This window comes from Pseudomonas sp. OG7, from assembly GCF_014192825.1.
GTDB lineage: Bacteria > Pseudomonadota > Gammaproteobacteria > Pseudomonadales > Pseudomonadaceae > Aquipseudomonas > Aquipseudomonas monteilii.
In genome coordinates, this window is record NZ_JACHYK010000002.1 from 759,632 (window position 1) to 810,900 (window position 51,269).

Annotated in this window: 43 protein-coding genes, 4 tRNA genes, 1 rRNA gene and 4 pseudogenes (1 of these 52 cut by a window edge); 17 read left to right on the plus strand and 35 right to left on the minus strand. The window is 62.6% G+C overall.

What is annotated here, in order from left to right; genetic code table 11:
* On the minus strand, positions 1-1,326 hold the 5' portion of the coding sequence (locus FHW75_RS07880) for a transglycosylase SLT domain-containing protein (RefSeq protein WP_019097177.1). 93 nt of this gene lie to the left of the window's left edge; only the first 1,326 of its 1,419 coding nucleotides appear in the window; the start codon lies at positions 1,324-1,326; the stop codon falls past the left edge of the window.
* Between the two features lie 156 nt (positions 1,327-1,482).
* Between FHW75_RS07880 and FHW75_RS07885 the strand changes: the two genes are divergently transcribed.
* The 3 genes from FHW75_RS07885 to FHW75_RS07895 all read left to right on the plus strand — a co-directional run bounded on the left by FHW75_RS07885 (position 1,483) and on the right by FHW75_RS07895 (position 4,312).
* Positions 1,483-2,280 carry a TatD family hydrolase gene (locus tag FHW75_RS07885; protein ID WP_019097178.1) on the plus strand — a complete coding sequence of 266 codons (798 nt, stop codon included), beginning with the start codon at positions 1,483-1,485 and terminating at the stop codon, positions 2,278-2,280.
* A 109-nt stretch (positions 2,281-2,389) separates the two neighbouring features.
* Positions 2,390-3,868 (plus strand): methyl-accepting chemotaxis protein, encoded by a 1,479-nt coding sequence (locus tag FHW75_RS07890; RefSeq protein WP_019097179.1) that lies wholly within the window; start codon positions 2,390-2,392, stop codon positions 3,866-3,868.
* Positions 3,869-3,943: 75 nt separating this feature from the next.
* On the plus strand, positions 3,944-4,312 hold the full coding sequence (locus tag FHW75_RS07895; protein WP_016714764.1) for an Mpo1-like protein: 369 nt from the start codon (positions 3,944-3,946) through the stop codon (positions 4,310-4,312).
* Positions 4,313-4,344: 32 nt separating this feature from the next.
* Here the strand turns inward: FHW75_RS07895 and FHW75_RS07900 are convergent, their stop codons facing one another.
* The 3 genes from FHW75_RS07900 to FHW75_RS07910 all read right to left on the minus strand — a co-directional run bounded on the left by FHW75_RS07900 (position 4,345) and on the right by FHW75_RS07910 (position 6,289).
* A complete protein-coding gene (locus FHW75_RS07900) occupies positions 4,345-5,142 on the minus strand; it encodes an acyl-CoA thioesterase II (protein ID WP_025754400.1) in 798 nt (265 codons plus the stop codon).
* 86 nt (positions 5,143-5,228) lie between these two features.
* Entirely contained in the window at positions 5,229-5,996 is a 768-nt protein-coding gene (locus tag FHW75_RS07905; protein WP_183673453.1) for a CHAD domain-containing protein, read from the minus strand.
* A gap of 14 nt (positions 5,997-6,010) precedes the next feature.
* Entirely contained in the window at positions 6,011-6,289 is a 279-nt protein-coding gene (locus FHW75_RS07910) for a lipoprotein (protein WP_003250254.1), read from the minus strand.
* 180 nt (positions 6,290-6,469) lie between these two features.
* Here FHW75_RS07910 and FHW75_RS07915 point away from each other — a divergent pair, with 180 nt between their 5' ends.
* Positions 6,470-7,510, plus strand: coding sequence for a patatin-like phospholipase family protein (locus tag FHW75_RS07915; protein ID WP_026020349.1), 1,041 nt, complete (start codon positions 6,470-6,472; stop codon positions 7,508-7,510).
* Between the two features lie 55 nt (positions 7,511-7,565).
* On the opposite strand, the gene FHW75_RS07920 is transcribed toward FHW75_RS07915, so the two are convergent.
* The 11 genes from FHW75_RS07920 to FHW75_RS07970 form a co-directional block, all read right to left on the minus strand.
* Complete coding sequence (locus tag FHW75_RS07920) at positions 7,566-9,437, minus strand: SurA N-terminal domain-containing protein (protein WP_183673455.1); 1,872 nt, start codon at positions 9,435-9,437, stop codon at positions 7,566-7,568.
* Between the two features lie 181 nt (positions 9,438-9,618).
* Positions 9,619-9,891: a nucleoid-associated protein HU-beta gene (hupB, locus tag FHW75_RS07925; RefSeq protein ID WP_003250246.1), complete on the minus strand. Its 273-nt coding sequence runs from the start codon at positions 9,889-9,891 to the stop codon at positions 9,619-9,621.
* A gap of 152 nt (positions 9,892-10,043) precedes the next feature.
* Entirely contained in the window at positions 10,044-12,440 is a 2,397-nt protein-coding gene (gene lon / locus FHW75_RS07930) for an endopeptidase La (protein ID WP_025754403.1), read from the minus strand.
* Between the two features lie 164 nt (positions 12,441-12,604).
* Positions 12,605-13,888: an ATP-dependent Clp protease ATP-binding subunit ClpX gene (gene clpX, locus FHW75_RS07935; RefSeq protein ID WP_003250242.1), complete on the minus strand. Its 1,284-nt coding sequence runs from the start codon at positions 13,886-13,888 to the stop codon at positions 12,605-12,607.
* A gap of 108 nt (positions 13,889-13,996) precedes the next feature.
* Positions 13,997-14,638, minus strand: a complete 642-nt coding sequence (gene clpP / locus FHW75_RS07940) for an ATP-dependent Clp endopeptidase proteolytic subunit ClpP (protein WP_003259400.1) — start codon at positions 14,636-14,638, stop codon at positions 13,997-13,999.
* Between the two features lie 91 nt (positions 14,639-14,729).
* Positions 14,730-16,043: a trigger factor gene (tig, locus tag FHW75_RS07945; protein ID WP_019097185.1), complete on the minus strand. Its 1,314-nt coding sequence runs from the start codon at positions 16,041-16,043 to the stop codon at positions 14,730-14,732.
* A gap of 247 nt (positions 16,044-16,290) precedes the next feature.
* A complete protein-coding gene (locus FHW75_RS07950) occupies positions 16,291-16,590 on the minus strand; it encodes a DUF6388 family protein (RefSeq protein WP_019097186.1) in 300 nt (99 codons plus the stop codon).
* 243 nt (positions 16,591-16,833) lie between these two features.
* Positions 16,834-16,909: transfer RNA gene (locus FHW75_RS07955), tRNA-His, on the minus strand.
* Positions 16,910-16,953: 44 nt separating this feature from the next.
* Positions 16,954-17,038: transfer RNA gene (locus FHW75_RS07960), tRNA-Leu, on the minus strand.
* A 52-nt stretch (positions 17,039-17,090) separates the two neighbouring features.
* A tRNA-His gene (locus FHW75_RS07965) sits at positions 17,091-17,166 on the minus strand.
* Between the two features lie 41 nt (positions 17,167-17,207).
* Positions 17,208-17,284, minus strand: a tRNA-Arg gene (locus tag FHW75_RS07970).
* 270 nt (positions 17,285-17,554) lie between these two features.
* Here FHW75_RS07970 and folD point away from each other — a divergent pair.
* The gene (folD, locus tag FHW75_RS07975) at positions 17,555-18,409 is read left to right on the plus strand and encodes a bifunctional methylenetetrahydrofolate dehydrogenase/methenyltetrahydrofolate cyclohydrolase FolD (protein WP_016714772.1); all 855 of its coding nucleotides are present in this window, start codon (positions 17,555-17,557) and stop codon (positions 18,407-18,409) included.
* 76 nt (positions 18,410-18,485) lie between these two features.
* Here folD and FHW75_RS07980 read toward each other — a convergent pair whose 3' ends face one another.
* From FHW75_RS07980 to FHW75_RS08005, 6 genes are read right to left on the minus strand one after another with little or no spacing between them, the layout of a single operon-like run.
* Positions 18,486-20,225 carry an ABC transporter substrate-binding protein gene (locus tag FHW75_RS07980; RefSeq protein ID WP_019097187.1) on the minus strand — a complete coding sequence of 580 codons (1,740 nt, stop codon included), beginning with the start codon at positions 20,223-20,225 and terminating at the stop codon, positions 18,486-18,488.
* A gap of 39 nt (positions 20,226-20,264) precedes the next feature.
* Positions 20,265-20,534: a DUF2160 domain-containing protein gene (locus tag FHW75_RS07985; RefSeq protein ID WP_161989803.1), complete on the minus strand. Its 270-nt coding sequence runs from the start codon at positions 20,532-20,534 to the stop codon at positions 20,265-20,267.
* Positions 20,535-20,546: 12 nt separating this feature from the next.
* Positions 20,547-21,347 (minus strand): carbohydrate ABC transporter permease, encoded by an 801-nt coding sequence (locus FHW75_RS07990; RefSeq protein WP_016714775.1) that lies wholly within the window; start codon positions 21,345-21,347, stop codon positions 20,547-20,549.
* Between the two features lie 3 nt (positions 21,348-21,350).
* Complete coding sequence (locus FHW75_RS07995) at positions 21,351-22,214, minus strand: carbohydrate ABC transporter permease (RefSeq protein ID WP_016714776.1); 864 nt, start codon at positions 22,212-22,214, stop codon at positions 21,351-21,353.
* Entirely contained in the window at positions 22,211-23,308 is a 1,098-nt protein-coding gene (locus tag FHW75_RS08000) for an ABC transporter ATP-binding protein (RefSeq protein WP_025754406.1), read from the minus strand. The genes FHW75_RS07995 and FHW75_RS08000 overlap by 4 nt, the downstream gene beginning before the upstream one ends.
* Positions 23,308-24,402 carry an ABC transporter ATP-binding protein gene (locus FHW75_RS08005; RefSeq protein ID WP_019097190.1) on the minus strand — a complete coding sequence of 365 codons (1,095 nt, stop codon included), beginning with the start codon at positions 24,400-24,402 and terminating at the stop codon, positions 23,308-23,310. Before FHW75_RS08005 ends, FHW75_RS08000 begins: the two co-directional genes overlap by 1 nt.
* A 223-nt stretch (positions 24,403-24,625) precedes the next feature.
* Here FHW75_RS08005 and FHW75_RS08010 point away from each other — a divergent pair, with 223 nt between their 5' ends.
* Entirely contained in the window at positions 24,626-26,374 is a 1,749-nt protein-coding gene (locus FHW75_RS08010; protein ID WP_183673457.1) for a sigma-54-dependent Fis family transcriptional regulator, read from the plus strand.
* Between the two features lie 22 nt (positions 26,375-26,396).
* On the opposite strand, the gene FHW75_RS08015 is transcribed toward FHW75_RS08010, so the two are convergent.
* The 3 genes and pseudogenes from FHW75_RS08015 to FHW75_RS27125 form a co-directional block, all read right to left on the minus strand.
* The gene (locus FHW75_RS08015) at positions 26,397-28,085 is read right to left on the minus strand and encodes a bifunctional diguanylate cyclase/phosphodiesterase (RefSeq protein WP_025754408.1); all 1,689 of its coding nucleotides are present in this window, start codon (positions 28,083-28,085) and stop codon (positions 26,397-26,399) included.
* 13 nt (positions 28,086-28,098) lie between these two features.
* Positions 28,099-28,593, minus strand: a pseudogene (locus FHW75_RS27120) (methyl-accepting chemotaxis protein); the annotation flags it as partial.
* Between the two features lie 741 nt (positions 28,594-29,334).
* Positions 29,335-29,664: pseudogene (locus FHW75_RS27125) on the minus strand (PAS domain-containing protein); the annotation flags it as partial.
* Positions 29,665-29,929: 265 nt separating this feature from the next.
* Between FHW75_RS27125 and FHW75_RS08025 the strand changes: the two are divergent.
* The 5 genes from FHW75_RS08025 (at position 29,930) to FHW75_RS08045 (ending at position 34,404) form a co-directional block, all read left to right on the plus strand.
* A complete protein-coding gene (locus FHW75_RS08025) occupies positions 29,930-30,244 on the plus strand; it encodes a helix-turn-helix domain-containing protein (RefSeq protein ID WP_025754409.1) in 315 nt (104 codons plus the stop codon).
* A gap of 228 nt (positions 30,245-30,472) precedes the next feature.
* Positions 30,473-31,786: a C4-dicarboxylate transporter DctA gene (locus FHW75_RS08030; protein ID WP_019097194.1), complete on the plus strand. Its 1,314-nt coding sequence runs from the start codon at positions 30,473-30,475 to the stop codon at positions 31,784-31,786.
* Positions 31,787-31,830: 44 nt separating this feature from the next.
* Complete coding sequence (locus FHW75_RS08035; protein ID WP_016714784.1) at positions 31,831-32,535, plus strand: FadR/GntR family transcriptional regulator; 705 nt, start codon at positions 31,831-31,833, stop codon at positions 32,533-32,535.
* A gap of 16 nt (positions 32,536-32,551) precedes the next feature.
* Positions 32,552-33,220: a GntR family transcriptional regulator gene (locus FHW75_RS08040; protein ID WP_016714785.1), complete on the plus strand. Its 669-nt coding sequence runs from the start codon at positions 32,552-32,554 to the stop codon at positions 33,218-33,220.
* Positions 33,221-33,342: 122 nt separating this feature from the next.
* Positions 33,343-34,404 (plus strand): hypothetical protein, encoded by a 1,062-nt coding sequence (locus FHW75_RS08045; protein ID WP_016714786.1) that lies wholly within the window; start codon positions 33,343-33,345, stop codon positions 34,402-34,404.
* Between the two features lie 41 nt (positions 34,405-34,445).
* Here FHW75_RS08045 and FHW75_RS08050 read toward each other — a convergent pair whose 3' ends face one another.
* On the minus strand, positions 34,446-34,874 hold the full coding sequence (locus FHW75_RS08050; RefSeq protein WP_016714787.1) for a PACE efflux transporter: 429 nt from the start codon (positions 34,872-34,874) through the stop codon (positions 34,446-34,448).
* Positions 34,875-34,977: 103 nt separating this feature from the next.
* On the opposite strand from FHW75_RS08050, the gene FHW75_RS08055 reads away from it, so the two are divergent.
* The 3 genes and pseudogenes from FHW75_RS08055 to mcpA (FHW75_RS27135) form a co-directional block, all read left to right on the plus strand.
* Complete coding sequence (locus tag FHW75_RS08055; RefSeq protein ID WP_016714788.1) at positions 34,978-35,856, plus strand: LysR family transcriptional regulator; 879 nt, start codon at positions 34,978-34,980, stop codon at positions 35,854-35,856.
* Between the two features lie 142 nt (positions 35,857-35,998).
* Positions 35,999-37,030 (plus strand): annotated as a pseudogene (gene mcpA / locus FHW75_RS27130) (methyl-accepting chemotaxis protein McpA); the annotation flags it as partial.
* Between the two features lie 258 nt (positions 37,031-37,288).
* Positions 37,289-37,885, plus strand: a pseudogene (gene mcpA / locus FHW75_RS27135) (methyl-accepting chemotaxis protein McpA); the annotation flags it as partial.
* A 34-nt stretch (positions 37,886-37,919) separates the two neighbouring features.
* Here mcpA (FHW75_RS27135) and FHW75_RS08065 read toward each other — a convergent pair.
* From FHW75_RS08065 to FHW75_RS08075, 3 genes are all read right to left on the minus strand, one after another.
* On the minus strand, positions 37,920-38,984 hold the full coding sequence (locus tag FHW75_RS08065) for a membrane protein (RefSeq protein ID WP_025754411.1): 1,065 nt from the start codon (positions 38,982-38,984) through the stop codon (positions 37,920-37,922).
* Positions 38,985-39,055: 71 nt separating this feature from the next.
* On the minus strand, positions 39,056-39,433 hold the full coding sequence (locus tag FHW75_RS08070; protein ID WP_012271538.1) for a RidA family protein: 378 nt from the start codon (positions 39,431-39,433) through the stop codon (positions 39,056-39,058).
* 12 nt (positions 39,434-39,445) lie between these two features.
* On the minus strand, positions 39,446-40,582 hold the full coding sequence (locus FHW75_RS08075) for an FAD-binding oxidoreductase (RefSeq protein ID WP_183673459.1): 1,137 nt from the start codon (positions 40,580-40,582) through the stop codon (positions 39,446-39,448).
* Between the two features lie 115 nt (positions 40,583-40,697).
* Between FHW75_RS08075 and FHW75_RS08080 the strand changes: the two genes are divergently transcribed.
* Together FHW75_RS08080 and FHW75_RS08085 are read left to right on the plus strand one after the other, a co-directional pair.
* Positions 40,698-41,291, plus strand: a complete 594-nt coding sequence (locus FHW75_RS08080; RefSeq protein ID WP_016714792.1) for a helix-turn-helix domain-containing protein — start codon at positions 40,698-40,700, stop codon at positions 41,289-41,291.
* A gap of 105 nt (positions 41,292-41,396) precedes the next feature.
* A complete protein-coding gene (locus FHW75_RS08085; protein WP_012271535.1) occupies positions 41,397-42,182 on the plus strand; it encodes a sulfite exporter TauE/SafE family protein in 786 nt (261 codons plus the stop codon).
* 3 nt (positions 42,183-42,185) lie between these two features.
* Here FHW75_RS08085 and FHW75_RS08090 read toward each other — a convergent pair whose 3' ends face one another.
* From FHW75_RS08090 to FHW75_RS08110, 5 genes are all read right to left on the minus strand, one after another.
* Entirely contained in the window at positions 42,186-42,725 is a 540-nt protein-coding gene (locus FHW75_RS08090; protein WP_019097197.1) for a histidine phosphatase family protein, read from the minus strand.
* A gap of 98 nt (positions 42,726-42,823) precedes the next feature.
* Complete coding sequence (locus tag FHW75_RS08095) at positions 42,824-43,156, minus strand: DUF3325 domain-containing protein (protein ID WP_183673461.1); 333 nt, start codon at positions 43,154-43,156, stop codon at positions 42,824-42,826.
* On the minus strand, positions 43,153-44,673 hold the full coding sequence (locus FHW75_RS08100) for a PepSY domain-containing protein (RefSeq protein ID WP_084297460.1): 1,521 nt from the start codon (positions 44,671-44,673) through the stop codon (positions 43,153-43,155). Before FHW75_RS08100 ends, FHW75_RS08095 begins: the two co-directional genes overlap by 4 nt.
* The gene (locus FHW75_RS08105; protein ID WP_019097199.1) at positions 44,670-44,957 is read right to left on the minus strand and encodes a hypothetical protein; all 288 of its coding nucleotides are present in this window, start codon (positions 44,955-44,957) and stop codon (positions 44,670-44,672) included. Before FHW75_RS08105 ends, FHW75_RS08100 begins: the two co-directional genes overlap by 4 nt.
* A 156-nt stretch (positions 44,958-45,113) precedes the next feature.
* Entirely contained in the window at positions 45,114-47,354 is a 2,241-nt protein-coding gene (locus FHW75_RS08110) for a TonB-dependent siderophore receptor (RefSeq protein ID WP_183673463.1), read from the minus strand.
* A 271-nt stretch (positions 47,355-47,625) separates the two neighbouring features.
* Here FHW75_RS08110 and FHW75_RS08115 point away from each other — a divergent pair, with 271 nt between their 5' ends.
* Complete coding sequence (locus tag FHW75_RS08115) at positions 47,626-48,828, plus strand: MFS transporter (protein ID WP_183673465.1); 1,203 nt, start codon at positions 47,626-47,628, stop codon at positions 48,826-48,828.
* 57 nt (positions 48,829-48,885) lie between these two features.
* Here the strand turns inward: FHW75_RS08115 and FHW75_RS08120 are convergent, their stop codons facing one another.
* Together FHW75_RS08120 and rrf are read right to left on the minus strand one after the other, a co-directional pair.
* A complete protein-coding gene (locus FHW75_RS08120; RefSeq protein WP_183673467.1) occupies positions 48,886-50,694 on the minus strand; it encodes an ABC transporter ATP-binding protein/permease in 1,809 nt (602 codons plus the stop codon).
* A gap of 260 nt (positions 50,695-50,954) precedes the next feature.
* Positions 50,955-51,070, minus strand: a 5S ribosomal RNA gene (rrf, locus tag FHW75_RS08125).
* Positions 51,071-51,269: the final 199 nt, after the last annotated feature.

A 51,269-nucleotide genomic window follows, 5' to 3' on the forward strand; every position in this document is an offset into this window, starting at 1 on the left:
GCCCACCTGCTCCATGGCGATGCGCTCGGTCTGGAAGAACCACTGGTTGCCGTTGAGGCCGCGCCGCCGAGCCTCCGCACGCATGGCCTGGACCCGCTCGGGGCCGAGGTTGTAGGCCGCCAGTACAAAGGCCATGCGTTCACGCTCGTTGATCTTGGGGCTGGCAAAGAACTTGCGACGGATCAGCGCCAGGTAACGGGCACTGGCTTGTACATTGCCATCTACCGTGGCGGTGTTGCTCACCCCTACCCGCTGGGCCGCCGAAGGCGTTATCTGCATCAGGCCGTGGGCACCGCCAGTGCCACGCGCGGCCGGGTTGAGGGTGGACTCCTTGAAGGCCAGCGCGGCCAGGTTGAGCCAATCGATCTGCTGCGCCTGGCCATGCTTCTGCAGTACTGCACGCACCGAGGCCAGGCGCTGACGATCCTTGCCGGCCAACGGGTTGTGCACCCGGTACTGGCGGCGGTAGATGCGCTCGAAGGCGGCATCCTGGTTGTCCGGTGCACGGTAGCCCTGCAGGAAACGATCGACCGTGGCCAGCAATTGCGGTGCATCGCGCCCTACATACCAACGCATGGCCTGCGGAGCCCCCAGGTGCACCCGGGTGTCCAGGCGCAGGCGTGGCATCACCCGTGCCCAGCGCCGGGCAATGGGTTGCTCGACCACCGTCAGGTGATAGATGCCCGCCTGCACCATCTCCAGCACATCCTCTACCGCCAGCGTTGAGTCGACCCACTCCACCTTGATCGGGGGCCGTTTGCGCAACGCCAGTTGCTGGTTGACCTGCTGGATCAGCGGCCCGGCGGCACTGGCACTGGTCAAGGCCACGGTGCGCCCGGAAAGCTGTTCGACCTTGCTGAAGCTTCGCTCGCCTTTGCGCCCAACCAGCGTCAGCGGCACCTGGTCGAGAATCGGCGCACTGCTGCTGACACCGCGCACGGTGCCGGGGTCAAGCAGCTCGCCCGGCGCTGCCAGGTCACCCTCGCCGCGGGCCAGTGCGCCTAGCAGTTGTTCCTTGGCCCGTGGGATGAGCTTGAGTTGAATCTCCTGGCCATCGGCGGCACGAGCATTGAGGTAATGCTCCAGGGCGCGCAGGCGGTAGTATTCGATGCCGACCGGCTCACCCTTGACTTCGCCTGAGCTGTTACGGCTTTGATTGACCAGCACCCGCAACACCTGGCTGGAGCGAATCTGTTGCAGGTCGCGCACCTTGGCAGGTGGGATATTCTGCTGCGGCCCCGGCGCGCGCGCATGGGCGGCACCGGACAGGGTCAGCCCAATCGTCAGCCCGAGCGTGAACAGGAAGGTGAGCCAGCATCGCAGCATGCAAAACGTGTCCGTGGTCGGTGGGCGGCATCCATGGCTTGCACCGCCAAGTGAGAAATGACGGCAAAAGACCACGGCAACAGCATGAAGTTCTTGGTTTTTTCAGAAAAACGCGGTTTTTGCTATGCTGGCCGCCCCGCGGCACGAGATAGCACCATGCAACTGATCGATATCGGCGTCAACCTGACCAACAGCAGTTTCCACGACCAGCAGGCAGCCATTGTCGAGCGCGCACGTGAAGCCGGTGTAACGCAAATGGTGCTGACAGGCACCAGCCTGGCAGTCAGCGAGCAGGCACTGGAGCTGTGCCAGCAGCTGGATAACAGCGGCGCGCACCTGTTCGCCACGGCAGGCGTACACCCTCACGATGCCAAGGGCTGGGATGCCGGTAGCGAGCGCCGTTTGCGCCAACTGCTGAATGAGCCACGCGTGCGTGCAGTGGGCGAATGCGGTCTGGATTTCAACCGCGACTTCTCCCCTCGCCCGCTGCAGGAAAAAGCCCTGGAAGCCCAGCTGGCCCTGGCTGCGGAACTGCGCCTGCCGGTGTTCCTGCATGAGCGCGACGCCAGCGAGCGTTTGCTGGCGATCCTGAAGGACTACCGCGACCACCTGACCGGCGCGGTGGTGCACTGCTTTACCGGCGAACGCGAGGCACTGTTCGCTTACCTGGACATGGACCTGCACATCGGCATTACCGGCTGGATCTGCGACGAACGCCGTGGCACTCATCTGCACCCGCTGGTAGGCAACATTGCCGAAGGCCGGCTGATGCTGGAAAGCGACGCCCCCTACCTGCTGCCACGCAGCCTGCGTCCCAAGCCGAAGAACGGGCGCAACGAGCCGGCGTTTTTGCCAGAGGTGCTGCGTGAAGTCGCCTTGCACCGGGGCGAATCCGCCGAGCATACGGCTGCTCACACCACCGCAACGGCGCGGGCATTTTTCCAGCTTCCGTGAGCCCTGCGTGCGGGCTGTTGATATGTATCAACATCTTGCTGAGTAGATACAGGCACAATGATGGCATCTTGCCAATATTGTTTCCGCTCAACTCAGAGAAGACCTGCCCATGGGTGCCTGGCTTAGCAATGTTTCCCTGAAGTACAAATTCTGGGCCGTCAACGCGGTGGCCTTTGTCACGACCTTGCTGCTGGTGCTCTACGCCGTGCACCTGGAGCAACGCGCCCGCGCCGAGGCAGCGCAGGCCCAGGCGGCTGCACAAGCCCAGCTGATCGCCGCCTGGCCGGCTGGGCAAGCACTGCCCCGCCTTGCCAATGTCATCAGTTGGCCTGCGGGGCAAACGCCGACGTTCGCCGGTGAGGCGCTCGACCCCCTGCGCAACGCCCAAGGCTGGGTCGAACTGCCAGGCGCCTGGGTCCTCGGAGAAAACCCGCTGCGCGGCGCACAGGTGCTGCGCAACGGTGACCAGCAAGTGGCCGTGGTGGCACAGTCGCCAAGCCTGCGCCAGGTGTTCTTCGACCGCTTCAGTAACTACGCGGTGTGCGTGCTGATCCTGATGCTGGCCATGCTCGGCGCTTCGCAGTTGCTGATCCGCTTCCTGCTCAGCCAGCTCAACACCCTGAAAGACGTGATGCTGCATGTGGAGAAAACCGGTGACCTGGCCGCCCGCGTGCCGCTGGCCTGCGGTGACGAGGTCGGCCAGATGGCCGGGGCCTTCAATGCGATGCAGGCCACCTACCACCGGGTCGTCAGCACTGTTGCCCACACGGCGGCACAACTGGACTCGGGCGCCGCACGCCTGGCCGCCAGCATGAGCGACGTGCGCCACGGCATGCTCGGCCAGCAAAGCGAAACCGATCAGGCCGCCACCGCCATCAACGAAATGTCAGCGACGGTACACCACATCGCCGAGCATGCCGGTGCCACCCGCGACCTGTCGCAAACCGCCGACACGTTGGCCGGCAGTGGCAAAGAGGTGGTCAGCCGGGTACAGGACTCGATTTCCGGGCTTTCCAGCGGCGTGCAGCAAACTGCCGAAATGATTCGCCAACTGGCCGACGACAGCCAGAAGATCAACGGCGTGGTCAGCGTGATCCACAGCATCGCCGAGCAAACCAACCTGCTGGCGCTCAACGCTGCCATCGAAGCAGCCCGTGCTGGCGACCTGGGGCGTGGCTTTGCCGTGGTGGCCGATGAGGTGCGCAACCTGGCCAAGCGCGTGCAAACCTCTACCGACGAAATCACCACCATGGTCTCGGCCCTCCAATCGGGCACCCGCGATGCGGTGGAGTTCATGCAGGAAAGCTCTTACAAAGCCGACGACTGCGTGCGACAAGCCCAGGAGGCCGGCGAAGCGCTGGCCGAGATTACCGGCGCAGTGGCGCAGATGCGCGAAAGCAACACCCAGATCGCCGTGGCCGCCGAGCAACAAAGCCAGGTGGCCGAGGAAATGAACCGCGCCGTGGTGAGCATCCGCGATGTCACCGAGCAGACCGTGCAGCAGACGGTGGGCTCGGCCACCACCAGCAGCGAACTGGCGACCCTTGCCGGCGAACTCAGCAAGGCCATTGGCCAGCTCAAGCTATAGTCACCATAGCCAGCCTCGATTGGCCCCCGTCCGGAGGCCGCACTAAGCTTTGGGCATGACCGTGAGGAAATGCCCATGAGCAAGCGTCTGCCCAACCTGCCCGCCTGGCAGTGGCGTGGCTACCACCACAACCACCGCCACCCAACCAACCTCGTGCTGCACCTGATTGCCGTGCCGCTGTTCATTCTGGGTGCGCTATTGGTTCTGTCCGGCCTGTTCGCCCTGGATCTGGGGCAGATTGCTGTTGGCGTGATCGCCCTGATTGCGGGGCTTGGCTTGCAGCGCCAGGGGCACCGGCTGGAAGCCGAGCAGCCTGAGCCGTTCGCCAATCGTCAGGACGCCGTGCAGCGATTGCTGACCGAGCAGTTCATTACCTTTCCACGCTTTGTGCTGAGCGGGGCGTGGTGGAAGGCCTGGCGGGAGCGGCACAAGCACCGGCATTGATGCCAGGCGCTGTTTTGCGCTCTCAGGATTGATCAGGCAAATACGGTCACGGTCTGCCGGCTCAGGGCCAGCAACTCGCCCTCTGCCGTCCAAAGGGCGGCCGCAGCATGCCCATAGCCATCCCGCGCATGTTCGGTTTCCACGCAATAGCGGCACCAGTCCAAGGTCGACAATTTCGCAATAGGCTGGATGAACTCGATGGTCCAGGTCAGCGTACTGCCTGCAGCCGGTTGTTTGAGAAACGGCATCAGGCTCGGCGGCCAGGCATCGACCAGCGCCAGCAGGTGTGCTTCATTGACCTGTTCTTCTGCCACGTCCCGCAACCGCACCCAACCGCCCATCTTGCGCGACTGATTGCCACTGAACGGCAACCCGCCCACCGCCCAGCGCAATGCGACATGGCGCATGAACTCGGGTGTGACGCCTTTGATATAGGGCAGTTCAGGTGCGGCGTCTTCAAGCGCTTTCATTTCAATGGCCGGTAATGCCGGCACATCGACGACAGATGGCCGCCCCGCGCCGAAATTGCCTTGCACCAAGGTCACCACCTGGCCCTCCTGGACCGCGCGGCCCAGCAAGGTGCTGACAGCCTTGCCTTCGCGCAGCACCTCCACCTCGAAGCGAATGGGCACGTCCGCGGCCGCAGGCGCTACGAAGCTGATGGCCAGCGAGCGTACCGGGCGGCTGTCTGTGAGCTTGAGGTGCATGGCCTCATAGACCATGGCCGCCATCAGCCCGCCAAAGGCAGCGCGGCCTTGGGCCCAGCTGGGCGGGATGCTGACGGCTTCCGGGTTGGCTCGCACAGCGTCGAGCAGTTGATTGAAATTCATGGGCCGGCTCCTGCCTGCAGAAAGGGTCTGCCCATCCTAGCCAGCAAACCCTGGGCGATCAGCCCGCATATCGGTCATTGTTCGGGCTAACGCCGCGCCAGTGCCTGCAACAAGGCATCCAGCGTCACGTCCGACTGGCGCTCGGCTTCGTGTAACTCCTGCTCCCAGTCCGCTTGACAGGGGGCAAGGTCTGCATGGTCGCGCGCCTGCAGCAGCCACTGCAGCCGGTCATGCCAGCCCCCCAGGTCGCTCTGCGCCTTTTTCAGCAAGCGCTGCAGCTTTTTCCCGGCGTGGTCGAGCTGCGGGTAGGCTTCATCGCCATAGCGCGCACGCTTGATCAGCAAGCGCAGCCGGTGACGGTCGTGAGCCGGATCCCGCAAGGCTTTGTGCAATGTACGCCACTGCTTGACCAGGCGCTTGTCGATGCGCTTGCCCAGTGACTGGGTCAGCCCCTCACGGCCGGCTGCCCGCAAAAACAACGGAAACGCGTCGACAATCGCCAGCACACGGGCCAGCTGGGCGCTGGCAGCGACGCTGGCGAAGGTTCTGTCCCGCCCTTCCAGACGCCGCTGCCCGACCGCGACGTGGCCGCGCCCGATCAGTTCGGCGGCCAGCACCTCACGATCGCGCAGCGGCGTGGTCAGGGTACCCAAGGCCTTGGCGGCATCCTCCAGCTGTTCCACGCCTGGCAACCCGCGCAGGGGCCTGAGCAGGCTGCGCAGACGGCGCAAGGTGATACGCAGGTCATGCAGCGCCTCGCTGTCGGTATTGGCAGCCAGGCGCTCGCGGCACGCCAGCAGGCGTACCTGCACGGCCAGCATCTGGGCAACTACATGATCGAGCATGGCAGACATAAGACGCTCCTCGGTCAGCGCCCGGCGCGCGACTCACGAATGTAGAACCGCGCCTTCTCAGCCTTGCGGGTACAGCTTTCGTAGCCTTCGAACTGCTGCTGGGTCTTCGCGCCGGTCAGCAGCGACAAGGCTTTGGAGTAGCTCACGGCACCGGCAAAGCCTTCGGCTTTGGCCAGGTCCAGCTCCTTCCAGGCGGCATCCAGCTGGGTGGCGCAGCTGTCACGGTAGGCCGTCTTGCCCGCGCAGCCTGCCAAGGCCAGGGCAATCAGTGGAAGGCAGATCCAGGCTTTCATCGGTAAGACCTCAATGGTAAAAAAACGGTGGCTGTTCGACGCCCGGGCAACTGAAAAGTGCCCTGCCCAGCCAACTTTGCGTGGCCAGCATTATCACAGTAGCTCAGTGCGATCTACATTGAAGCACAGGCCGCCAAAGGTGCATTGTAGGACCATGGTTGCACGGCCCGAGGAATGTTCATGAGTAAACGCGTGGCACTGGTATTGGGATCGGGCGGCGCCCGGGGATATGCGCACATTGGCGTGATTGAGGAAATCGAGCGCCGGGGCTACGACATCGCCTGCATAGCCGGTTGTTCCATGGGGGCGGTGATTGGCGGCATCTACGCCGCCGGCAAGCTGGAAGACTACCGCAACTGGATCGAGAGCCTCGACTACCTGGATGTACTGCGCCTGGTGGACGTGAGCTTTCGCCTCGGCGCCATTCGTGGCGACAAGGTGTTCGGGCAGATCCGCAAGATCGTCGGCGAGATCAACATCGAACAACTGCGCATCCCCTACACGGCGGTTGCCGCCGACCTCACCAACCAGCAGGAAATCTGGTTTCAGGAGGGTTGCCTGCACCAGGCCATGCGCGCCTCGGCGGCCATCCCCAGCCTGTTCACGCCGGTGATGCAGGGCAATCGCATGCTGGTCGACGGCGGCATCCTCAACCCGCTGCCGATCGTGCCGGTGGTGTCCAGCCACTGCGACCTGATCATCGCGGTCAACCTCAACGCCACCAACCAGAAGCAGTATCAATTGCCGGTGATCGAGCGCCCGGCGGCGTTCAAGATGCGTTTTGACTCCCTGTTGAGCTCATTGGGCTCTCGTTTGCCGTTCCGGCGCAAGCCGGCGGAAGAGCTGATACGCATCGAACAGGAGATCGTTGCCGAAGGGCTGGCGCCGCCGAACCCGTGGCTGGCAGATGCCGCCAACCCGGAAGGCCAGCAACCGGCAGCGGCACCCGAGCACGAGGGGGCGCCCAAGTCCGCGACCGGCTCGTTCATCATTGACAACGTGGGGCCGGCTTCGCTGCTGGACTTGATCAACCAGAGCTTCGAAGTGATGCAGACCTCGCTGGCGCAGTACAAGATCGCCGGCTATCCACCGGATGTACTGATCAACGTGCCCAAGCGGGTGTGCCGGTTTTTCGAGTTTTACAAAGCGCCGGAGCTGATTGCCCTGGGGCGGGAGATTGCGCGGGATACGCTGGATAACTATGAGGGTGTAAAGCGCTAGCGCAGAAATGAAACAGGCCGCACGAGGCGGCCTGTTTCTTCATGCAGCGATCACCTTAGTAACGGGTGATGTCTGCATTGGCTTCCAGCTGTTTGCGGTAAGCCGCAAAGTCCTGCTGGCCAGCGCGCGACGCGAGGTAGCGGCGGATCTGCTGCTTCTCTTCGTCGGTGGCGGTGGCGCCTTCGTTAACACCCTTGAGCTGCAGCACCACCAGGCTACCGTCACGCAGCACTACGCTGCCGTAAACCGGCTTGTCCTTGGCCTGCGGCTTGCCGAGGCGGAACAGTGCCTGCAGTTCGGCCGGGTCAATACCGTCCTCGCCACGGGTAACAGCCTCATAGGCCTTCCAGCCCTGCCCTTCATGCACGCTGCCCGCTGCGATGGAGCCGTCACGCAGGCCGGCAATCAGCTTGTCTGCCTTGGCCTTGAGTTCGGCGGTCGCCTTGTCTTTGGCCAGCTGCTCGCTGATGTTCTTGGCCACGGCCTCCAGCGGCAGTTGCTCCGGCTTGCGGTGCTCCTTGACGCGCAGTACCACGGTGGTTTCCGGGTCGAGCTCGATGGCGGTGCTGTTGGCACCTTCGTCCAGCACTTCTTCGGAGAACGCAGCCTGTACCACGGAACGGTTGGCAGTGATGCCTTCGCCACCCTCGCGGCCGAAGGCTGCGGAGGTGTGCACCTTGAGGTTCAGGTCCTGGGCCGGCTGAGCCAGGTCGGAGGCCTCGTAGGCAGCATCCTGCAGCTGCTTGCTGGCGTCGACGTAACGCTGCTCGACCAACGGGATCTTCAGGTCGCGGGTCAGTTTGTCCTTCAGGCTGGCGAAGCTCGGCACTTCTGGCGCTTGCACGCCCAGCAGCTTGATCAGGTGGTAGCCGAACTCGGTGCGTACCGGGGTCGATACCTGGCCATCCTGCAGCTTGTACAGCGCGTCTTCAAAGGCCGGGTCGTACACGCCCGGGCCGGCGAAGCCGAGGTCACCACCGTTGTTGGCCGAGCCTGGGTCCTGAGAGAACTCCTTGGCCAATGCGGCAAAGTCTTCACCCTTGGCCAGACGCTGCTCAATCTCTTCAGAACGGGCCTTGGCCTGGGCGTCGGTGACTTTATCGTTGACCTCAATGAGGATGTGCGCGGCATGGCGCTGTTCCGCGAGGTTGGCGATTTCTTTCTCGTACTGGGCCTTGAGCTCTTCGTCGGTCACGTTGACCTGGTCGAAGAACGCCGACTTCTTCAGCTCGATGTAGTCGATCACCACCTGGTCAGGCGACATGAACTCCTTGGCGTGCTGGTCGTAGTGCGCCTTGACCTCTTCGTCGCTGACCTTGACCGAGGCCGGGTCGGCCTTGAAGGTCAGGGAAGCGAAGTCGCGGGTCTGCTTCTCCAGGCGGGCGAAAGCATCCACCTGCTGGTCGGTGACGAAGCTGCTGCCGGCCAGGCCGGTGCGCAGCTGGCCAATGAGCATTTCCTCGGCAAGCATGTCACGGAACTGCATGCGGCCGTAGCCCATCTGGCGGATGACCTGGTCGAAGCGGTCAGCACTGAACTTGCCGTCCACCTGGAATTCCGGCGTCTGCAGGATCACCTGATCCAGCGCGGCTTCGGAGAAGGCGAACTTGGCATCTTCGGCGCCTTGCAGCAGCAGCTTGCGGCTGATCAGGCCCTTGAGGGCCTCTTCACGCAACAATTTGTCATCCAGCAGCGCCGGGTCGAAATCCTTGCCCAACTGTTGCATCAGCTGACGGCGCTGCATGTCAGCGGCCTGGCTGAGCTCGTTCTGGCTGATGGTCTGGCCGTTCACCTTGGCGGCGTCCTGGCTATGGGTGGCGGCCTGGAAAATGGCTTCAAAGCCGGTCAACGCCATCAACACGACGATAAGGCCGATGATGGTCTTGGCAATCCAACCTTGTGAATTGTCCCTGATATTTTGCAGCATGCGTCCCCCAGAAACGGCTGTACCACTGCGTCGACAACCGCGGAGCGTGGGTAGAATCCTGATAAAAGAAAGGCGCATCCGAGGATGCGCCTTTGCTTAGCAAACGTGTCAGGCGGGAACGTTTGCGCCCCGCCATCACCGTGCTCGGACCAGGCCAGGCCGGGTCCGGCTGAAAGACGACTTAGTTGACGGCGTCTTTCAGGCCTTTGCCTGCCTTGAAACCTGGAACCTTGGCGGCTTCGATCTTGATCGCCTTGCCGGTTTGCGGGTTACGGCCAGTGCGCTCGGCGCGCTCCTTGACCGAGAAGGTACCGAAGCCAACCAGTACCACATCGTCACCTTGCTTCAGGGCGCCGGTGACGGATTCGATGACTGCGTCCAGCGCACGGCCGGCTACAGCTTTCGGGATGTCAGCAGATGCGGCGATAGCGTCAATCAGTTCCGACTTGTTCACTCTAAGTCCCCTTATTTCTCTATTGAGTTTGTTTCTAAGTATGTAATGAAAAGCTTATGAAACGTGCGCTGGGTGGCCTGATGACAATAGCGTGCCGCTTTATAGCAAGGCCCCGAAAAAACTGTCAAGGAAAGCCCCCCAGCCAAAAACTACTAATGCGTGCTGATTCGTTCCTTAGCATCGCCGTCGCGCTTTTCATCTTTGGCGACAATCTCCGGAGCCACATCTGGCAAGGGCTCCGGGGCGTATTGCAGCGCAATTTGCAGGACTTCGTCAATCCATTTGACCGGTTTGATCTGCAGATCCTGTTTGATATTTTCAGGAATCTCCTTCAAATCGCGAACATTCTCCTCGGGAATGATCACCGTCTTGATCCCGCCACGGTGTGCCGCCAGCAGTTTTTCCTTCAACCCGCCAATGGCCAGCACCTGGCCACGCAGGGTAATTTCGCCGGTCATGGCAACATCGGCGCGCACCGGAATCTGCGTCAGCGCCGACACCAGCGCGGTGCACATGCCGATACCGGCACTTGGGCCATCCTTCGGCGTAGCGCCTTCCGGCATGTGGATATGCACGTCATGCTTCTCGTGGAAGTCGGCGGCAATACCCAGGCTGCGGGCGCGGCTACGCACCACGGTCTGTGCGGCAGTGATCGACTCGACCATCACATCGCCCAACGAGCCGGTCTTGATCAGCTGGCCCTTGCCGGGGATGACCACGGCTTCGATGGTAAGCAGTTCGCCGCCCACCTGGGTCCATGCCAGGCCGGTGACCTGGCCGATCTGGTCCTGTTGCTCGGCCAGGCCGTAGCGGAACTTGCGCACGCCCAGCAGGTGTTCCAACTGCTCGCTGGCCACCTTGACCTTGACCTGCTTCTGTCCGGTATGTTCCTTGACCACCTTGCGGCATACCTTGGCAATTTGCCGCTCCAGGCCCCGCACACCGGCTTCGCGGGTGTAATAGCGGATGATGTCGCGGATCGCCGAAACGTCGACTTCCAGCTCTTCTTTCTTCAAGCCGTTGGCCTTGACCTGCTTGGGCACCAGGTACTTGACCGCGATGTTGATCTTCTCGTCCTCGGTGTAGCCCGGCAGGCGGATGACTTCCATGCGGTCGAGCAGCGCCGGCGGGATGTTCATCGAGTTCGAGGTGCACAGGAACATCACGTCCGAGAGGTCGTAATCAACCTCCAGGTAGTGGTCGTTGAAGTTGTGGTTCTGCTCCGGGTCGAGCACTTCCAGCAGCGCCGAGGCCGGGTCGCCACGCATGTCGCTGCCCATTTTGTCGATTTCGTCGAGCAGGAACAGCGGGTTGCGCACGCCCACCTTGGTCATCTTCTGGATGAGACGGCCTGGCATGGAGCCAATGTAGGTGCGGCGGTGACCACGAATTTCGGCTTCGTCACGCACGCCACCCAAGGCCATGCGCACGAACTTGCGGTTGGTAGCGGCCGCGATCGACTCGGCCAGCGAGGTCTTGCCGACACCGGGAGGGCCGACCAGGCACAGCACCGGGCCACGGATTTTCTTGACGCGCTTTTGCACGGCAAGGTATTCGAGGATGCGTTCCTTGACCTCTTCCAGGCCATAGTGGTCGGCATCGAGAATTTCCTCGGCCTTGGCCAGGTCCAGGCGCACTTTGCTCTGGGCCTTCCACGGTACCTGCACGAGCCAGTCGAGGTACGAGCGCACCACGGTGGCTTCGGCCGACATCGGCGACATCTGCTTGAGCTTGTTCAGCTCGGCCTGGGCCTTGGTGAGGGCATCCTTGGGCAGGCCAGCGGCTTCGATGCGCTTTTTCAGCTCTTCGACTTCGTTGTGGCCTTCATCGCCATCGCCGAGTTCTTTCTGAATGGCCTTCATCTGCTCATTCAGGTAGTACTCGCGCTGGCTGCGTTCCATCTGCTTCTTGACCCGGCCGCGAATGCGCTTTTCGACCTGCAGCAGGTCGATTTCGGCATCCAGCAGCGCCAGCACGTGCTCGACACGGGTTGGCAGGTCGACGATTTCGAGAATTTCCTGCTTCTGCTCGATCTTCAGGGCCATGTGGGCGGCCATGGTATCGACCAGACGCCCTGGCTCTTCGATGCTGTTCAGCGAAGACAGCACTTCGGCAGGGACCTTCTTGCCCAGTTGTACGTATTGCTCGAACTGCGACAGCAACGTGCGCACGAACACTTCCGACTCGCGCTCGGCGGCGTCGGTTTCGTCGATCAGGGAGACTTCGGCACGGATGTGCCCTTCTACTTCGGTGAAACGCTCGACAGCGCCACGCTGCTCGCCTTCGACCAGCACCTTGACGGTGCCATCAGGCAGCTTCAGCAGTTGCAGCACGGTGGCAACGGTACCGACGCGGTACAGGGCGTCCTCGCCCGGGTCGTCGTCGGCCGGGTTCTTCTGGGCCAGCAGAAGGATCTGCTTTTCGCCCGTCATCGCGGCCTCGAGGGCCTCGATGGATTTTTCGCGCCCCACGAACAGCGGGATAACCATGTGCGGGTAAACAACGACATCGCGCAATGGCAAAAGAGGCAAGTCGAGGGTGGTCTTCATGATTTCGCCTCTACAGCGGCCTTATGGCCGGAAACCGGTGGAAATGATGCTTGGACCTAATGTGGGGGTACACTTGGGAAATTACAAGCGCTAGCGCAGGAAAAGCAGAAAGGGGCCCGTAGGCCCCCTCCTTGCTTGCAACCGTGAACCGGCCTTTGCCTGAATCAGGCGTCTGGCGCGGCCTTGGCTTGCGGCTCGCTGTTTTCGTAGATCATCAGCGGCTGCGAGGTACCCTCGATGACGCTCTCATCGATCACCACCTTGCTGACATCCTTCTTGGAAGGGATCTCGTACATGGTGTCGAGCAGCACGCCTTCGAGGATCGAACGCAGGCCACGGGCGCCAGTCTTGCGCTCCAGAGCCTTGCGGGCAACGGCCTTGAGTGCATCACTGCGGAACTCGAGGTCGACGCTTTCCATCTCGAACAGCTTGGCATACTGCTTGGTCAGGGCATTCTTCGGCTCGGTGAGAATCTGCATCAGCGCAGCCTCGTCCAGCTCGTCGAGGGTCGCCAGCACCGGCAGACGGCCAACGAATTCCGGAATCAGGCCAAACTTGACCAGATCGTCCGGCTCGACCTCACGCAGGGACTCACCAACCTTCTTGCCCTCTTCCTTGCTGCGCACTTCGGCGCCAAAACCGATACCACCTTTGGTGGAGCGGTTCTGGATAACCTTTTCCAGGCCCGAGAACGCACCACCACAGATGAACAGGATGTTGCGGGTATCAACCTGCAGGAATTCCTGTTGCGGGTGTTTACGGCCACCTTGCGGCGGAACCGAAGCCACGGTGCCTTCGATCAGTTTCAACAACGCCTGCTGCACGCCCTCGCCCGAAACGTCACGGGTGATGGACGGGTTGTCCGACTTGCGCGAGATCTTGTCGATCTCGTCGATGTAGACAATGCCCATCTGAGCCTTTTCCACGTCGTAGTCGCACTTCTGCAACAGCTTCTGGATGATGTTCTCGACGTCCTCACCCACATAACCGGCTTCGGTCAGGGTGGTGGCGTCGGCAATGGTGAACGGTACGTTCAACAGGCGTGCCAGGGTTTCGGCGAGCAGGGTCTTGCCCGAGCCGGTCGGCCCGATGAGCAGGATGTTGCTCTTGCCCAGTTCGACTTCGTCACCCTTCTTGTCACGCTGGTTCAGGCGCTTGTAGTGGTTGTACACCGCTACGGCCAGCACCTTCTTCGCGCGCTCCTGACCAATGACGTACTGGTCCAGGATGCCGCTGATTTCTTTCGGCGAAGGTAATTTGTGCGCGCTGCTCTCGGCCTGGGCTTCCTGCACCTCCTCACGGATGATGTCATTGCACAGGTCGACGCACTCGTCGCAGATAAATACCGAGGGCCCGGCAATCAGTTTGCGCACTTCGTGCTGGCTTTTGCCGCAGAAGGAGCAATAAAGCAATTTGCCGCTGTCCTCGCCGTTACGGGTGTCAGTCATTCGATCGATCCAATCCGGTAGGCTTGCAACACAAGATGAAGGCAATTGCGGGCTTTTTCAAGTCCGCAGGTAGGCGCTTTGCGCACCTACCTGCTCTGGCACCCCGGTTCAGGAGGCCAGTTGCCGCTTGTCGTAGACCGAGTCGATCAGGCCGTACTCGGCCGCGCGCGAGGCGCTCATGAAGTTGTCACGTTCGGTGTCGCGCTTGATGGTCTCGAGGTCCTGGCCGGTGTGGTAGGCCAGCAGCTCGTTCAGACGGGCCTTGATATTGAGAATTTCCTGGGCATGGATCTCGATATCGGTCGCCTGCCCCTGGAAGCCGCCCAACGGCTGGTGGATCATCACGCGCGAGTTCGGCAGGCAGTGACGCTTGCCCTTGGCACCGGCAGCCAGCAGGAAGGCGCCCATGCTGCAGGCCTGGCCGATGCAGATGGTCGAAACGTCCGGCTTGATGAACTGCATGGTGTCGTAAATCGACATGCCGGCGGTGACGGAGCCACCCGGCGAGTTGATGTACAGATGGATATCCTTGTCCGGGTTTTCCGCTTCAAGGAACAGCAGTTGCGCAACGACGAGGTTGGCCATGTAGTCCTCTACCGGGCCGACCAGGAAAATTACACGCTCCTTCAACAGGCGCGAGTAGATGTCGTAAGCGCGTTCGCCACGGGCGGACTGCTCGATAACCATCGGGACCAGGCCGCCTGCGGCCTGGATGTCAGAGCTCTGCTGAATATAAGAATTGCGGGACATGTCCTGCGCTCACTCCCAAATAGTCATGGCTTGAATACGCACAAGCCAGCTCGAAGGCTGGCTTGTGGGGGTTTCCTACGAGAGAACCGTATTACTCAGCTTCGGCAGGAGCCTGTGCTGGTTTAACGGCATCTTCGTACGAGACCGACTTGTCGGTCACAGTCGCTTTCTGCAGAACAGTATCTACAACTTGTTCTTCCAGCACAACCGAACGCACTTCGTTCAGTTGCTGGTCGTTCTTGTAGTACCAGGCGATGACCTGCTCAGGCTCCTGGTAAGCCGAAGCCATTTCTTCGATCATTTCGCGAACCTTGGCGTCGTCCGGCTTCAGTTCGAACTGCTTGACCACTTCAGCAACGATCAGGCCCAGCACAACGCGGCGCTTGGCTTGCTCTTCGAACAGCTCGGCTGGCAGCTGCTCTGGCTTGATGTTGCCACCGAACTGCTGAACAGCCTGCACGCGCAGACGGTTGACTTCGTTTTCCAGCAGGGCTTTTGGCACTTCGATCGGGTTGGCGGCCAGCAGACCGTCCATGACCTGGTTCTTGACCTTGGTCTTGATCGCCTGACGCAGTTCACGCTCCATGTTCTTGCGAACTTCGGTGCGGAAGCCTTCCAGGGTCGATTCCTTGATGCCGAACTGGGCGAAGAATTCTTCGTTCAGCTCTGGCAGCACAGGGGCGGCAACGCTGTTGACGGTGATGGTGAACTCAGCGGCTTTGCCAGCCAGGTCCAGGTTCTGGTAGTCCTCTGGGAAGGTCACGTTGACAACGCGCTCTTCGCCAGCCTTGGCGCCAACCAGGCCGTCTTCGAAGCCTGGGATCATGCGGCCGGAGCCCAGTACCAGCTGGGTGCCCTTGGCCGAACCACCGGCGAACACTTCACCGTCGACCTTGCCGACGAAGTCGATGTTGACCTGGTCATCGTTCTGCGCGGCGCGCTCGACGGCTTCAAAGCGGGTGTTCTGCTTGCGCAGCACTTCCAGCATGTTGTCCAGGTCGGCGTCAGCCACTTCGGCGCTCAGGCGCTCGACGTTGATCGACTCCAGGCCGGCAACGGTGAACTCAGGGAACACTTCGAAGGTGGCGACGAATTCCAGGTCCTTGCCCTTTTCGAAGGACTTGGGCTCTACCGCCGGAGCGCCAGCCGGGTTCAGCTTCTGCTCGACGATGGCTTCGTAGAAGGAAGCCTGGACCAGGTCACCGAAAGCCTCTTGGCGGGCATCGGCCTCGAAGCGCTGACGGATCACGCTCATTGGCACCTTGCCTGGGCGGAAGCCGGCAACCTTGGCGCGCTTGGCAGTCTGTTGCAGACGCTTGTTGACTTCGTTCTCGACGCGCTCGGCCGGAACGGCGATGGTCATGCGGCGCTCGAGAGCGGAAGTGTTTTCAACAGAAACTTGCATGGATATTCCTCGTTGCACAGACGTTAGCCGGCGTTAGCCCGACTCCAGAATCAAGGGCAAGTATTCTAGTGAGTCGCGCAGCAGAAGTCACCCCACTCGGGACGACGGGAAACCACGCCGGTCGATTAACTTTCAAGGCCCGCACGGCGCACCGCCAGACCTGTTTCAATAAGGGCCGCACGACACCTGGGGCGCCCTACAGCCGAAATACCTTGTCAAACAACTGCCAACAACGATTTCGCTTCCTTTATTCAGGGTCGATTTCGTTGAACTGGCAGTACTCTTCCCATTGCATCCCCAGCGCCTCGGCAACCTCGCGGTGCGTCTCCAGGCGCATGGCCTGCAGTTGCTCCGGGGTTTCGGCGATCAGTTGCAGGGCCAGCTCCCAAGGCTGGATACCCTGCTCCTCGGCCGCATCCTCGAATGCCCATTCGATCTGCTGGGCCTGCTCGCGCGGATCCAGCTCGCGGATCTCTTCGAGCAGCTGCGGACTGGCCTCGGCAAAGCGCTGTAGCGCCAGGGCCTGACGGGCTTCTTTTGCGATCATCGGGTTGTTCCTCTGCCGGCCAACTGGGCCGTTGTTTCAACCGGCTGAAATCTAACAGCTTTTATTGGGGTGTCACCAGAGGATTGCAAGGGGGAATTGCGTCGCGGTCGCTAGTTTCTGGCGTGAGGTTTGTGGCGCTCGATCTCACAGGCGCCAGAACACTCAAGACATGCACACCGCAGCCACACAACCCCAAAACAAAAAGGCGCCCGATCTCACGATCAAGGCGCCTTTTCAAGAATATGGGGTGGACGATGGGAATCGAACCCACGACAACTGGAATCACAATCCAGCGCTCTACCAACTGAGCTACGCCCACCATATTGCAGTCTTGCGATGTTGCGGTACTACCTTACAGAAGCATGGTGCGGACGAAGAGACTCGAACTCTTACAGCTTGCGCCGCTGGAACCTAAATCCAGTGTGTCTACCAATTTCACCACGTCCGCGTAACGCTTAAAACAAAGGCGCCAGATGCTATCGAGGCGCCCTTGAAAAATATGGGGTGGACGATGGGAATCGAACCCACGACAACTGGAATCACAATCCAGCGCTCTACCAACTGAGCTACGCCCACCATATTGCATTACCGCCTACTTGCGTGCCAAAGCTGCCTAATGGCGCACCCGGCAGGACTCGAACCTGCGACCATCCGCTTAGAAGGCGGATGCTCTATCCAGCTGAGCTACGGGCGCTTAAGCTTGAAGCCTAACCGAACGAGACCTTAACAGATAACTGCTAAACCACTCATTCTGCCCGACTTAGCCAACCAGTGCTAGGCTGTGCCCGACAAGTGCGGCGAATCTTATAGTCGACCCTGTACCTCGTCAACACCTTTTTAAAAAAAATTTAAATTATTTAAGGGGTTAGGGGATTTGCCCGACCACCCGCCTTTGCCCGTGGGCCGTGTCGTGCGAGAATGCGCGCTCTTTATTGTTTCCTTCTCGATGGTTAATCACGCGTCTATGACTGCACACCTAATCGATGGCAAGGCGATCGCCGCCAACCTGCGCAAGCAGATCGCTCAACGTGTCGTGGAGCGTCGCCAGCAAGGCCTGCGTACGCCGGGCCTGGCAGTGATCCTGGTCGGCACCGACCCCGCCTCCCAAGTCTATGTCTCGCACAAGCGCAAGGACTGCGAAGAGGTCGGCTTCATTTCGCAGGCGTTCGACCTGCCCAGCGAGACCTCGCAGCAGGCCCTGACCGAGCTGATCGACCGCCTCAATGACGACCCGGCTGTCGACGGCATCCTGCTGCAGTTGCCGCTGCCGGCGCACCTGGACGCCTCGCTGCTGCTCGAGCGCATTCGCCCGGACAAGGATGTGGACGGTTTCCACCCGTATAACATCGGCCGCCTGGCCCAGCGCATCCCGCTGCTGCGCCCGTGCACGCCGAAAGGCATCATGGCCCTGCTGGAAAGCACAGGCCAGGACCTGTACGGCATGGATGCGGTGATCGTTGGTGCTTCCAACATCGTGGGTCGCCCGATGGCCATGGAACTGCTGCTGGCCGGCTGCACCGTCACCGTCTGCCACCGCTTCACCAAAGACCTGGCTGGCCATGTCGGGCGCGCCGACCTGGTGGTCGTGGCCGCCGGCAAGCCGGGCCTGGTCAAGGGTGAATGGGTCAAGGAAGGCGCTATTGTCATCGACGTGGGCATCAACCGCCAGGAAGACGGCAAGCTGGTCGGCGACGTGGTCTACGAGACCGCCCTGCCGCGCGCTGGCTGGATCACGCCGGTGCCGGGTGGCGTCGGGCCGATGACCCGTGCCTGCCTGCTGGAAAACACGCTGTATGCGGCAGAAGAGCTGCACAAGTAACACGGCGCAAAATGAAAACGGCACCTCTGGCAGGTGCCGTTTTTTTTGCCTGTGGTTAATCACTGAGCTTAGGCGATCACTTCCTGGCCGCTTCCCACGATTTAAGCAGCTCGTTGTAGCTGACCGTCTCGCCCTTGGGTTTTTCGTTGGCCAGCTTGGGTTTCGGAGCACCCGGCTGGTCGAACCAGTACTGGGCATCCTTCTCCGGGTTCAGCTTGGGCGCACAGGTGGCCTGGGCATTGGACCGTTGCAAGCGTTCCATCATGCGGTCCTGATCCCGCGCCAGGCCATCCAGCGCTTCCTGCGGGGTCTTCTCGCCGCTGGCCACCTCGGCGATATGGCTCCACCACAACTGCGCCAACCGTGGATAATCCGGTACGTTGGTACCGGTGGGTGTCCACTGCACCCGTGCCGGGCTGCGGTAGAACTCCACCAGCCCACCCAGCTTGGGTGCCAGGTCGGTCATGGCCTGGGAGTTGATGTCCGACTCGCGAATCGGCGTCAGGCCGACAATGGTCTTCTTCAGCGAGACGGTCTTGGAGGTGACGAACTGGGCATACAACCACGCTGCCAGGCGTTGCTTCTCGGGGGTGGACTTGAAGAACGTCCACGATCCCGTGTCCTGATAGCCCAGCTTCATTCCCTCCTCCCAATAAGGTCCCTTCGGCGAGGGCGCCATGCGCCACTTCGGCGTGCCATCGGCATTCACCACCGGCAATCCGGGCTTGGTCATGTCGGCGGTAAACGCGGTGTACCAGAAGATCTGCTGGGCGATGTTGCCCTGCGCCGGCACCGGCCCCGCCTCGGAGAAGGTCATGCCCTGCGCTTCCTTGGGCGCATAGGCACGCATCCAGTCCACGTACTTCTGGGTGGCATATACAGCGGCCGGGCCGTTGGTGTCGCCGCCACGGGTCACACTGGAGCCCACCGGGTGGCAGTCCTCCACGCGAATGCCCCATTCATCCACCGGCAGGCCGTTGGGCAGCCCTTTGTCGCCACCGCCGGCCATGGAGAACCAGGCATCCGTGAAGCGCCAGCCCAGCGACGGGTCTTTCTTGCCGTAATCCATATGGCCATAGACGCGCTTGCCGTCGATTTCCTTGACGTCTTCGGTAAAGAACTTGGCAATGTCTTCATAGGCCGACCAGTTCACCGGCACACCCAGCTCGTAGCCGTACTTTTCCTTGAACCTGGCCTTCAGGTCAGGGCGCTCGAACCAGTCGGCGCGGAACCAGTACAGGTTGGCGAACTGCTGGTCGGGCAGCTGGTAGACCTTGCCGTCTGGCGCAGTGGTGAAGGAAATGCCGATGAAGTCCTTGAGGTCCAGGGTCGGCGAGGTGTAGTCCTTGCCTTCGTTGGCCATCAGGTCGGTGATCGATTCCACCTTGCCGTAGCGAAAGTGCGTACCGATCAGGTCGGAGTCGTTGACCCAACCGTCGTAGATGTTCTTGTCCGACTGCATCTGTGTCTGCAGTTTCTCCACCACGTCGCCTTCCTGGAGCAGGTCGTGGGTCAGCTGGATGCCGGTGATTTCGCTGAAGGCCTTGGCCAGCACCTTGGATTCGTATTCATGGGTGGTGATGGTTTCCGACACCACGTTGATCTTCATGCCACGGAACGGCTCGGCGGCCTTGATGAACCACTTCATCTCGGCCATCTGCTGTTCCGGGGTTAGCGTCGATGGCTTGAACTCGCTGCCAAGCCATTTCTTCGCTGCGTCCTCGTATTGGTCGGCCCAGGCTGTGCCATGCACGCTGGCCAGCACCAGCAACGCGGCCAGGGTCAAATGTCGCGTTTTATGCTTGTTATCGAACATTGTGATCTCCCGTTTCTGTTAATCCACAGGGCCGCTCGCTCAGCCCCAGCGCAGCACCACCAGCCACGCCAGCGACAGCAGCGAGGCCACCCACAACGGCCACTCGCTGACGCCGACCACCAGCAAATGCAGGTAGGCGCTGGCCAGCAGGCCGATGAACAAGCGGTCACCCCGGCTGGTGACCAACGGCAAGAAGCCGCGCCGCTCCACGCAAGGGCGGCGCAGCTCAAGCAGTGTCATGCCCAGCAGCAGCACACCAACGGCAGCAAAGAACAGCGCCGTCGGCAAGGTCCAGGCCATCCACTCCATGCGTTGCCCTCCTCACACCCGGCCCAGGGCAAAGCCCTTGGCCACATGGTTGCGCACGAACCAGATCACCAGCATGCCCGGCAAAATGGTCAGTACCCCCGCCGCCGCCAGCACCCCCCAGTCGATACCCGAGGCCGACACGGTGCGGGTCATCACGGCCGCAATCGGCTTGGCATTCACCGAGGTCAGGGTGCGCGCCAGCAGCAGCTCGACCCAGGAAAACATGAAGCAGAAAAACGCCGTCACGCCGATACCAGAGCCAATCAGCGGAATGAAGATCTTCATGAAGAAGCGCGGGAAGCTGTAGCCGTCGATGTAGGCCGTTTCGTCGATTTCCTTTGGCACGCCCGACATGAAGCCCTCCAGGATCCACACCGCCAGCGGCACGTTGAACAGGCAATGGGCCAGGGCCACGGCTATATGGGTGTCGAACAGGCCGATCGACGAGTACAGCTGGAAGAACGGCAGCAGGAACACCGCCGGGGGCGCCATGCGGTTGGTCAGCAGCCAGAAGAACAGGTGCCGGTCGCCGAGGAAGCGGTAGCGCGAGAAGGCATAGGCCGCCGGCAGCGCCACCAGCAACGAAATCAGCGTGTTCAGGCACACGTAGTACAGCGAGTTGATGTAACCGCTGTACCAGCTGGCATCGGTGAAGATCACCCGGTAGTTGTCGAGGGTGAATGCCTGCGGCCACAGGGTCAGGCCGCCAAGGATCTCGGTGTTGCTCTTGAACGACATGTTCAGCAACCAGTAGATCGGCACCAGCAGGAAGAAGAAATACAGCAGCAGGGCCAGCGTTTTGCGCGTGCTCATGGGCTAGTCCTTGTCGGCATGGGTCATGGCTGTGTAGAACAGCCACGACACCAGCAGGATGATCAGGAAGTACACCAGCGAGAACGCCGCCGCCGGGCCCAGGTCGAACTGCCCCACGGCCATGCGCGTGAGGGTCTGGCTGAGGAAAGTGGTGGCGTTACCCGGCCCGCCACCGGTCAGCACGAACGGCTCGGTGTAGATCATGAAGCTGTCCATGAAGCGCAGCATCACCGCGATGAGTAGCACATTCTTCAGCTTGGGCAGCTGGATGTGGCGGAACACCGCCCAGCCCGAAGCACGGTCGATGCGCGCGGCCTGGTAGTACACGTCGGGGATGGCGCGCAGGCCCGAATAGCACAGCAGTGCCACCAGTGACGTCCAGTGCCATACGTCCATCACCAGCACCGTAAGCCAGGCGTCGAACGGGTCGCCGGCGTAGTTGTAGCTGACCCCGAGCTTGGCCAGGGTAGCGCCAAGCAGGCCGATGTCGGCACGGCCGAAGATCTGCCAGATGGTGCCCACCACGTTCCACGGGATCAGCAGCGGGATGGCCATGACGATCAGGCACACCGACGCCATGCGCCCCTTGGTCGGCATGGTCAGGGCAATGCCGATGCCCAGCGGGATCTCGATCAGCAGTACGCAGGCGGAATAGATGAACTGGCGCAGTAGCGCATCATGCAACGCCGGGTCGCGCAGCACCTGGCGGTACCAGTCGGCACCGACGAAGTAGCGGTTGGACTGGTCGAAAATATCCTGCACCGAGTAGTTGACCACGGTCATCATCGGTACCACCGCGCTGAACGCCACCAGCAGGAACACCGGCAGCACCAGCCACCAGGCTTTGTTGTTCGGCACTTTGTTCATGGCCCGGCCTCCAGCAGCACATCGTCGACGTACAGCATCAACCACTGCGCCGGCAAGCTGACCCAGGCCTGATCCACAGGCAACGGGCGGTCCTCGCCCAGGCGCGCCTTCAGCGCGACACCGCCTACTTCGACGGTGACGATGCGGTAGGTGCCCAGGTCTTCGATATCCAGCACGCGTGCGGGGATGGCGCCATCGAACGGGCTGTCCCACAGCTGCACGAATTCTGGTCGGATGCCCACTTGCAAGCGCCCGCCTGCCGTTGCCGCCAGCCGTTCGCGCAGGCCATCGGGCAGCGCCAGGTGGACATCACCAAACGCCACCCCGTCGGCTTCGGCACGCACCTCGATCAGGTTCATGCCCGGGCTGCCGATGAAGTAGCCGACAAAGGTATGCCGGGGCCGCTCGAACAGCTCACGCGGGGTGCCGAACTGAACGATGCGGCCACCGTGCATCACTGCGATCTTGTCAGCGAAGGTCGATGCCTCCAGCTGGTCATGGGTGACGTAGATCATGGTGATGTTGAACTGCTCGTGAATCTGCTTCAGCTTGCGCCGCAGCTTCCACTTCAGGTGCGGGTCGATCACTGTCAGCGGCTCGTCGAACAGGATCGCCGACACGTCATCGCGCACCAGGCCGCGGCCCATGGAGACTTTCTGCTTTTCGTCGGCGCTGAGGTTGCGCGCCTTCTTGCGCAACACGGCAGACAGGTCGAGCACCTCGGCAATTTCTTCCACCCGGGCACGCACCCGGGCTTCATCCAGCCCTTGGTTGCGCAAGGGGAAGGCCAGGTTGTCGAACACCGTCATGGTGTCGTACACCACCGGGAACTGAAACACCTGGGCAATGTTGCGCGCTTGCGGCGACAGCTGGTTGACCGGTTTGCCGTCGAACAGCACCTCGCCATGGGACGGCGTCAGCAGCCCGGAAATGATATTGAGCAGGGTCGACTTGCCGCAGCCCGACGGCCCAAGCAACGCGTAGGCGCCGCCCTGCTCCCATACATGCTCTAGCGCGTGCAGGGCATAGTCCGCCTCGCTGGCGGGCTGGCGACTGTAACTGTGCGCCAGTTGGCGCAGGCGGATTTCGGCCATCACCCTCTCCTTGCCTGGCGCAACCCCGGGGCCTGCACCAACGCCCCGGCGCTGTCGAAGACGAACAGCTTGTGGGTGGGGATGAACACGCGGATCGGCGTGTCCACCTGGTATTCGTGAACCCCGGGCAGGTGCAGGATCATGCGCCAATGCTCGTTGCGCACATGCAGGAAGGTTTCGGAACCGCTGATCTCCGCCAGCTCCACCAGCACCGCCAGTTCCAGGTCATCATCGTGGGCCGGCACCAGGGTGATATGGCTGGGGCGCACGCCAAAGCGGTAGTCGCCTTCGGCAAGCGCCTGCAAGTCGGCATTGCGGGCAAAATGCACGGCCTGGGCCAGGCTCACCTCGTTGCCACTGATACGGCCAGGCACCAGGTTGATCGGCGGCTCGGAGAACAGCTCGGCCGCCAGCACACTGCCCGGGCGCTGATACACCTCGGCGGTGGGGCCGCTTTGCACGATGCGGCCCTCATGCACAAGGGTGGTGGTGCCGCCCAGCGCCAGCGCCTCGTTGGGCTCGGTGGTGGCGTATACCGCAATGCAGTGGCGCGCCGCGAACAGCTCGCGAAGCTCCTGGCGCAGGCCTTCGCGCAACTTGTAGTCGAGGTTGACCAACGGCTCGTCAAAGAGGATCAACGAGGCATCCTTGACCAGCGCCCGGGCCATCGCCGTGCGTTGCTGCTGGCCGCCGGACAGCTCCAGCGGCAGGCGCTGCAGGTAGGTTTCGATGCGCAACATCTCGGCAGTTTCCTGCACACGCCTGCGGATGTCCGCCTCGGTCATACGCGCCTGGCGCAGCGGCGAGGCGATGTTTTCGTACACGCTCAGGGTCGGGTAATTGATGAACTGCTGGTACACCATCGACACGTTGCGCTGGCGCACCGGCACACCCGTCACGTCCTGGCCATCCATCAGCACCCGGCCCCGGTCCGGGCGATCGAGCCCGGCCATCAGGCGCATCAGGCTGGTCTTGCCGGCCAGGGTGCGACCCAGCAGCACGTTGAACGAACCAGGCTCGAAACGCAGCGAGGCATCGACGATCCACGGCTGGTTGTCGACGCTGCGACTGACCTGCTCCAGCACCAGGGACATGGCATGGCCTTCTTGTCGTTGTTGTCTGCCGGGAACAGCCAGTTCCGTGCCAGTTGCTCCCCGATGCTCTGGCTTGGGGCCTCGGCCGCAGACCATGCAAACCGGGGGTTCACAAATGAACACATTCACTGAACAACTGAACACCTGCCGGTTTGACAATGAACACCCGTGAACAACACTGAACAGCGGTCCGCCCATAACAACAACCACACAGGACAGGCCCATGGCCGCATCCGCTTCGACCCATGCCCAACTCATCCAGGCATCCTGGGCCCGCTGCCGCGATCACGGTTTGCAACCGCAGCACGCACCGGACTTCGACTGCCTGACCCGCGCCGAACTCAGCGAACTGCTGGAGAAACGCCAGGCCCTGCTGCGCCTGACCCGCGAGGAAGTGCTGCCGCAATATGCACACCTGCTGGGCAACGCCAGCTACCTGGTGATGCTGGCCGATGCCAGCGGCTGCCTGCTCGACAGCTGGGGTTCGCGGCGCTTCATCGAACCGCGCCAACAGCATGGTTTCAGCGCCGGCGCCCACTGGCACGAGCGCGGCGTTGGCACCAATGCCTTGGGCACCGCGCTGATTTGTGCCCAGGCCATTCACGTCGGCCAGGACGAGCACTTCCTGCGCCAGAACCGCTACATGTCCAGCGCCGCCGCCCCCCTGTTCGACGCTGCGCGGCAACTGGTCGGGGTGTTCGACGTGGCCAGCGACGGCTATCTGCCGCCCAGCCAGACACTGGGCCTGGTGCGCATGATGGGCCAGAGCCTGGAAAACCGCCTGATCTTCGCCGCGCATGCCGACCAGCATGCACAACTGATCTTCAACAGCGCCTCCGACAACCTCGACAGCCCCTGGGCCGGCCTGCTGGTGTTCGCTGAGCATGGGCAGGTGCTGGCCGCCAACCACCGGGCCGACAGCCTGCTCGGTGGTAACCCGTTGCAGCAGAACATCGAGCAGCTGTTCCAGTTGCCCCTGCAGCAGTTGCTCAGCCATCCCCGGCAACAGCCCTTCGCCCTCCAGGCCACCGGGCGCAACCGCTTTCATTGTCAGTGGCAACCGCCACGCGAAACACCCCGCCGCCCTGAACCTGGCAACAGCGAACCACGCCTGGAAAAAGCGCGAGTGCAGGCCGGCCTGCTGCTGGAAAAGGACATTCCAGTGTTGGTGCAGGGTGAAACCGGTGTGGGCAAGGAAGTGTTCGTGGAAACCCTGCACCGTGCCAGCAGCCGCGCCGACAAGCCCCTGGTCGCCGTCAACTGCGCGGCGATCCCGGCCGAACTGGTGGAGTCGGAGCTGTTCGGCTACGACAAAGGCGCGTTCACCGGCGCCCACCACAAAGGCAACCCGGGGCTGATCCGCAAGGCCGACCACGGCATCCTGTTTCTCGATGAGATCGGCGACATGCCGCTGCCTACCCAGGCCCGCCTGCTGCGCGTGTTGCAATCGCGCAGCATCCAGCCGCTGGGCAGCGGTGAACCGGTAGCGGTGGATATCCGCGTGGTGTCGGCGAGCAACCGCGACCTGGCCGAAGAGGTGCGTGCCGGGCGCTTTCGTCAGGATTTGTACTACCGCATTGCCGGGCTGACGGTGGTGCTGCCGCCGCTGCGCGAGCGTGCGGACCGGCGGCAGTTGATCGACCAGGTGCATGCTCGCTACCGCGAGCCTGGGCAACCGGCGCGGCTGCCCCCGGCCATTATGGAGTTGCTCGATCAGCACCCCTGGCCTGGCAATGTGCGCGAACTGGTCAGTGTGCTGCAGGTGGCACTGGCTTTGGCGGGCAGCGGGCCCGTCGGCGTCGAGCACCTGCCTGCAGGGTTTCTGGCCGAGTTGCAGGTGCCTGTGCTGGTGGCGACCGAAGCGGTAGACCTGCAGACGCTGGTTGAACAAGCCAATGGCAACCTGTCAGCAGTGGCGCGCGGCCTGGGGATCAGCCGGACCACCCTCTACAAGCGGCTGCGTGAGCGATGAATCTATTGACCTGCACGGCCGCTCAAGGATTACGCCACTGGACCGGTTGCCGGTAAGCCTGTGCCCAGGCTTGCACTTCACTGGCCGGCATAGGCCGGGCAATGCAGTACCCCTGCGCCAGCTCGCAGCCCAGCCCCATCAGCACCCGGCCGTGCTCGACGCTCTCCAGCCCCTCGGCGATCACCTCCCGGCCAAAGGCCCGGGCCAGGCCAATCACCGCTGCTGTGAGCGCCAGGTCGTCCTGATCATGGAGGATGTCACGCACGAACGACTGATCGATCTTGATCGTCTGGGTCGGCAAGCGTTTCAGGTAACTCAACGACGAATAGCCGGTGCCGAAATCGTCCAGCGAGAAGCGCACGCCCAGTGCGCGGCAGGCGTCCAGGCAACGGCTGACGTGCTGCAGGTTGTCGATGGCAACGGATTCGACGATTTCCAGGTCCAGCCTGGCCGGGTCCACCGCCGGGTACGCTGCCAGCAGCTGCTGCAGGCGCTCGGCAAAGTCACTGCGCTGTAAATGCCGCGCGGCGATATTCACACTCAGCGACCAAGGCTGCCCTTGCTGCTGCCAGGCCTGCAACTGGATCAAGGCCTGGTCGAGCACCCACTCGCCGATTTCAACGATCAGGTCGGTCTGCTCTACCCAAGGCAGGAAATCGCCGGGCGGCACCACGCCACGGCCTGGCCGCTGCCAGCGCAGCAAGCCCTCGAAGCCCAGCACCTGGCCGCTGCGCAGGTTGACCTTGGGCTGGTAGTAAAGGCAAAGCTCTCGGTTGTTAAGGGCCCGTCGCACCCGCGCCACTGTCTGGTGAGTGGCCTTGAGCTCCTGCTCCTGCGACACGTCGAACACGTGATACCGGTTGCGCCCGCGCTGCTTGGCCACATACATGGCCTGGTCGGCATGGCGCACCAGGGTATCGGCATCTTCATCATCCTGCGGGTACAGGGTCACGCCGATACTGGCGCTGAGCGAAAGCGTGTGCCCCCGAACCACACAGGGGGCCGCCAATGCCCGCAATACCCGCCGCAGGGCTGCATGCAGCTTTCGCTCATCATCGAAGTCGCGCAGGATCAGCACGAACTCGTCGCCCGACAACCGGGCCACCGCATCACCCCCGCGCAGGATGCGCTTAAGGCGCTGCGCCACTTCCACCAGCAGCAGGTCGCCCACCGCGTGCCCGTAACCGTCGTTGACCGCCTTGAAGCCATCCAGGTCGAGCATGCACACCGCCAGCGGGATGTCTTCACGCCGCGAGTAGGCCAGGGCCTGGTTCAACAGGTCGGACAGGTAGGCACGATTGGGCAGGCCAGTGAGCACATCGTGCCCCACCCGCCATTGCAAGGTGTGCAGCAGTTGGCGTTTCTCGGTGACGTCAAAGCGGATCGACACGTACTTGCGCACCAGGCCGGTCAGCGGGTCGACCAAGGGCACCATGGTGCTGTCGACCCAGTACAGCGAACCGTCCTTGGACCGGTTGCAGATCTCGCCCTTCCACACCCGCCCGGCGGCCAGGGCCCGCCACATGCCGACGAAGAACGCCGGCTCGTGCAGGCCGGAGTTGAGGATACGGTGGTTGGCTCCCAGCAGTTCCTCGCGGCTGTAGCCCGAGATGCTGCAGAACTGCTGGTTGACGTAGGTGATGTTCCCACGCAGGTCGGTTTCCGAAAAGATCGCGGCCGCGTCCACGGCCGCGCGATAGATATCATCCATAAAGCATCCTGCCTTAGCGGTTGAAGCGCTCCACCAGGGCGCGCAATCCGGCGCACACCTGTTCCAGTTCGGCGCCGCGCGAGGCAGCGGCGTTGGCGCTGTGGGCGCTGTGCTGGGCAATACCGGCTACGCCGTTGATCTGCCGCGAAACATCTTCGGCCACTGCCGACTGCTGCTGCGAAGCGGTCGCCATCTGCTGGCTCATGTCGCTGATGCGCTGCACCGCATCGCGAATGCCATGCAGCGCCTGTCGCGCTTCCTGCACCTGGGCAACGCCCAGTTCGGCACCTTCGATGCCCTGGCTGGCGATCACCACGGCTTCTTCGGCGCCACTGCGCAGCGCATCGATGATGGCCTGGATGTGCAGGGTCGACTGGCGGGTCTTGTCGGCCAGCGCCCGCACCTCATCGGCGACCACGGCAAAGCCGCGCCCTTGCTCGCCCGCACGCGCTGCCTCGATGGCAGCGTTGAGGGCCAGCAGGTTGGTTTGCTCGGCAATGCCGCGGATCATCCCGGCAGCCTCCGCGATGGCACCGGTCTGACCGGCCAGCTGGCTGACCGCCTGGTTGATCTGCGTCACGGTGCTGGCCAAGGTACGAATGGCTGCACCGCTGGCATCTGCCACCTGGCTACCCTGCTCGGCCAGCAGGTGCGCGGTGTGTGCCTCGGCGGCGGTCAACTGGACATGGTTGGCCACTTCACCGATGGAGGCAGCCATCTGGTTCATTGCGGTGGCGCTCAGGTCGGTTTCGGCACGTTGCTCCAGCAGCGCGGCCTCGGTGCCGCGCGACAGCTGCCCGGCATCGTGGGCGGCCACGGCCATTTGCCCGGCCAGGTCGCTTAACCGCGTCAATGCGGTTTTCAGGCGTGCCTCTTCGCTGATCAGCATCAGTTGCAGTTGCCCGGCGGCACCCGGCAAGTCGCTGTAGGTCAAGGCTGCAACCGGGTCGGCGAAGGCACCGTCGGCGCCTTGCACAACCCGCTGCAACTGCCGGCCAATGGCATCGCTTGCCCACAGGCCGTAGGCCAGGAACAGCCCCAGGGTCAGCCCCTGCCCCACCAGGCCAGGCCATAGCTGGTTGGCGCCCAGTGCCAGCAGCCCGCCCGCCAGTGGCAAGGCCAGCGCCTGCGCCAGCACGTTCAGCCGACGCGGCACCGACACTGCCGCCTGGCCGTTGCGCAGCCGCGCATACAGGGCTTCGGCACGGGCCACCTGCTCACGCGTGGGGCACACCCGCACCGACTCGTAGCCGACCACACGCCCGCCTTCGAGGATAGGCGTGACGTAAGCGTTGACCCAGTAGTAGTCGCCGTTACGGCAGCGGTTCTTGACGATGCCCATCCAGCTCTTGCCAGCTTTCAGGTAGCGCCACATCAACGCGTACACCGCCGGCGGCATGTCCGGGTGGCGCACCAGGTTGTGCGGGCTGCCGATCAGTTCGGCCTCACTGTAGCCGCTGATAGCGGCGAATTCGGGGTTGCAGTAGGTGATCAGGCTGGCGGTATCGGTAGCAGAAATCAGCCGCTGATCAGAGGGAAAACGTTGCTCGACCGGGGTAACCGGCAAGTTGAGGCGCACGATGAGACTCCATTCACTGACGTACCGGTACTCAGCTCATCGACAACCATCGGAACCGATCCGTAGCGATCCGCTCCAAATGGCACATGCGCTTCCCGCCGTTGGGCACGAGGCCGAACCACGCAGGGATGTTGACGATGACTGACCGGTCAAGCCGTGAATTCTACGAAATTCATCACATAAATAAAACAAAGGTGATCAATCATGGCGTTGCGCCATGTTGATAGATATCGTTAAGTTCTTGATTCTAAATGGGAATTAAGTGATGACGAGATCAGCTTTGGGTACCGCCCTGCGCCGCTACCGCAAGCTGGCGGGCCTGACCCAGGCACAACTGGCCGAACGGACCGGCTTCGATCCCAAGACCATCAGCCGCTTCGAAACCAGCACCTATACACCCAGCATCGATGCACTCATGGAGTTTGCTCAGGTGCTGGGCGTCAAACCCAAGGACTTCTTCGCCGAGCCGGACGACGAAGAGGAGCAGCGCGCCTACCTGTTCGGCGTCATCCACAACGCACCGCCCAAGGATCTTGGCAAGCTGATTGCAGCAGTGGAGCAGGCACTGGCCAAGCCCTGAACTGATTCGCGCATACCCACTTCACGGCATGCACCGAAGTAGAGCCTGGCAGGCCAGATTGCCCCATAACTGGTCAGACCGGTAAGGCCGAAAACCCTTGCAAAGTCGGATTTTTCGCGCTTTTATGGCCCCGCGCTGAACAAACCGGTAAGACCACAATAATTAAGTCCTGCGCTCTTTCGCCCCGTGCGGCTACCGAAGCAAGGACACCGATCAGAGATCAATCCCATGCTTAAATGGTGCTCGCGTTCGATCTTCCTGCAAGTCGTGCTCGGCCTTGCCCTCGGCATCGCCTGCGGTCTCAGCTTTCCCGACCTTTCCCTGCAACTCAAGCCCCTTGGGGACGGTTTCATCAAGCTGATCAAGATGCTCATCGGCCTGATCGTATTCTGCGTGGTGGTCAGCGGTATCTCGGGCGCGGGCGACCTGAAAAAGGTCGGGCGCATCGGCCTGAAGTCAGTGATCTACTTCGAAGTGCTGACCACCCTGGCGCTGGTGATCGGCCTGGTGTTCGCCTTCAGCAGTGGCATTGGTAGCGGTGCCAACATTCACCTGGACCAGTTGTCCACCGCCGATGCCAACGGCCTGGCCGAGCGCGGCCAGCACATTCACGGCGCCACGGCGTTCTTCATGGACCTGATCCCCACCTCGGTGATCGGTGCCTTCGCCGACAACAACATTCTTCAGGTGCTGTTGTTCTCGGTACTGTTCGGCAGTGCGCTGAACCTGGTGGGTGACTCGGCCGCCGGCATTTCGCGGCTGATCAACGAACTGAGCCATGTGATCTTCCGCATCATGGGCATGATCGTACGTCTGGCGCCTATCGGCGTATTCGGCGCCATCGCCTTCACCACCAGCAAATACGGCCTGGAATCGCTGCAGCACCTGGGCGGGCTGGTCGCACTGTTCTACCTGACCTGTGCCGGCTTCGTGCTGATCGTGCTGGGGACGGTCATGCGCCTGTCGGGCCTGAAGCTGTTGCCGCTCCTCAAGTACCTGCGTGAAGAGCTGACCATCGTGCTGGGCACCGCCTCTTCCGACGCCGTGCTGCCGCAGATCATGCGCAAGCTGGAGCACCTGGGCATTGGCAGCTCCACCGTCGGCCTGGTGATCCCGACGGGGTACTCGTTCAACCTCGACGGCTTCTCCATCTACCTGACCCTGGCCATCGTGTTCATCGCCAACGCCACCGGCACGCCGCTGGAAATGACCGACCTGCTGACCATCCTGCTGGTGTCGCTGGTGACGTCCAAGGGCGCTCACGGCATCCCAGGCTCGGCACTGGTCATCCTGGCCGCCACCTTGACCGCCGTACCCGCGATTCCGGTGGTTGGCCTGGTGCTGGTGCTGGCAGTGGACTGGTTCATGGGCATCGGGCGGGCATTGACCAACCTCATTGGCAACTGCGTGGCCACCGTGGCCATCGCCCGCTGGGAAAAGGACATTGACCTGGAGCGCGCGCAGAACGTGCTCGACGGCAAGCCCGGCTTTGCCCCCACGCCGCGCAAACAGCCCAACACGCACCATCAACAGGAATTCTGAACCAGAGCGGCCGGCGATCACGCCGGCCCTTGCAGGAGCGAACCGTGATCAGCTCATCAACCGTCGTCAACTCAGTGGTGGAAAAACTGCGCCAGGCCTTGGCCCGGGGCCAATGGCGCACCGGCGACATGCTGCCGGGCCAGCGCGAGCTGGCCGAACAACTGGGCATCAGCCGCCCTAGCCTGCGCGAAGCGGTGACCGTGCTGGAGACCCTGGGCCTGGTCCGCTCGTTGCCAGGCAAGGGCGTACTGGTACTGGACGCCGATGCCACCCTCCAGGAACCCGGCATCGACACCAGCGCTGCGGCCAGCCTGGCCGACGTACTGGAACTGCGCTACACCCTTGAGCCCTTCATCGTTGGCCTTGTGGCGCAATCGGCCAACAGCCAGGACATCGGCCAGTTACGCCTGACCCTGATGGACATGCGCGAAGCGCTGGAGGCCGATGACAGCGAAGCCGGCGTGAAGGCCTACATCGCCTTCCATGAAGCGCTGTTCGCGCTCACCACCAACCCGATCTTCCAGAGCGTGGTGCAGCAGACCGGCAATGCCCTGAAACAGAGCGCCGACATGCTGCGCAACTCGCCCGAGCACCTGGCGGCGCGGCTAAAGGAGAACGAAGCAGTGGTACGTGCCATACGTGAACGCAACAGCGCCCAGGCCAGTGCCCAGATGCGCCAGCACATCCTCGCCGAAGGCCAGCGCATGGGCATTTCGCTGAACATCCCGGACGAACACCCGCATCCATGACCCCAGGAGAGCGACCATGAACGCCGCCCCTCACCTGCCCGCCCTGCTTGCGGCCGGCGAAACCCGCCTGTCGGCCGAGCAGATCTACCCCCGGCTGTTCGACGCCATTCTCGAACAGCGCCTGCCCCCGGGCGCGCTGCTGCCCGAGCAGGCGTTGGGGCATGCCTTTGGTGTCAGTCGCACCGTGATTCGTCGTGTGCTTGGGCGCCTGTCCGACCAGCAGGTGGTGGTGCAGCGCCCCAGCCACACCGCGCACCTGGCCGCGCCCGACCCGGATCAGGCACGTCAAGTGCTCAGCGCCCGGCGCCTGGCCGAAACCACGCTGATTACCCTGGCCACCCAGCGCGCACGGCCGGCGCAGGTGCGCCAGCTGCGGCAACTGGTAGAGCGCGAGCGCCAGCACCACGAAAGCGGTGAGCGCTGCGCGGCGATCCGCCTGGGCGGTGAGTTTCACCTGAAACTGGCGCAGGTGGCGGCCAATGCGCCGCTGGCACGGTTCCTCAATGGGCTGGTGCCGATGACCTCACTGATCATCGCCCGCTACGAATCACCGTGTTGCGACCACTGTGCATGGGAAGAACACGCGGCCATCATCGATGCCGTGGAGCAAGGCGATGCCGAGGCGGCGTTGGGTTTGATGCACAAGCACCTGGACCGCCTGGAAGCAAAACTCGACCTGAATTGATCGTTCATGCTGACGCGGTCCTACAGGGATTGCGTCGCCTAAGCGATAAGGTGCACGGCAGTACTTCGCACGCCACCCTATACTGCAAAAACCACCCCAGCCTCTATCAGGGAGGCGGTTGCGTGAGTGCTCGAATCCTTCTGTTGCTGTGCCTGCTGTTGGCCCTGGCCGGCTGCGCGGGCAAGCGCCCACCTGCCCCGCCTACGCCTGCGGTGCTCACGCCCGCCGCCTGGCAACGCATCGACCAGGAGCTGATCGACGCTTCGGTCGGCGCAGCCGGCTCGGCCAACGACTATGCCCGGCGCTCCATGCGGGTATGGAAGGAACAGGTACAACAGCGCACCGAAAGCGACTTCATCCCTTGGTTCACCGGTTACTGGACCCAGCAGTGGCTCACCCTCAAAGTGGCCTGGTACAAGCTCGACAGCGGCGAAGGCCGTGAACCTGCGGAAAAGCGCCTGGCCCTGTACCTGCAGGAGCAATACCACGAGCGGGTGATCGAGCCGGTGGCCGAGCAGATCAATCCCGAGGGCATTCGCGACCGCGCCTGCGAGCTGTACCTGCAGCTGCTCGGCCAGCAGCTACCCGCCATCATCAGCCGCTACAACGCGCCGCCCGAGCAGGTCAGCCAGCGCCTCAACCGCATCCCCGCCATCCACCTGGGGCCGCCGGATGCGCGTAATGCCAGCCTGTACCAGTTGCTTCGGGCCAAGTCGCTGGACCAGCAACCGGCCTGGCAAGCCATGCGCCAGCACTTGCATGAGCAGGCCAGCAAAGGCCCCGGGCGAACCGATGTCGGGTTGAACTCGGTGGCCACCCAGGCCAGCGAAAAGCTCGGCGCTACCCTGGCGCCGCGCGGCATCGCCAGTGCCGTAGCGTCGGCGGTGGGCAAGGTGGCGGGGGCGATGATTTCGATTGCCGCGGCCGGCTACGGCATGATGACCCATGACCGCGAACACCCGCAGATGGTCGAACAGTTGCGGGTGATCCTCAACGTCGCGCTGAACCAGGAATGGCAAGAGTTGATGGAAAACCGCCAAAGCGGGGCCATGGCGGGAGTGTATTACTTGTCGGGGCAGGTTGAGGACAGTTTGCTGGCCAGTGTGCCGCGACCGGTTGAACAACCTGCGGAGCAGCAGGTAAAGCAGCAGCAAGAGCCTTTGATCATTCGCCTGCCGCCTTAGGGGTTGCCTGTACCTGCGCAGAGGCCGGTACAGGCAACCTGTCAGGCAGCGGCCATCGCGGAACTTGGCAGCCCGAACACCCGATCAAACGCCCAGTTGTAGGCAAAGGTGTAGCAAGGGACCAGCACGATGAACGCCATGTCCACCAGCAACGCCTCCACCAGTGTCATGTCGAGCCACCAGGCAATCAGCGGAATCAGGTAAACCACCAGCGTCAGCTGAAAGCCGATGGCATGCGCCACCCGCCGCGCCACGCTGCGCCCACGCTTGGCCTGGCGGCTCTCCCACCCTTCGAACAAGGTGTTGTAAACCAGGTTCCAGAGCATGGCGATGGTGGTGATCATCACCGCCAGCGGCCCGGTATGCGACGCCTGGGTGTCCGACAGGTAAGCCAGCCCGAGGGTCGACATGCACAACCCGATCAGCTCATAAAAAGTCACGTAGACCAGTTTGCGTTTCAATCCCTGCACTCGGGGTTACCTCCAATGACAAAAAGCGATGGGGCGCGATCATGCTTCACCATGCTTGACAGGAAAAGTCAGCAGCTGTCAGATCAACTGACAGGAGGCTGCCATGAACTTTTCCAGCGACAACATCCAGCTTTTTCTAGCCGTGCTCGACTGCGGTTCGTTTTCTGCCGCCGCGCGCGCCCTCAGGCGCGTGCCTTCAGCCGTGAGCATGGCTATCGGCAACCTTGAAGCGGAACTGGGCTACAGCTTGTTCGAACGGGGTTCGCGTGAGGTTCGCCCAACTGCCCAAGCCCTGGCCCTGGAACCACACGCCAGACTGATTGGCGAACAATTGGGATTGCTGCAGGTACACGCACTGGAGCTGTCTCAAGGGCTGGAAAGCAGCCTGACCCTGGCCGTGGTACCAGACATCGACCACCGGCCACTGTTGGCGGCTATCGCACACCTTGGCGAACGCCACCCGCTGCTGGATATCGCCCTGCTCAGCGCCCCGCAGGAAGAAGCCCTGCACCTGCTGGACAGTGGCCGCGCCGACCTCTGCGTGGCCTTTGCAGGCCTGCAGGTCGACGCCCGCCGAGGCTTCCAGCACATCGGCATGGAGTCGCTGGTGGCCACTCTGTCGCCGGCCCACCCGGCCTTGCGCGAGGGGCGCATCCATTACCTCGAAGACCTGACCCAGGTGCGTCAGATTCTGGTGCGCAGCCGCGACCTGCCAATGGCCGACCCGCGCCCGCTGATCGGTGCAGCGCACTGGTCAACCGACAGCTTCGACCTGGCGTTGCAAATGGTGGAAGCAGGCCTGGGCTGGGGCGACCTGCCGTTGTCGCGGGTTGCGCCGCTGCTCGCCAGCGGACGCCTGGTGCGCCTGGGTTTTCGCAATACACGCAACGAGTTGCAGTTGCCGGTACACATCTTGTGGCGCAAGCAACAACCGCTGCAGCAAGCCGCACGGCTGTTGATCCAGCAGTTGAGTAACCGTTGATTACCGTCTGTCGAAACGGCCGTAAGAATTTTCTGTAAGTACTTCAATCTTTTACCCCTTTAGCCGATATCCCGGTCGACAGGCCCCGCAGTGCGTCATGAGCGCGCTGCGCCCTCCCTTCATTGGCTCAAGGTCTCGAAACATGAACCTGAAATTTCGCCACAAGATCCTGCTCAGCGCCTGCGGCGTCGTGGTCCTGGCATTTGCCCTGTTCACGCTCTACAACGACTACCTGCAACGCAACACCATCCGCCAGAACATCGAAGCGTCGGTGCAGCAATCCGGTGCACTGACCGCCAGCAGCGTGCAGAACTGGATGAGCGGGCGCATCCTGGTGCTGGAAAACCTGGCCCAGGACATCGGCCAGCAAGGTGCCGGCGAGACCCTGGCCGGGCTGATCGAGCAGCCGTCCTACACGCGTAATTTCCTGTTCACGTACCTGGGCCAGGCCAACGGTGCGTTCACCCAGCGCCCGGACGCCCAGATGCCTGCCGGTTACGACCCGCGCCAGCGCCCTTGGTATGGCGCCGCCGCCAGCGCCGGGCAGACCGTGCTGACCGCCCCCTACCAAGGCGCGGTCGGCGGCCTGATGGTCACCATCGCCACCCCGGTGAAGAGCAAAAGCAACGGCGAGCTGATCGGTGTGGTCGGCGGTGACGTGACCCTCGACACCTTGGTCGAGATCATCAACTCGGTCGACTTCGGCGGCATCGGCCACGCCTTCCTGGCAGACGCCAATGGCCAGGTGATTGTCAGCCCCGACAAAGACCAGGTGATGAAGAACCTCAAGGACATCTACCCCGGCAGCAACCTGCGGATTGCCGCCGGCATGCAGGATGTCACCCTCAACGGCCAGGACCGCATCATTTCCTTCGCCCCGGTAGCCGGCCTGCCGTCGGCGCAGTGGTACATCGGCCTGTCGATTGACAAGGACAAGGCTTACGCAGCACTCAGCCAGTTCCGCACCTCGGCGATCATCGCCATGCTGATTGCCGTGGCCGCCATCGCCGGCCTGCTTGGCCTGCTGATCCCGGTGCTGATGAGCCCGCTGACCACCATGGGCCGCGCCATGCGCGACATCGCCGAGGGTGAAGGCGACCTTACCCGCCGCCTGACCGTGCAGAACAAGGACGAGTTCGGCGAACTGGCCACCTCGTTCAACCGCTTCGTCGAGCGCATCCATGCCTCGATCAGCGAAGTGTCCTCAGCCACCCGCCTGGTGCACGACCTGTCGGAAAAAGTGGTCAGCGCTTCCAACGCGTCGATCACCGGCTCGGAAGAACAGAGCATGCGCACCAACAGCGTGGCGGCGGCCATCAACGAACTGGGCGCCGCCACCCAGGAAATCGCCCGCAACGCCGCCGATGCTTCGCAGCATGCCAGCGGCGCCAGCGAGCAGGCACACGGCGGACGTGAAGTGGTAGAAGAGGCGATCAGTGCCATGACCGCCTTGTCGCAGCGCATCAGCGAGTCGTGCGCGCAGATCGAAACACTCAACGCCAGCACCGACGAAATCGGCAAGATTCTCGACGTGATCAAGGGTATTTCGCAGCAGACCAACCTGCTGGCACTGAACGCCGCGATCGAGGCGGCCCGTGCCGGTGAAGCCGGCCGTGGCTTTGCCGTAGTGGCCGACGAAGTGCGCAACCTGGCACACCGTACCCAGGAGTCGGCGGAAGAGATCCACCGCATGATCACCAGCCTGCAGGTAGGCTCGCGCGAAGCGGTGCACACCATGAACACCAGCCAGGTGTCCAGCGAGCAGACCGTGCAGGTAGCCAACCAGGCCGGTGAACGCCTGGCCAGCGTGACCCAGCGCATTGGCGAAATCGATGGCATGAACCAGTCCGTGGCGACCGCGACCGAAGAGCAGACCGCCGTGGTCGAGAGCCTCAACCTGGACATCACCCAGATCAACGCCCTGAACCAGCAGGGCGTGGAAAACCTGAACGAAACCCTGCGTCATTGCGACCAGCTGGCCCAGCAGGCCGGGCGCTTGAAGCAGCTGGTGGGCAGCTTCAGAATCTGATGGACCCGAAGAGGGGCGCTGTGCGCCCCTTTTTTTATGCCACAGCCGCTTTCGTGGCCCTGTCCCGCCGCACCCAGGCCAGCAACACCGCCGCCATCAGCACGAAACCCAGGTAGCCAAACAACGGGTACACCTCCCCCACCAGGCTGATGAACCCCACCAGGCTGCAGCCAAAAGCCACCACCCCGGTTATCACCGAACCCCAGCGGAACGTTGCGGTGCCCGCCGGCAGCAGCCGCGAAAGAAACGAAAACAACGTACCCACTGCCGTGTTGACGATCATGCCGAAGATGATCAGGCACATCACCACCCCCAGCAGCGGTGACACTTCGTTGGCAATCGACAGCATCGGCATGGGCAAGTCGGCCACGCTGTCCAGGCGCGACAACAGCCCGGCACTCATCACCAGCATCAGGCCGCCCAACGCCGCCCCCCCCAGCAGGCCACCCCACACTGCAGTTTTCTCGCCCTTGGCCGAGCCCCCCAGAATGGCCAGAATCGGCGCACCGGCAACGATGTTGTACGACACATACAGAAACGCGCCCAACAGCCAGTGCCGGGTACCGGCCTGCTGCTGGCTGGCCAGCTGGTCGAGCGCGGCGAAGCTCTGTTCACGGGTAAACACGGCGTACAGTGCAATCGCCGAAGCCACCAGGATCAACAGCGGTGTGATGGCACCGATGGCCAGGATCACCTTGCGCACGTCCAGGCACACAATCGCCACCACCACCAACGTCACCAACACGCTGCCGGTCAGTGCCGGAATGCCGAACTGTTGCTCCAGCAACGCGCCCCCACCGGCCAGCATGACCACCGTGACGGCAAACATGAAAAAGGTGATCAGCCAGTCGACAAACAGGCCCAGGTAGCGACCGCAGATGGCCTGGATCACGTCCTTGTGCGAGGTGGCCTGCTGGCGGTTGCCCAACCCGGCCAGGGCCATGCCAAGGAAGGTAAACAGGGCTGCACTGACCAGTGCCCCCACCAACCCCCACACACCGAAATCGACAAAGAACAACAACAGTTCCCGCCCCGAAGCGAAGCCCGCCCCCACGATCACGCCGACAAATGCGCCGGCAATCTTCAGCTGCTCTTGCATGTGAACCTCTGGATTTATTGTTGTTGTTTTGCTGCCACCGCATCGCTTCTGCGGGAGCGGCCTCTGCTCAGTTACAGATCGCCGACAAACGCCTGCACTTCAATCTCCACGTCCACTCCCAGCGCCAACGCCGAGGCCACTGTCGAGCGCACCGGCAACGCGGCACCGAAGAACTCCTTGTACACCTCGTTGAAACCGGCGAAGTGGCTCATGTCCGACAGCCATACCGTGGCCTTTACCACCTGGTCGAAACGTGCGCCGCAAGCCGCCAGGCTTTCGGCAATGCGCTCGCAGGCGGCGCGGGTCTGGGCCTGGATGTCACCACGCACCACTTCACCGCTGGCGCTCATCGGCACCTGGCCAGAGAGAAACAGAAAACCCCCGGCCTTCACTGCACGGGAAAACGGGAACGGCAGGCTGCTGGGAAAACGCTGGATGTCATTGCTCATGGGATGCTCCTTTCAAGGTTGCTGGAAACGGGCCGGGGACAGACGCTCGGGCGCCACACCCTGACTGACAAGGCTAGAGCACAGGGGTTGGCCAAGCAGCAGGTCGGCGGCCAGGCGCGAAGCCCCCGCTGCCGACTGGATGCCATAGCCACCTTGCGCCGCCAGCCAGAAGAACGCTGGGGCGTATGCATCGAAACCCACCACCAGGTCGCCGTCTGCAACGAACGAACGCAGCCCGGCCCAGGTGTGACTGGGGCGGCGGATCTTCAAGGTGGTCATGCTTTCGATGTTGTAAATGCCCAACGCCACATCGAGCTCTTCCGGCGCAGCATCTTGCGGCTCGACCGGGTCGGCGTTGGCAGGCGAACCGAGCAATTGCCCGGCGTCGGGTTTGAAGTAGAAGCTTTCGTCGACACCAATTACCGCTGGCCAACGGGCGAAGTCCTGGTCGGCAGGGCCCGGAAAGGTGAATGCACTGCGCCGGCACGGTTGCAGGCCGATGCGCCCCACACCGCATTGCTCGGCCACACAGTCCGCCCAGGCACCCGCGGCATTGACCAGCTGACGTGCCTGCAGACGGCTGCCACCAGCCAATTCCACCTGCCACAGGTTGTCCAGGTACACGGCCTGGATCAGCTCGGCGTTGCAGCGCAGTTCACCCCCGGCAGCGCGATAACCGCGCAGGAAGCCTTGGTGCAAGGCATGCACATCAAGGTCCATCGCGCCCGGCTCCAGCACTGCGCCAGCCAGGGTTTCGCCGCGCAGACTGGGTACCAGTGCCAGCGCGGCATCACGGTCAAGCAGGCTGACCTCGGTGCCATTGGCCAGGTTCTGCGCGTGGGTCTGCTCAAGCAGCTCGCGCTGTTCCACGCTGGCCACATACAGGCAGCCGCGCGGCTCCAGCAGCGGGTGCTCGCAGAAGCCTTCCGGCGGGGCTTCATAAAAGGCCCGGCTGGCGCGGGTCAGCGCCTGGATCTGCGCAGTGCCGTAGGCCTCCATGAACATGGCCGCCGAACGCCCGGTGGAATGGTAGCCAGGCTGTGCTTCGCGCTCGATCAGCAGCACCCGCTGCTGGCCAGCCAGGCGATAGCCCAGCGAGGCACCGGCAATGCCGGCGCCGATGATCAGGGTGTCGTAGATCGAGGTCATGCACGCTCCTGACAAGCAAATTATCATTTATGAGAATTCTAATATATGAGAATTTAGAAATGCGCAAGTGTCCAAGGTAAGATGCCCGACCACCGCCGTATGCCGAGAACGCTGAATGCCCGCTGCCCTACCCCTGCTTGACCGCGCCGTAGTCGGCCAGCGCCTGCGCCAGGTGCGCAAGGCGCGCCAGATGACCCTCAAGCAATTGTCCGAAGCCAGTGGCGTACCGCTGTCCACCTTGTCGAAGATGGAGCTGGCACAGGTGTCGGTCAGTTATGAAAAGCTCGCCGCCGCTGCGCGGGCGCTGAATGTCGATATTGCCCAGTTGTTCCGCTCCGGTGCCACGGTCAATGCCCCGGTGCCCGTGACCGTGGTGGTCGATTCATTGCCGGCGGCAGCGGGCTACTCGACCGGCACCTATGACTACCACCCGATCGCCGGCGACTTCCCCGAGCGGCGCATGACGCCGGCTTATGCCCGCATCATCGCCCGTGAACGCGGCCAGTTCGACGACTTTATCCGCCACCCCGGGCAAGAGTTCGCCCTGGTGCTGAGCGGGCGGGTGCGCATCGAGTTCGAAACCGGCGAAGCGGTGAGCATCGGGCCACAGGAAACGGCGTACTTCGACAGCCAGGTGGGGCATATCTACCTGTCCGAAAGCGAGGACGGCGGCGATGCGCATGTGATGGTGGTGATGACGGATCGTTAATCCGCGTCGGTTATAACCTAATAACGAACAAGTCTATTTGGCTATAAAAAAATCTATATGCTGGCTGCATCCGATAACGGGCAAAGTTGGGCAGTCGAGTAGCGTATGGATGTAGGTTCTTTTGGTTTCACCATTGCTGGCCTGGTCGTGGGTTTCATCGTCGGCATGACCGGCGTCGGTGGCGGCTCGCTGATGACCCCGATCCTGTTGTGGTTTGGCATCAACCCGGCTACGGCCGTCGGTACCGACCTGCTCTATGCGGCCATCACCAAGGCCAGTGGCGTCTGGGTGCATGCGCGCCAGAAGAACATCGACTGGAAAATCACCGGCCTGCTCAGCCTGGGCAGCGTGCCCGCCGCTGCGCTGACCCTGTGGTTCCTCAGCACCCTGCACACCGACACCTCGGCGCTCAATGCCATTATCAAGCAAGGCCTGGCGGTGGTGCTGATCCTGACCGCGCTGGCCATCCTGTTCAAATCGCGCCTGCAGGCCTTTGCCAGCCGTCATGCCGGTGACCACTACCACCTCAGCGATCGCAGCCTGAACATCCTCACCGTACTCACCGGCGTTGTGCTGGGAGTAATGGTCACACTCACCTCCATCGGTGCTGGCGCCCTGGGCACCGTGGCGTTGTTCCTCCTGTACCCGTTCCTGGTCACCCGCCGCCTGGTCGGTACCGAAATCGCCCACGCCGTCCCCCTTACCCTGGTAGCAGGCCTGGGCCACGCGGGCATGGGCAACATGGACTGGTCGCTGCTGGGCTACCTGCTGCTGGGCTCGCTGCCAGGCATCTACCTGGGCAGCCACCTCACCGGGCGCATCTCCGACCGGGTGCTGCGCCCGTGCCTGGCGGCGATGCTGCTGCTGATCGGCTACAAGCTGGCGTTCTGAGCCTCATTCCAGGCGCAGTCGCCACTGCCCGGTAAAGCTCAGATCCAAGCGCGACAGGGGGAGCACGTCGATACGCTGGCTGGCCTTCATCGGGCAACCCAACACCTGAACCAACACAGCGCGCATGACCATGGGGTGGGTCACCGCCAGCCAATCGCCCGGGCTGTCGAAGGCTGCCAGCCAGGCGGCCAGGCGCTGGCACAGGGCGGCGAACGACTCCCCCCCGTGCGGCGCACTGGCCGGGTCCTGTAACCATTGCGCCAAAGCCTCAGGCTGCTCAGCCTGCAATTGCTTCAACGCCAGCCCCTGCCAGTGACCCAGGTCGCAATCGGCCAAGCCCGGTTCGACCTGCACCTGCCCCGACAACCACGTAGCGGTCTCGCAGGCTCGCCGTTCTGGCGCAGCCAGCAGCTGCATGCCGGGCAGCATGGCGTCGGGTTGTTGCGTTAACGGCAAGATGCCGTCATCTGTTCGGTGCAGACGCCCGGCCTTCTGGGCCGGGGTCAGGGCATGGCAGATCAGGGTCAGGCGGACGGCTTTCACCGGGGCTCTCTCGCAGCAGGCTGGGCCCATGGTTTAACACGCTGCGAAGCTTTTGGCTGCAACTATGTCGTAGCAGCCTTTACCGCGATCAGGCCCGGTCAAGCTATCAGCGAAACCAGCCCCCACACCGGCACCGCGGCCACCAACCCCATCGCCATCCGCGGCCAGTACGGCAGCAGCATCACCAGCAGCAACCCCGCCAGCGACAGCACGCCGAACCAGGCCACCGGCGCCATGGCCCAACCCCAGGCCTGGGCGCACAGCACCAGGCTGGCCAGCAACGCCAACCAACCGGCGCTGCGCAGGCCGATACGCAATACGCGTGGGCACGCCCGATTCCACACCTGCTTGTAATGCCGCTCCAGCCCTTGGCACAGCCCAAGCATGCCGGCGTAGGCGAACAACACGCCACCTATGATCCACATCATCATGCCTTGACCTCCTGTTGCCGACCTACCCTGGTCTTCCGTTGCGCTGGCTGTGCTTGCCACACCCGCCAGGCCACCAGACCAAGCAACACCCCCAGCACCAGCGCACAGCCCGCTACGCCGAGGCGCATCGTGTCTTCGAGGCCGCCAAATGCACCCAGACCGATGCACAGCAATGCCGCCAGCAGCAGTTGTTCGACCCAGGCGCGCCGCGCCGGCCTGACGCCGGCATGCCACAGCGCCAGCAGCCATACACCGAAGAACGCGCGTACCTCCCAGCTTTCCCGCTGCATCAAATCCACCGGTAGCAAACGGCTGGCCCACAGTAGCCCGACGCATGCCAGCAGCAGGCCGCTGATAAAGCCCACGTTGCACACTTCGGCCAGCCGGTACCAACGCCGTGCCGATGTTTCGGCGGTGGCGCTGGCGTATTTACGCCCACGCTTCACGCAGAACAGCACCAGGCCGCTGGCGATCATCAGGCAACTGATCAATCCGCACATGAAGTACAGCCAGCGCATCGGGTAGCCGCCGAACTGGGCGAAGTGCAGGCCGACCATGACCCGTTGGGTCAGCGGCGCCGCACGCCATTCAGGCACGTCGCTGAGTAACGCCCCGCTGACGCCGTCGAAAACCATGGCCTGCCCCTTGGCGAGGGCGATGCGGTTGCCCAGTTCGGGGCGGATTTCGATACGCGCCGCTGCAGTGTTGGGGTTACGAATGTTCAAGCCGCCAATAGGCCCCAGCCGCGCCTCGGCCTGGGCCAGCAACGGCGCCACGTCGACCAGGGTGGCCGGCTGCCTGGCCAGGCCACGGGGCTGCTCCAGGCGGGCATTACCCTGTGCCTGGAAGTAGGCGCGGGTGTCACCGGCGAAAAGTGCATCCACCCCGGCAGGGATATAAATGAGCATGAAGATCACCAGGCCGGTATAGGTGATCATCAGGTGGAACGGCAGCAACAGCACCGCGCTGGCGTTGTGAAAATCCAGCCACGAGCGCTGGCCCTTGTTCGGCCGGAAGGTGAAGAACTCCTTGAAGATTTTCTTGTGGATGACAATGCCGGTCACCAATGCGGCCAGCATCACCAGTGCCAGCGCGCCGACCACGAAGATGCCCCAGTTGCGCGGCAGGTCGAGGGTGAAGTGGAAGCGGAAGAAAAAGTTGCCGCCGACGCTGTCACGCACCTCGATGGCTTCGCCGGTGCGCGGGTCGAGCTGTACGCCGCCGCCGTGGCGCCGCTCACCGGTGGACACGCGCAGGCCTGGCGAGCGCTCGCTCGGTAAGCTGATGCCCCAGTTGCCGGCCTTCGGCTCATGGGCCTGCAGGTAGGCGATGGCACGCTGGGCGGCGGCGGCCTCGGACACCTGCGTGGCCGGGATTTCCGGCTGCATCCAGTGGTTGAGCTCCTTGTCGAACACGGCCAGCGTGCCGGTAACGAAGATGGCGAACAGCAGCCAACCGAAGATCAAGCCGGCCCAGGTGTGCAGCCAGGCCATCGACTGGGTGAAGGTGTTTTTCATGCCAGGCGCTCCAGTATCTGTGGCCAGAAACCGACCAGGGCCAGGGGCACGGCCAGTGCCAGCGGCGCCCAGGCGCGCAAGGCATCACGGCTGGCGAAGGCCCAGAGGATGGTGGCGGTGTAGAAAATGAACGCGGGCAGGGTCGCGACGATGATCGCGTCGGTGGCAGGCAGCGGCAGGATGCGGGCCAGGCAGGCAGTGGCGGCATAGCTCAGGGCGTAGCCGCCGAGCAGTGCGGCACTGGTGCGGGAGATAATCTGTAGCCAGGCAGGGGCTTTGATCATCGGAAGGCTCCTTGAGTCCAGTGATGAGGCCAGGGCTGCTGCGCAGCCCAATCGCCGGCAAGCCAGCTCCCAAAGGGACTGCACAGGGCTCGTTGACTGTGCAGTCCCCGTGGGAGCTGGCTTGCCGGCGATTGGGCCGCACAGCGGCCCCGTGGATCAGAAGTTGATATTCAGCGCAGCAAACACCGCCCTGCCCGGCTGGTTATAGGTGTTGGCCCCCGAGCTGCTGGCGTTGCCGCCCCGCAGGATCTGCTTGTCGAACACGTTGTTCACGCCTACCCGCACGTCGTAGTTGGCGTTGAACTTGTACCCGGCACTCACGTCCACCAGGCCATACGCCTCGACGTCCTGCTGCGCGGTCTTGTCGTACTCTTGCTGGGTGCGGTAGTTGTAGGTCGGTGACTTCTGCTTGCCAAAGTAGGTACCCGCTACCTGGAACGACAGCTGCTCGGTGGCGCGCCAGTCGAGGGTGGTGTTGACGGTGTATTCCGGGATCACCGACAGTGGCTCGCCGGTTTCGCGGTTGTCGTTGTCGAGCATCCAGGTCAGGTTGGTGTTCCAGTCCAGGGTCGGTGTCAATTCGATGAAGAAGTTGCCTTCGATACCTTCCACCCGCGCTTCGCCCGCGTTCTCCCACTGGGTCACGCGGCGACCGCTGTTAATGGCGTAGAGCACATCGGTCCCACCGATGATCTTGTTCTTGTAGTCGTTGCGGAAGTAGGTCGCGCTGGTACGCCAGGTACCACGGTCGTACAGCAGCCCGATTTCCTTGTTGACGCTGATCTCTGGCTTGAGGTCGGCATTACCTTGCAGGTAGCAGCCGCCGGAGTTGGTCTGCTGCACACTGCAGCCCTGGCCACGGCTGTAGAGCAGGTAATTGGGGTTGGACTGGTACAGGTTCGGTACCTTGTAGGCACGCGCAATGCCACCCTTGACCGACAGTGCCTCGGTCAGTTTGTGCGACAGGTTCAGGCTTGGGCTGAAGTTGTCGCCAAACATCTCGTGATGGTCAAAGCGCAGGCCGGGCGTCACGGTCGTATCACCCAGGACGATATTGTCCTCGACGAACAACGCATAGCTTCTGGCCGTCATCTTCGTATCGCTGCGATCGAAGCCGCTGATCGCATCACTGCCCGAACCGCTGGGATCGAAGCTTTGCGGGCGGAACGAGCCCTGGTCGTTGAGCGACTCGTACAAGTACTCACCGCCCAAGGTCAGCACATGTTCAGTGCTGCCCATGGCGAACGGCAGGTTGACCTCACTGCTCAAGCGGGTGTTGCGCAGCCGCGACATCGCCGCGCCACTGTCGTTGATCGCCCCTTCCGGGCCACCGGCCAGGCCCTCGTTGAGGCGCCAGTTACGCACGTACTCGTACGCCAGGGTGGTCTTGCTGGTGCCCCAGGTAAAGTCGCCCAAGTGGGTCAGGTCGTACGTGCTGCGCTGCATGATGTTGGTTTCGTGGCCATACAGGCTGGAAATCAACGCGACATCGCTGCCGCCGTTGCTGTTCATGGTGTCGCCCGCGTAGATGTTGCCCTGACGGCTGTAGCCTGCGCTGGCTTCAAGGCGGTGCTCGTCGTTGAGCTTCCAGCTCAGCAAGCCATTGATGTCTTTGTTACGCACACCTTCGCGTCCGGCAACCAATGCGCTGTTGGCGTGGCTGGCGTTGATGTCGAAGTCGTCGGCGTCGGTCTTGGCCAAGCCGCCATACAGGCGGAACCCGAGGTTGTCGGTAAGGCCGCCGCCCAGGTTGAAGTTGGCGCGGCGGCTGGCGCCTTCGGCGCTGTCTTCCGGCAGTTGTGTATACAGGCTGACACTGCCCTTGAGTTCGTCGGTAGGGCGCTTGGTGATGATGTTGACCACCCCGCCCATGGCGCCGGAACCGTAGCGTGCGGCAGCCGGGCCGCGCAGGATCTCGATGCGCTCGACCGCTTCGGCCGGCACCCAGTTGGTTTCACCTCGGGTATCGCGGTCGCCGTTCCAGCCATAACGCACGGCGTTGCGTGCGCTGGACGGTTTGCCGTCGATGAGGATCAAGGTGTTCTCCGGGCCCATGCCGCGCAGATCGATCTGGCGGTTGTTGCCCCGCGCGCCGCTGGCGCTGTTGCCGGTCAGGTTGACGCCGGGCTCGCGGCGGATGATATCGGAAAGGTCATTGGTCGGCGGGTGGCGCTTGATGTCTTCGGCAGTGATGATCGACGAGCCCAAGGCCTGGCGTGCCTCGCGCTCGGCGGTGATCAGGGTGTCCTGGATCACCAGCACGTTGTCGGCGACCGACACTTCCTGCACCTCACCCGCACGCTGCTCCTCGGCTTCAGCCGCGGTGGCCATCATGGCCGGCGACGCCAGCGCGACGAACGCCAGGGCCAGGCTATTGGGTGAAGTTCTGCACTGCATGGGTACATCTCCTGCGATTCATGAGCGAAAAGGCACATCCCTGTCGGAAACCGGGGGCCCTTGCCCACCGGCCCCACAAACACAGTTTGGTGGCCAACAGGGGAGGTAAATATAAAGAGATGCAAATGCGAGTACATCTTATTTACGAAGTTTACATGTTTGTAACGGAACTTTGCTGAAACCCGGGATAGAGCAGTTAACCACCCATCGGTTTGCATCCTGCACGGAGGCTCCTACAGTTTCGAACGTAGCAACTCTGTCGGGAGCCCAGATGCGCAGCAATGAAGACAGCCGCTCTGCACACACCACCAGAAGTCTGCCGAAGATCCCTCGCAGCGTCTGGGCGCTGGGCTTCGTGTCGATGTTCATGGATATCTCCTCGGAGATGATCCATGCGCTGCTGCCGCTGTACATGGTTACCGTGCTCGGCACGTCGGTAGTCGCGGTGGGCGTTATCGAAGGCATTGCCGAAGCGACCGCATCGATCACCAAGGTGTTTTCCGGCGCCCTCAGCGACCGGCTGGGCAAGCGCAAGCTGCTGACGGTGCTCGGTTATGGCCTGGCTGCGCTGACCAAGCCGGTGTTCCCCATTGCCTCCGGGCTGGAGTGGCTGACCGCAGCACGTTTCGTGGACCGGGTCGGTAAAGGCATTCGCGGGGCGCCGCGCGATGCGCTGGTGGCCGATGTCACCCCCGCCGAGCTGCGGGGCGCGGCGTTCGGCCTGCGCCAGGCGCTCGATACCGTGGGCGCCTTCCTCGGGCCGTTGTTGGCAATCGTGCTGATGTGGCTGACCGCGAGCCACTTTCAAGCCGTGTTCTGGGTAGCGGTGATCCCGGCATTTGTAGCGGTATACATTCTCATCGCCTTCGTTCGCGAACCTGAAACGCGGCCTGCCTCACGGCCGGTACGCACACCGTTGGCGCTGCACGAGATGGTGCACCTCGGGTCGGCGTATTGGCGACTGATCGGCCTGGCAACGTTATTTACCCTCGCCCGCTTCAGCGAAGCGTTCCTGCTGCTGCGTGCCCAGGACATGGGCCTGGCACCGCTGTGGGCGCCGGCGGTGCTGGTCTTGATGGCGCTGGCCTACTCACTGTCGGCCTACCCTGCCGGGGTGTTGTCGGACCGGGTGGGGCGCCGAGGCGTGCTGATGGCCGGGTTGGGTTTGCTGATCGCTGCCGACCTGCTGCTGGCCCTGCTACCGGGCTGGGGCGGGCTGGCCCTGGGGGTTGCGGCCTGGGGCCTGCACCTGGGCTTCAGCCAAGGTGTCTTCGCGGCCATGATCGCCGACAGTGCCCCGGCCAACCTGCGTGGTACCGCCTTCGGCCTGTTCAACCTGCTGACCGGCGTGGCACTGCTGGCCGCCAGCGTGGTAGCCGGGTTGCTGTGGGATGGTGCAGGATTTCAGGCAACCTTTCTGGTCGGCGCGGGGTTCGCTGGCGCCACCCTGGCGGGGTTGACACTGCTGCGCTGAGCCTGGGAGGAGCCCGGCTGATCGCCATGCTGACGGTGATCAGCACCCGGACGCAAACTAGGCCAGCGCAGCCTCCTGCTCCAGCAATGACCAACCGCCATGCCCATCCACTTCCAGCCGATGGGTATGGAACGCTGCCAGCGTGCTGCGGTGGCCGACACTGACCAGCAGTGCCCCCGGCATTTCCGAGCGCAACAACGCATACAAGGCATGTTCGAGGCCCTCATCCATCGCCGAGGTGGACTCGTCAAGGAACACCACCTGCGGCCGGTTGAACAGTACCCGGGCGAATGCCAGACGCTGCTGCTCACCCACCGAAAGAATGTGTGACCAGTCGCAACTGACGTCCAGGCGCTCGGCCAGGTGAGCCAGGTTGACCTGGCGCAACGCCTGCTGCATCCGCGCCTCATCCTCTGGCTTGCTGGCTGCCGGGTAGGCAATGACAGTACGCAAGTCACCCAGAGGCAGGTACGGGCGCTGCGACAGGAACAGTGCCTGATGGCCCATTGGCCGCCTGACCTCACCTTCGGCATACGGCCAAAGGCCCACCAGGGCGCGCAGCAGCGTGGTTTTACCACTGCCCGATGGCCCTTTGATCAAGAGCGCCTGACCCGCGTGCAGGCTCAGGTCCAGGTCGGCAATAAGGGCGTGCCCGTCCGGACGCAGCACCTGCAGGCGGGTGATCTGCAGCGCATGCGCCTGGTCTTCGGTCAGGACGCGTGGCAATGCGCTCGCCTGCTCATTGGCATCGAGAAACCCGGTCAGACGGTCGAGGGTCGCCCGGTACTGGGCAAACGCATCATACGACTCACGGAAGAACGATAACGAATCCTGCACTTGGCCAAATGCCTGGGACGTTTGCATGACGTCGCCCAGCTTGATCGCGCCGCTGAAGAAACGCGGTGCCTGCAGAATGAACGGGAACACCACGGCAACCTGGCTGACGCCCAGGTTGAAACCACTGAACTTGAGGTTTCGGTACACCAAAGCCCAGGCATTCACGATCAAGGCTGCAAAGCGGCCTAGCAAAGTGCCCCGCTCGACCTGAGCACCTTGGTAGAAGGCGATGTTCTCGGCATTTTCACGCAAGCGCATCAGCGCATAGCGGAAATTCGCAGTGAGTTTTTCGTTGAGGAAATTCAGGCGGATCAATGGGCGCCCAAGGCGGAAGGCGACCCAAGTGGCGATGATGACATACAGGTACACGGCAAACACCATCGCCCGGGGGATCTCCACCCCGGCCACCGTCAGCGGTGCCGACAGCCCCCAGAGAATGCCGGTAAATGCCACCAGCGAAACCAGCGCACTGACCGCGCCCAACGCCAGGCTTACCGAGCTGGTGACGAAAGCGTTGATATCCAGTTCGATACGCTGATCGGGGTTGTCCACTGGCTCGGCGAGGAACTGGCCGCGGTAGTAGGCATCGCCTTTCATCCAGTCGTGGGTCAGACGCTCGGTGAGCCAGACCCGCCAATGAATGCTGAATGCCTGGGTTACATAGAACGTGAAAAGCGAGCGCAACACATGAATGGTAGCCAGTACGGCAAAGACGCCAAGCAAGTACCAGAACGCGGTTTGATCAAGCCCCTGCAAAGCGCTGTAGAAGCCGTTGTACCAGAACGAGAACAGCACGTTCAGCCGTACAGAGAACAGTGTCAACACCAGCAGCAACGCAAACACCAACAGCGGCCGCCAACTGCGCGTGAAACTGAAATAGGGCCCGGCAAGCTGCCAGAACTGACTGCCCCAGCGCGTGCAGCGCACGGCCAGTGTGGCGGCTGCGGCGAAGCAGACTAGGGTGATGAACGAGGCGATTGCCAGCCAGCTCAGGCTCTCTTGCAAAGCCTGGTGCCAGTTCATTTCCATGGTGGGTATCCGTGCTGAGTATTTCCGCGAGCGTAACATTGCTCCGCGATTCGTCAGGCATAGATGACGCACATTTCATGATTGCTTTGGTTTTTTGAAGCAAGCGACGTGGTGGATGGCACCGGCTCCGCCGGTGTTCGCGGCTAAAGCCGCTCCTACAGGGATCTGGGTAAAGCCGAGACTTGCGTGGGCTTGGCTTTTTCAGGCCACAAAGACAAAACCCCTACCTGCATGCGCAGATAGGGGTTTTGCTAAATGAATCTTGACGATGACCTACTCTCACATGGGGAAACCCCACACTACCATCGGCGATGCATCGTTTCACTACTGAGTTCGGGATGGGATCAGGTGGTTCCAATGCTCTATGGTCGTCAAGAAATTCTGTTGCCAGAATGTCCGTGAACACTCTTGGCCAATTCGGATATGCGATATTTGTGATGTTGCGAACTTTCGGGTCTTTCGTCTTCACCACCACAATTCGGCTTACGCGCAAATTGCTTGGGTGTTATATGGTCAAGCCTCACGGGCAATTAGTATTGGTTAGCTCAACGCCTCACAGCGCTTACACACCCAAC

Coding starts and splice junctions, on each gene's coding strand:
- FHW75_RS07885 (WP_019097178.1), top strand. CDS start 1,483: ATGCAACTGATCGATATCGGCGTCAACCTGACCAACAGCAGTTTCCAC.
- FHW75_RS07890 (WP_019097179.1), top strand. CDS start 2,390: ATGGGTGCCTGGCTTAGCAATGTTTCCCTGAAGTACAAATTCTGGGCC.
- FHW75_RS07895 (WP_016714764.1), top strand. CDS start 3,944: ATGAGCAAGCGTCTGCCCAACCTGCCCGCCTGGCAGTGGCGTGGCTAC.
- FHW75_RS07900 (WP_025754400.1), bottom strand. CDS start 5,142: ATGAATTTCAATCAACTGCTCGACGCTGTGCGAGCCAACCCGGAAGCC.
- FHW75_RS07905 (WP_183673453.1), bottom strand. CDS start 5,996: ATGTCTGCCATGCTCGATCATGTAGTTGCCCAGATGCTGGCCGTGCAG.
- FHW75_RS07910 (WP_003250254.1), bottom strand. CDS start 6,289: ATGAAAGCCTGGATCTGCCTTCCACTGATTGCCCTGGCCTTGGCAGGC.
- FHW75_RS07915 (WP_026020349.1), top strand. CDS start 6,470: ATGAGTAAACGCGTGGCACTGGTATTGGGATCGGGCGGCGCCCGGGGA.
- FHW75_RS07920 (WP_183673455.1), bottom strand. CDS start 9,437: ATGCTGCAAAATATCAGGGACAATTCACAAGGTTGGATTGCCAAGACC.
- lon (WP_025754403.1), bottom strand. CDS start 12,440: ATGAAGACCACCCTCGACTTGCCTCTTTTGCCATTGCGCGATGTCGTT.
- clpX (WP_003250242.1), bottom strand. CDS start 13,888: ATGACTGACACCCGTAACGGCGAGGACAGCGGCAAATTGCTTTATTGC.
- clpP (WP_003259400.1), bottom strand. CDS start 14,638: ATGTCCCGCAATTCTTATATTCAGCAGAGCTCTGACATCCAGGCCGCA.
- tig (WP_019097185.1), bottom strand. CDS start 16,043: ATGCAAGTTTCTGTTGAAAACACTTCCGCTCTCGAGCGCCGCATGACC.
- FHW75_RS07950 (WP_019097186.1), bottom strand. CDS start 16,590: ATGATCGCAAAAGAAGCCCGTCAGGCCCTGGCGCTACAGCGCTTTGCC.
- folD (WP_016714772.1), top strand. CDS start 17,555: ATGACTGCACACCTAATCGATGGCAAGGCGATCGCCGCCAACCTGCGC.
- FHW75_RS07980 (WP_019097187.1), bottom strand. CDS start 20,225: ATGTTCGATAACAAGCATAAAACGCGACATTTGACCCTGGCCGCGTTG.
- FHW75_RS07985 (WP_161989803.1), bottom strand. CDS start 20,534: ATGGAGTGGATGGCCTGGACCTTGCCGACGGCGCTGTTCTTTGCTGCC.
- FHW75_RS07990 (WP_016714775.1), bottom strand. CDS start 21,347: ATGAGCACGCGCAAAACGCTGGCCCTGCTGCTGTATTTCTTCTTCCTG.
- FHW75_RS07995 (WP_016714776.1), bottom strand. CDS start 22,214: ATGAACAAAGTGCCGAACAACAAAGCCTGGTGGCTGGTGCTGCCGGTG.
- FHW75_RS08000 (WP_025754406.1), bottom strand. CDS start 23,308: ATGGCCGAAATCCGCCTGCGCCAACTGGCGCACAGTTACAGTCGCCAG.
- FHW75_RS08005 (WP_019097190.1), bottom strand. CDS start 24,402: ATGTCCCTGGTGCTGGAGCAGGTCAGTCGCAGCGTCGACAACCAGCCG.
- FHW75_RS08010 (WP_183673457.1), top strand. CDS start 24,626: ATGGCCGCATCCGCTTCGACCCATGCCCAACTCATCCAGGCATCCTGG.
- FHW75_RS08015 (WP_025754408.1), bottom strand. CDS start 28,085: ATGGATGATATCTATCGCGCGGCCGTGGACGCGGCCGCGATCTTTTCG.
- FHW75_RS08025 (WP_025754409.1), top strand. CDS start 29,930: ATGACGAGATCAGCTTTGGGTACCGCCCTGCGCCGCTACCGCAAGCTG.
- FHW75_RS08030 (WP_019097194.1), top strand. CDS start 30,473: ATGCTTAAATGGTGCTCGCGTTCGATCTTCCTGCAAGTCGTGCTCGGC.
- FHW75_RS08040 (WP_016714785.1), top strand. CDS start 32,552: ATGAACGCCGCCCCTCACCTGCCCGCCCTGCTTGCGGCCGGCGAAACC.
- FHW75_RS08055 (WP_016714788.1), top strand. CDS start 34,978: ATGAACTTTTCCAGCGACAACATCCAGCTTTTTCTAGCCGTGCTCGAC.
- FHW75_RS08065 (WP_025754411.1), bottom strand. CDS start 38,984: ATGCAAGAGCAGCTGAAGATTGCCGGCGCATTTGTCGGCGTGATCGTG.
- FHW75_RS08070 (WP_012271538.1), bottom strand. CDS start 39,433: ATGAGCAATGACATCCAGCGTTTTCCCAGCAGCCTGCCGTTCCCGTTT.
- FHW75_RS08075 (WP_183673459.1), bottom strand. CDS start 40,582: ATGACCTCGATCTACGACACCCTGATCATCGGCGCCGGCATTGCCGGT.
- FHW75_RS08080 (WP_016714792.1), top strand. CDS start 40,698: ATGCCCGCTGCCCTACCCCTGCTTGACCGCGCCGTAGTCGGCCAGCGC.
- FHW75_RS08085 (WP_012271535.1), top strand. CDS start 41,397: ATGGATGTAGGTTCTTTTGGTTTCACCATTGCTGGCCTGGTCGTGGGT.
- FHW75_RS08095 (WP_183673461.1), bottom strand. CDS start 43,156: ATGATGATGTGGATCATAGGTGGCGTGTTGTTCGCCTACGCCGGCATG.
- FHW75_RS08100 (WP_084297460.1), bottom strand. CDS start 44,673: ATGAAAAACACCTTCACCCAGTCGATGGCCTGGCTGCACACCTGGGCC.
- FHW75_RS08105 (WP_019097199.1), bottom strand. CDS start 44,957: ATGATCAAAGCCCCTGCCTGGCTACAGATTATCTCCCGCACCAGTGCC.
- FHW75_RS08110 (WP_183673463.1), bottom strand. CDS start 47,354: ATGCAGTGCAGAACTTCACCCAATAGCCTGGCCCTGGCGTTCGTCGCG.
- FHW75_RS08115 (WP_183673465.1), top strand. CDS start 47,626: ATGCGCAGCAATGAAGACAGCCGCTCTGCACACACCACCAGAAGTCTG.
- FHW75_RS08120 (WP_183673467.1), bottom strand. CDS start 50,694: ATGGAAATGAACTGGCACCAGGCTTTGCAAGAGAGCCTGAGCTGGCTG.